50 protein-coding genes and 1 pseudogene (1 of these 51 running past the window's edge) are annotated in these 57,671 nt (G+C 62.6%); 22 read left to right on the top strand and 29 right to left on the bottom strand.

Annotation, left to right across the window (positions count from 1 at the left end; genetic code table 11):
* The 3 genes from BN1136_RS17300 to BN1136_RS17290 all read left to right on the top strand — a co-directional run.
* On the top strand, positions 1–276 hold the 3' portion of the coding sequence (locus BN1136_RS17300) for a GtrA family protein (RefSeq protein WP_043758782.1). Its footprint begins 96 nt before the window's first position; only the last 276 of its 372 coding nucleotides appear in the window; its start codon lies beyond the left edge, outside the window; its stop codon occupies positions 274–276.
* On the top strand, positions 276–1,442 hold the full coding sequence (locus BN1136_RS17295; RefSeq protein ID WP_043758781.1) for a membrane protein: 1,167 nt from the start codon (positions 276–278) through the stop codon (positions 1,440–1,442). The genes BN1136_RS17300 and BN1136_RS17295 overlap by 1 nt, the downstream gene beginning before the upstream one ends.
* 206 nt (positions 1,443–1,648) lie before the next feature.
* Positions 1,649–3,772 (top strand): alpha-amylase, encoded by a 2,124-nt coding sequence (locus BN1136_RS17290; RefSeq protein WP_043758778.1) that lies wholly within the window; start codon positions 1,649–1,651, stop codon positions 3,770–3,772.
* A 62-nt stretch (positions 3,773–3,834) separates the two neighbouring features.
* On the opposite strand, the gene BN1136_RS17285 is transcribed toward BN1136_RS17290, so the two are convergent.
* Positions 3,835–4,461 carry a glutathione S-transferase N-terminal domain-containing protein gene (locus tag BN1136_RS17285; RefSeq protein WP_043758776.1) on the bottom strand — a complete coding sequence of 209 codons (627 nt, stop codon included), beginning with the start codon at positions 4,459–4,461 and terminating at the stop codon, positions 3,835–3,837.
* 157 nt (positions 4,462–4,618) lie between these two features.
* Here BN1136_RS17285 and BN1136_RS17280 point away from each other — a divergent pair, with 157 nt between their 5' ends.
* From BN1136_RS17280 to BN1136_RS17265, 5 genes and pseudogenes are all read left to right on the top strand, one after another.
* Positions 4,619–5,263: a response regulator transcription factor gene (locus BN1136_RS17280; RefSeq protein ID WP_043758774.1), complete on the top strand. Its 645-nt coding sequence runs from the start codon at positions 4,619–4,621 to the stop codon at positions 5,261–5,263.
* 36 nt (positions 5,264–5,299) lie between these two features.
* A pseudogene (locus tag BN1136_RS20320) lies at positions 5,300–5,374 on the top strand (DNA-binding response regulator); the annotation flags it as partial.
* A gap of 258 nt (positions 5,375–5,632) precedes the next feature.
* Positions 5,633–6,214: a TetR/AcrR family transcriptional regulator gene (locus BN1136_RS17275; protein WP_043758772.1), complete on the top strand. Its 582-nt coding sequence runs from the start codon at positions 5,633–5,635 to the stop codon at positions 6,212–6,214.
* Between the two features lie 70 nt (positions 6,215–6,284).
* Positions 6,285–7,142 (top strand): alpha/beta hydrolase, encoded by an 858-nt coding sequence (locus tag BN1136_RS17270; RefSeq protein ID WP_043758768.1) that lies wholly within the window; start codon positions 6,285–6,287, stop codon positions 7,140–7,142.
* 117 nt (positions 7,143–7,259) lie between these two features.
* On the top strand, positions 7,260–8,420 hold the full coding sequence (locus tag BN1136_RS17265) for a patatin-like phospholipase family protein (RefSeq protein ID WP_043758766.1): 1,161 nt from the start codon (positions 7,260–7,262) through the stop codon (positions 8,418–8,420).
* Between the two features lie 27 nt (positions 8,421–8,447).
* Here BN1136_RS17265 and BN1136_RS17260 read toward each other — a convergent pair whose 3' ends face one another.
* Positions 8,448–10,400 carry a monovalent cation:proton antiporter family protein gene (locus BN1136_RS17260; RefSeq protein WP_043758764.1) on the bottom strand — a complete coding sequence of 651 codons (1,953 nt, stop codon included), beginning with the start codon at positions 10,398–10,400 and terminating at the stop codon, positions 8,448–8,450.
* A gap of 242 nt (positions 10,401–10,642) precedes the next feature.
* Here BN1136_RS17260 and BN1136_RS17255 point away from each other — a divergent pair, with 242 nt between their 5' ends.
* Entirely contained in the window at positions 10,643–11,545 is a 903-nt protein-coding gene (locus tag BN1136_RS17255; protein WP_043758762.1) for a GGDEF domain-containing protein, read from the top strand.
* A gap of 43 nt (positions 11,546–11,588) precedes the next feature.
* Here BN1136_RS17255 and tilS read toward each other — a convergent pair whose 3' ends face one another.
* On the bottom strand, positions 11,589–12,926 hold the full coding sequence (gene tilS / locus BN1136_RS17250; RefSeq protein WP_043808984.1) for a tRNA lysidine(34) synthetase TilS: 1,338 nt from the start codon (positions 12,924–12,926) through the stop codon (positions 11,589–11,591).
* Positions 12,927–13,054: 128 nt separating this feature from the next.
* Here tilS and BN1136_RS17245 point away from each other — a divergent pair, with 128 nt between their 5' ends.
* The 4 genes from BN1136_RS17245 (at position 13,055) to BN1136_RS17230 (ending at position 18,333) form a co-directional block, all read left to right on the top strand.
* Positions 13,055–15,085, top strand: coding sequence for a M13 family metallopeptidase (locus BN1136_RS17245; protein ID WP_043758761.1), 2,031 nt, complete (start codon positions 13,055–13,057; stop codon positions 15,083–15,085).
* Positions 15,086–15,196: 111 nt separating this feature from the next.
* A complete protein-coding gene (locus BN1136_RS17240) occupies positions 15,197–15,634 on the top strand; it encodes a PliI family lysozyme inhibitor of I-type lysozyme (protein WP_043758760.1) in 438 nt (145 codons plus the stop codon).
* 353 nt (positions 15,635–15,987) lie between these two features.
* Positions 15,988–17,721 (top strand): ABC-F family ATP-binding cassette domain-containing protein, encoded by a 1,734-nt coding sequence (locus BN1136_RS17235; RefSeq protein ID WP_043758758.1) that lies wholly within the window; start codon positions 15,988–15,990, stop codon positions 17,719–17,721.
* A 72-nt stretch (positions 17,722–17,793) separates the two neighbouring features.
* Positions 17,794–18,333 (top strand): GNAT family N-acetyltransferase, encoded by a 540-nt coding sequence (locus BN1136_RS17230; RefSeq protein WP_043758757.1) that lies wholly within the window; start codon positions 17,794–17,796, stop codon positions 18,331–18,333.
* A gap of 42 nt (positions 18,334–18,375) precedes the next feature.
* On the opposite strand, the gene yjeH is transcribed toward BN1136_RS17230, so the two are convergent.
* The 3 genes from yjeH to BN1136_RS17215 form a co-directional block, all read right to left on the bottom strand.
* Positions 18,376–19,653 carry an L-methionine/branched-chain amino acid transporter gene (yjeH, locus tag BN1136_RS17225; protein WP_043758754.1) on the bottom strand — a complete coding sequence of 426 codons (1,278 nt, stop codon included), beginning with the start codon at positions 19,651–19,653 and terminating at the stop codon, positions 18,376–18,378.
* A gap of 135 nt (positions 19,654–19,788) precedes the next feature.
* The gene (locus BN1136_RS17220; protein ID WP_043758752.1) at positions 19,789–21,081 is read right to left on the bottom strand and encodes an HAAAP family serine/threonine permease; all 1,293 of its coding nucleotides are present in this window, start codon (positions 21,079–21,081) and stop codon (positions 19,789–19,791) included.
* A gap of 327 nt (positions 21,082–21,408) precedes the next feature.
* On the bottom strand, positions 21,409–21,585 hold the full coding sequence (locus BN1136_RS17215) for a hypothetical protein (RefSeq protein ID WP_156135314.1): 177 nt from the start codon (positions 21,583–21,585) through the stop codon (positions 21,409–21,411).
* Between BN1136_RS17215 and BN1136_RS17210 the strand changes: the two genes are divergently transcribed.
* Complete coding sequence (locus BN1136_RS17210; protein ID WP_043758749.1) at positions 21,584–22,492, top strand: LysR family transcriptional regulator; 909 nt, start codon at positions 21,584–21,586, stop codon at positions 22,490–22,492. The two genes, BN1136_RS17215 and BN1136_RS17210, sit on opposite strands and share 2 nt — an antisense overlap.
* 100 nt (positions 22,493–22,592) lie before the next feature.
* A complete protein-coding gene (locus BN1136_RS17205; protein WP_043758746.1) occupies positions 22,593–23,990 on the top strand; it encodes an MATE family efflux transporter in 1,398 nt (465 codons plus the stop codon).
* A gap of 70 nt (positions 23,991–24,060) precedes the next feature.
* Here BN1136_RS17205 and accA read toward each other — a convergent pair whose 3' ends face one another.
* From accA to rpsB, 17 genes are all read right to left on the bottom strand, one after another.
* Positions 24,061–25,011, bottom strand: coding sequence for an acetyl-CoA carboxylase carboxyl transferase subunit alpha (gene accA / locus BN1136_RS17200; protein WP_043758744.1), 951 nt, complete (start codon positions 25,009–25,011; stop codon positions 24,061–24,063).
* 16 nt (positions 25,012–25,027) lie between these two features.
* Positions 25,028–28,507 carry a DNA polymerase III subunit alpha gene (gene dnaE, locus BN1136_RS17195; RefSeq protein WP_043808981.1) on the bottom strand — a complete coding sequence of 1,160 codons (3,480 nt, stop codon included), beginning with the start codon at positions 28,505–28,507 and terminating at the stop codon, positions 25,028–25,030.
* Between the two features lie 62 nt (positions 28,508–28,569).
* Positions 28,570–29,160: a ribonuclease HII gene (rnhB, locus tag BN1136_RS17190; protein WP_043758730.1), complete on the bottom strand. Its 591-nt coding sequence runs from the start codon at positions 29,158–29,160 to the stop codon at positions 28,570–28,572.
* 73 nt (positions 29,161–29,233) lie between these two features.
* Complete coding sequence (lpxB, locus tag BN1136_RS17185) at positions 29,234–30,373, bottom strand: lipid-A-disaccharide synthase (RefSeq protein ID WP_043758728.1); 1,140 nt, start codon at positions 30,371–30,373, stop codon at positions 29,234–29,236.
* Positions 30,366–31,157: an acyl-ACP--UDP-N-acetylglucosamine O-acyltransferase gene (gene lpxA / locus BN1136_RS17180; protein WP_081843632.1), complete on the bottom strand. Its 792-nt coding sequence runs from the start codon at positions 31,155–31,157 to the stop codon at positions 30,366–30,368. The genes lpxB and lpxA overlap by 8 nt, the downstream gene beginning before the upstream one ends.
* Positions 31,158–31,159: 2 nt before the next feature.
* Entirely contained in the window at positions 31,160–31,621 is a 462-nt protein-coding gene (fabZ, locus tag BN1136_RS17175; protein ID WP_010673414.1) for a 3-hydroxyacyl-ACP dehydratase FabZ, read from the bottom strand.
* A 24-nt stretch (positions 31,622–31,645) separates the two neighbouring features.
* The gene (lpxD, locus tag BN1136_RS17170; protein WP_043758734.1) at positions 31,646–32,665 is read right to left on the bottom strand and encodes a UDP-3-O-(3-hydroxymyristoyl)glucosamine N-acyltransferase; all 1,020 of its coding nucleotides are present in this window, start codon (positions 32,663–32,665) and stop codon (positions 31,646–31,648) included.
* Positions 32,666–32,668: 3 nt separating this feature from the next.
* Positions 32,669–33,181 (bottom strand): OmpH/Skp family outer membrane protein, encoded by a 513-nt coding sequence (locus BN1136_RS17165; RefSeq protein ID WP_043758725.1) that lies wholly within the window; start codon positions 33,179–33,181, stop codon positions 32,669–32,671.
* Between the two features lie 144 nt (positions 33,182–33,325).
* Positions 33,326–35,749, bottom strand: coding sequence for an outer membrane protein assembly factor BamA (bamA, locus tag BN1136_RS17160; RefSeq protein WP_043758723.1), 2,424 nt, complete (start codon positions 35,747–35,749; stop codon positions 33,326–33,328).
* Positions 35,750–35,783: 34 nt separating this feature from the next.
* Positions 35,784–37,136 (bottom strand): sigma E protease regulator RseP, encoded by a 1,353-nt coding sequence (gene rseP / locus BN1136_RS17155; RefSeq protein ID WP_043758722.1) that lies wholly within the window; start codon positions 37,134–37,136, stop codon positions 35,784–35,786.
* 52 nt (positions 37,137–37,188) lie between these two features.
* On the bottom strand, positions 37,189–38,385 hold the full coding sequence (gene ispC, locus BN1136_RS17150) for a 1-deoxy-D-xylulose-5-phosphate reductoisomerase (protein WP_043758720.1): 1,197 nt from the start codon (positions 38,383–38,385) through the stop codon (positions 37,189–37,191).
* Between the two features lie 67 nt (positions 38,386–38,452).
* A complete protein-coding gene (locus tag BN1136_RS17145) occupies positions 38,453–39,310 on the bottom strand; it encodes a phosphatidate cytidylyltransferase (protein ID WP_043758718.1) in 858 nt (285 codons plus the stop codon).
* A 27-nt stretch (positions 39,311–39,337) separates the two neighbouring features.
* Complete coding sequence (gene uppS / locus BN1136_RS17140) at positions 39,338–40,114, bottom strand: polyprenyl diphosphate synthase (RefSeq protein WP_043758716.1); 777 nt, start codon at positions 40,112–40,114, stop codon at positions 39,338–39,340.
* 72 nt (positions 40,115–40,186) lie between these two features.
* Positions 40,187–40,744: a ribosome recycling factor gene (gene frr / locus BN1136_RS17135; RefSeq protein WP_043758714.1), complete on the bottom strand. Its 558-nt coding sequence runs from the start codon at positions 40,742–40,744 to the stop codon at positions 40,187–40,189.
* Positions 40,745–40,837: 93 nt separating this feature from the next.
* Positions 40,838–41,572 carry a UMP kinase gene (gene pyrH, locus BN1136_RS17130; protein WP_043758712.1) on the bottom strand — a complete coding sequence of 245 codons (735 nt, stop codon included), beginning with the start codon at positions 41,570–41,572 and terminating at the stop codon, positions 40,838–40,840.
* 71 nt (positions 41,573–41,643) lie between these two features.
* Entirely contained in the window at positions 41,644–42,525 is an 882-nt protein-coding gene (tsf, locus tag BN1136_RS17125) for a translation elongation factor Ts (RefSeq protein ID WP_010673404.1), read from the bottom strand.
* Between the two features lie 104 nt (positions 42,526–42,629).
* Positions 42,630–43,358, bottom strand: coding sequence for a 30S ribosomal protein S2 (gene rpsB, locus BN1136_RS17120; RefSeq protein WP_005343780.1), 729 nt, complete (start codon positions 43,356–43,358; stop codon positions 42,630–42,632).
* A gap of 359 nt (positions 43,359–43,717) precedes the next feature.
* On the opposite strand from rpsB, the gene map reads away from it, so the two are divergent.
* The 4 genes from map (at position 43,718) to BN1136_RS17100 (ending at position 48,903) form a co-directional block, all read left to right on the top strand.
* Positions 43,718–44,506, top strand: coding sequence for a type I methionyl aminopeptidase (gene map, locus BN1136_RS17115; protein ID WP_043758708.1), 789 nt, complete (start codon positions 43,718–43,720; stop codon positions 44,504–44,506).
* Between the two features lie 85 nt (positions 44,507–44,591).
* Positions 44,592–47,234: a bifunctional uridylyltransferase/uridylyl-removing protein GlnD gene (glnD, locus tag BN1136_RS17110; RefSeq protein WP_043758706.1), complete on the top strand. Its 2,643-nt coding sequence runs from the start codon at positions 44,592–44,594 to the stop codon at positions 47,232–47,234.
* Positions 47,235–47,414: 180 nt separating this feature from the next.
* Positions 47,415–48,242 carry a 2,3,4,5-tetrahydropyridine-2,6-dicarboxylate N-succinyltransferase gene (dapD, locus tag BN1136_RS17105; RefSeq protein WP_025327920.1) on the top strand — a complete coding sequence of 276 codons (828 nt, stop codon included), beginning with the start codon at positions 47,415–47,417 and terminating at the stop codon, positions 48,240–48,242.
* A gap of 277 nt (positions 48,243–48,519) precedes the next feature.
* The gene (locus tag BN1136_RS17100) at positions 48,520–48,903 is read left to right on the top strand and encodes a DUF3461 family protein (protein ID WP_042074730.1); all 384 of its coding nucleotides are present in this window, start codon (positions 48,520–48,522) and stop codon (positions 48,901–48,903) included.
* A 151-nt stretch (positions 48,904–49,054) separates the two neighbouring features.
* On the opposite strand, the gene ptsG is transcribed toward BN1136_RS17100, so the two are convergent.
* From ptsG to BN1136_RS17070, 6 genes are all read right to left on the bottom strand, one after another.
* Positions 49,055–50,488: a PTS glucose transporter subunit IIBC gene (ptsG, locus tag BN1136_RS17095; RefSeq protein ID WP_043758701.1), complete on the bottom strand. Its 1,434-nt coding sequence runs from the start codon at positions 50,486–50,488 to the stop codon at positions 49,055–49,057.
* Positions 50,489–50,916: 428 nt separating this feature from the next.
* Positions 50,917–51,888 (bottom strand): MalM family protein, encoded by a 972-nt coding sequence (locus tag BN1136_RS17090; RefSeq protein WP_043758699.1) that lies wholly within the window; start codon positions 51,886–51,888, stop codon positions 50,917–50,919.
* A gap of 90 nt (positions 51,889–51,978) precedes the next feature.
* Positions 51,979–53,319, bottom strand: a complete 1,341-nt coding sequence (locus BN1136_RS17085; RefSeq protein ID WP_043758698.1) for a maltoporin — start codon at positions 53,317–53,319, stop codon at positions 51,979–51,981.
* 524 nt (positions 53,320–53,843) lie between these two features.
* Positions 53,844–54,284 (bottom strand): flavodoxin, encoded by a 441-nt coding sequence (locus tag BN1136_RS17080; protein WP_043758696.1) that lies wholly within the window; start codon positions 54,282–54,284, stop codon positions 53,844–53,846.
* 179 nt (positions 54,285–54,463) lie between these two features.
* A complete protein-coding gene (gene truC / locus BN1136_RS17075; RefSeq protein WP_043758694.1) occupies positions 54,464–55,243 on the bottom strand; it encodes a tRNA pseudouridine(65) synthase TruC in 780 nt (259 codons plus the stop codon).
* On the bottom strand, positions 55,240–55,575 hold the full coding sequence (locus BN1136_RS17070) for a YqcC family protein (RefSeq protein ID WP_043758692.1): 336 nt from the start codon (positions 55,573–55,575) through the stop codon (positions 55,240–55,242). The genes truC and BN1136_RS17070 overlap by 4 nt, the downstream gene beginning before the upstream one ends.
* Before the next feature lie 198 nt (positions 55,576–55,773).
* Here BN1136_RS17070 and BN1136_RS17065 point away from each other — a divergent pair, with 198 nt between their 5' ends.
* The 3 genes from BN1136_RS17065 (at position 55,774) to BN1136_RS17055 (ending at position 57,453) form a co-directional block, all read left to right on the top strand.
* Positions 55,774–56,802, top strand: coding sequence for a DUF3549 family protein (locus BN1136_RS17065; RefSeq protein WP_043758690.1), 1,029 nt, complete (start codon positions 55,774–55,776; stop codon positions 56,800–56,802).
* Between the two features lie 72 nt (positions 56,803–56,874).
* The gene (locus tag BN1136_RS17060) at positions 56,875–57,171 is read left to right on the top strand and encodes a DUF3301 domain-containing protein (protein WP_039039421.1); all 297 of its coding nucleotides are present in this window, start codon (positions 56,875–56,877) and stop codon (positions 57,169–57,171) included.
* 45 nt (positions 57,172–57,216) lie between these two features.
* On the top strand, positions 57,217–57,453 hold the full coding sequence (locus tag BN1136_RS17055) for a DUF2789 domain-containing protein (RefSeq protein WP_043758684.1): 237 nt from the start codon (positions 57,217–57,219) through the stop codon (positions 57,451–57,453).
* Positions 57,454–57,671 lie beyond the last annotated feature (218 nt).

The following is a 57,671-nucleotide window of genomic DNA, read 5'->3' as shown; positions in this document are numbered from 1 at the left end:
CATACCTGGCCCGGCATCTCCGAGCACCTGGTCACGACCCTGGCGTTCGCCGTTGCGTTCTGGTTCTCGTTTTTCGGTCACCGCTACATCACCTTCCAGAAGCAGGGTGCCGCCAGCAAGTTCCTGCTGGTCGCACTCTTCTCCCTGGCGGTGCGTAACCTGATCCTGAGCGGCCTGCTGTTTGCAGGGCTTCAGGGCCTGCTGCCGGTGGTGATCGCCACCCTGACCGTGACCATCCTCACCTACATACTCTCCCGCGTCTGGGTATTTGCCTGATGAATGATATGACCAATACTGCCCCGCCAACCGGGGCTGCTCTCCCCTATCGCCCGTCACTGCGCATCAGCGGCCGCGACTGGCTGATGATCGTCGCCGCCTTCGTACTGAGCCGGGTGGCCCTGTACGGCATGGGCTACTTCGGTGTCCAGCTCTATGGCACCACCGACATCGGGCCGCTGCAGGCCTATTGCCAGTTCGACTGCGTCTGGTTCCAGCGCATCATCGAGAACGGCTACGACCTCTACCCGCGCTGGCTCAGCAAGGGCAATGCGGCAAACTGGGCCTTCATGCCGCTCTATCCCATGCTCGCAGGCGGGATCTCCAGCCTGTTCAACATGGAGAGCCTGTTCGGCCTGATGCTGGTGACCAACGTCGCCTTCTTCATCAGCCTGCCCCTGATGCTGCTGGTGCTGCGCCAGCTCAAGCTGGGGGACGAGACCGCCCGCTTCGGGGTCTGGCTGCTCGCCTTCTCCCCCTTCTCCGCCTACTTCGTCTCCGGTTATGGCGAGTCCATGTTCATGGCGCTGATGCTGGGCATGTTCCTGTTTGCCTATCGCGAGCAGTGGCTGATGGTGGCCTTCCTCGGCGTCTTCATCTCGGCGACCCGCAACCTGGGGGTCATGATGGTGTTCCCCGTGCTGATCCTGGCCCTGCAGGCCTACGGCTGGCGCGAGTTCTTCCGCTTCACCGAGCGGGCCTTCAAGGTGGTGTTCACCCTCTGGCTCATTCCCCTCGGCCTCTTCTCCTACATGGTCTATCTCTACCATCTGACCGGGGATGCGTTCGCCTTCAAGCACATCCAGGTCGCCTGGGGCCGCTACATGGACAGCCCGCTGGACTGGTGGCTGAGCGGCTTCGAGCTGGGCGGTCGCAAGGCCTACCTCTCCATCATGGTGATCTTCGGCTGGTGCCTGAACGGCTACCTGTTCAGCCAGAAGCGCTGGGCCGAGGCGACCCTGATGTTCATCTGCTGCACCATACCGCTGATGACGGGCCTCAACGCCATGCCCCGCTACATGTTCGGCCTCTACCCGACCCTGCTGGCCATCATATTGATGACCCATCGCTGGCCGGCCATCCGCCCGGCAGTGCTCTGCATCAGCGGCATGGTCGCCTCCTTCATCGCGGTGGCCTTCGTCAACTTCAAGTTCTTCACCGTGTGACGCTCCCCCGCACCCCACAAAGCCGGTCCACTGACCGGCTTTTTTCATGGGCGCGAATCCCGCTCACATTTTTCCATTCTTGAAAACGTAACCATTTGAACTGACGTCACAAATCGGCATCTTGCCGGTCCAAGCCCGCCGTCATGCCCCCTAGAATGAGTGCCTCAACGGACCCCAAACTCCACACTCTGCTCAAGGAATGGCCTATGCGTCTCTCTTCGCGCCCCGCTCTTCGCCCATCACCCCTGTGGCTTGCCGTGCTCGCCACACCGCTGTTCATCGGTCAGGCGATGGCCGCCCCCGAGGTCTATCTCCACGTGGATGGCAAGCCGGTGGCCGGGGCGCTGACGCTGGACAAGGGCATAATCACCCTGACCCACAGGCTGGACAAGGGCAGCCACCAGATCCGCATCAGCGATGCAGGCAACAGCTGCGGTACCAGCTTTGGGCCGACCGAGGCCAGGCCACTTCCCTTCGGCACCGCCCAGCCCATGGACAAGTGCAGCAAGGGGGCGAGCTTCAACCTGAGGGTGATGCTGGCGGGGGACTACGAGTTCACCTTCAACCCGGATACCCCCAGCCTCAAGGTGCTGCGGGCGACCAAGAAGAGCGAGTTCAAACGCCAGCCCCCGGAAGAGCCCTGCATCAGCTGGGATGGCGGCCCGGTGACGACCTTACTCAAGGGGGTCTGGCCAGACGGCACCCGGCTGCGAGATGCCTACTCGGGACAGGAAGTCGTGGTTAAGGGCGGCAAGGTGACCCTGACGCCGAGCAAGGAGAGCGGCGGCCTCCTGCTGCTCGAACCGGTCAAGGCCGCCAAGGCCGCCCCCTTCAGCTGGGATCAGGCGAGCGTCTATTTCCTGCTGACCGACCGCTTCCACAACGGCGATCCGGCCAATGATCACAGCTTCGGCCGCCAGAAGGATGGACAGGACGAGGTGGCCACCTGGCACGGCGGCGACTTCAAGGGGCTGACCGAGAAGCTCGACTACATCAAGCAGCTCGGCATCAACGCCATCTGGATCACCCCCATGGTGGAGCAGGTTCACGGCTTCATCGGCGGTGGCGAGCAGGGCAACTTCCCCTTCTACGCCTATCACGGCTACTGGGCCCTGGACTTCACCAGGATTGACCCCAACTACGGCGACGAGGAGAGCCTCAGGACCCTGGTGGACGAGGCCCACAAGCGCGGCATGCGGATCATCCTGGATGTGGTGATGAATCACGCGGGCTACGCCACCCTGGCGGATCTGCAGGATCTGGGGCTCACCGATCTCACCCAGAACACCGGCACGCTGCCGACCCGCTGGAACGAATGGCGCCCGAGCGGCGGCCTCAACTGGCATGGCTACAACCAGTTTATCGACTACCAGTCAAGCGAGTGGAGCAAGTGGTGGGGGCCCGACTGGGTGCGGGCCGGTCTGCCCGGCTACCCCCAGCCCGGCACCGACGACGTCACCGGCTCGGTGGCCGGGCTGCCGGACTTTCTGACCGAATCCACCAGACCGGTGGGCTTGCCGCCGCTGCTGGCCGCGAAAAAAGACACGCGGGCCAAGGCCCTGCCCGACGCCACCGTGAGCGATTACCTCATCGCCTGGCACACCGACTGGGTGCGCCGCTTTGGCATCGACGGCTTCCGGGCCGACACCGTCAAGCACCTGGAGCCCGCGGTCTGGGCCAAGCTCAAGCAGGCGGGCACCGCCGCGCTCAAGGAGTGGAAGGCCGCCAACCCGGACAAGGCTCTCGATGACCTCCCCTTCTACATGGTGGGCGAGGTGTGGGATCACGGGGTCGCCAAGGACTTCTGGTATCAGAACGGCTTCGATTCCCTCATCAACTTCGACTACCAGCGTGAATTCGCCCTGCCCCAGGCCCAGTGCATGGCAGGCGCCGAGCCCACCTATGCCGGCTACGCCAGCCGCATCAACCAGGATCCCGAGTTCAACGTGCTGAGCTACATCAGCTCCCACGACACCAAGCTCTTCTTCGGCGACTACCAGGACGTGCCGCTGCAGCGCCGGGTCGCGAGCAGCTTCATGATGCTGCCGGGGGGCATCCAGATCTACTACGGGGACGAGTCGGGCCGTGGGCTCGCCAAGGACGGCGGCGTGTTCGATCAGAGCGTGCGCTCGGACATGAACTGGCAGGAGCTGGCAAGCGGCGAGAAGGCCGGGCTGGTCAAACACTGGCAGCGCCTCGGCCAGTTCCGCGCCGCCCACCCGGCCATTGCGGCGGGCAGCCACCAGAAGATCTCCGATACCCCCTACAGCTTCGTGCGGGAGAAAGGGGAGGACAAGGTAGTGGTGGTCTTTGCCGGCCGGCAGAAATAAGGCTGAGTACACGCAAAAGGGGGGAGCCATGAGCTCCCCCTTTTTCGCTTCATTCCCGCCGGTTACTCCGGGTGACGGGCCGCCACCGGCCACTGCAGGCGCGCCTTGAGCAGGGTCTCCTGCCACAGGGGCCAGGCCAGCAGGGCCTGCTGATAGGCGCCGGCCTGACCGGGCAACAGGATGCCGTAGCTCGCCAGCCGGTAGGCCATCACCGCATAGAAGGCATCCAGGATGCCCGCCTCGTCGAAGTAGAAGGCGCCCCTGGCCTGGGACCAGATCGTCTGCAACCGGGCCAGCTCGCCGAGGGTCTCCACCGGTGGCTCGCTCTGGGTCGGCGCGCCGAGGAAGAAGGGGAGCAGGCTGCGGATCTGGCCAAAGCCCGCGTGCAGCTCGGCGCACAGGCTGCGAGAGAGCGCCCGCTCGGCCCGCTCGGTCGGGTAGAGGCGACGCTCCGGACACAGCTCGTGCAGGTACTCGGCGATGGCCAGGGAGTCGTGGATGCGCAGCGCCCCGTCATCGAGCCAGGGCACCAGGCCGGCCGGTGCCACCCGCTTGAGCCGTTGCAGCGCCCTGGTATCCTCCAGATCGAATACCTGCTCCTGCCACTCCAGACCGCTCATGGCCAGCACCAGTGCGGCCCTCATCGCCCAGGTGGAGCCCGTGCCCACCGTCAATACCAGAGATCCCATCTATTGCCTCCTGCATGGGTTGTTCATGACCCGGTATCGGCCAGGCAGGCACGACATCCGATGGCCGCCTCACATTTGCACACCCGCGGGTTTGACCCACCTGGGGAGCAGTGCTAGTTTGATTTTTCAAAACAATCAGTTAGCAACAATGTGAGCAATGGACAGCCAATTTACCATCGTCATCGCAGATGACCACCCCCTGTTTCGGGGAGCCCTCTATCAAGCGGTGCACATGGCCATCGACGACGCCAGGCTGCTGGAAGCGGACTCCATCGACAGCCTGAGTCACCTGCTCGCCGAGCACCCGGACGTCGACCTGCTGCTGCTGGATCTCAAGATGCCCGGGGCCAACGGGTTCGAGGGGCTGGCCTATCTGCGCGGCCACCATCCGGATCTGCCCATCGTCGTGGTCTCGGCGTCGGAAGATCCCGCCATCATCCAGCAGGTGCTGCGCCTCGGGGCCCTGGGGTTCATTCCCAAGTCCGTCCCCATGAAGGAGCTGGTCAACGCCCTCAATACGGTGATCGGGGGGGACAACTGGGTGCCCGAGGGTATCTCCCTCCACCCCGAGCCCGTCGACGGCCCGGATTTCGCCAGCAAGTTGGCCAGCCTCACTCCCCAGCAGTACAAGGTGCTGATCATGCTGCGGGACGGCAGCCTCAACAAGCAGATCGCCTGGGAGCTCAACGTCTCCGAGGCCACCATCAAGGCGCACATCACCGCGATTTTCCGCAAACTCGGCGTCAAGAACCGCACCCAGGCGGTCATCGCCTTGCAGCAGATGGGCATCAAGGACGACTGAGCCTCCGTGTACCAAAGGCGCACATCCCCGATGTCCTTCCGCAAACTCGGCGTCAAGAACCGCACCCAGGCGGTCATCGCCCTGCAGCAGATGGGCATCAAGGACGACTGAGCCTCCGTGTACCAAAGGCGCACATCCCCGATGTCCTTCCGCAAACCCGGCGTCAAGAACCGCACCCAGGCGGTCATCGCCCTGCAGCAGATGGGCATCAAGGACGACTGAGTTTTTTCCCGGCTGCGCCATCTCACCACCGTCCTTCGCAAGCCAGACGCCAGAAACCGCACCCTGGCGCCCTGAGTGCGGCCTTTGCTCCTCGACAAATAGCACGGTCGTACTTTATGCTGCCACTCTTCATCGAAGGAGAGCAGGATGAGCAAGGGGCGCCTGACCCGTGACACGATTTTGCAGACCGCGTTTGAGCATGCGAGCCAGCAGGGGCTGGAGAGCCTGACCATAGGCTCGCTCGCCGCCGCCTGCGAGATGTCCAAGAGCGGTCTGTTCGCCCACTTCCAGTCCCGCGACAACCTGCAGATCGCCGTGCTCACCCATTCCGCCGAGGTGTTTCGGGAGCGGGTGATCCAGCCGGTGCGCCAGCAGCAGCACCAGACCCAGCAGGCAAAGCTGCTCGCCCTGCTGCAGGCCTGGCTGGCCTGGAACCAGAGCTTCGCCGGACGCTGCATGTTCCTCGACGCCTGGACGTCGGCCCAGGAGGGGGAGGTCCAGCAGGCCGCCCGCCGGCTGGTGCGCTTCTGGCTCGATTACCTGGCTCGCCAGGTGGTGCAGGGGCAGGCCAGGGGGGAGTGGCGCGCCGATCTCGATCCCTGGCGCGCGGTCTACCGCCTCTATGGCCTCTATCTGGGGGACCAGGTGTTCCATGCGCTGGATCTCAGCCAGGATCCGGGCCGCCACTTCTGGCCCGAGGTGGAACTGTTGCTGGCCAGCTGGCACTGAGTATCGACACTGATTTTTAAAAACCGACAAAAAAGCACGACCGTTCGCACATAAAAACAACAGGACCATCATGAGCAGCAAGATCTACTTCAACACCCGCCGCTTCAGCCCGAGCAAGTTGCTGCTGGGTCTCGGCACCCGGTTGCATCACGCCCTGGCGCCCGCCCATGCCAGGCGCACCGCCAGCAAGCTGCTGCTCACTCCGCAGCGCCCCGCGAGGGATACGCCACCACCGGCCGGCCTGGTGCAGCAGGCCATCCACACCGGCGAGGGTACCCTGATGAGCTACCGGCTCGGCCAGGGACCGGTCTGGCTGCTGATGCACGGCTGGTCTGGCAGCGCCAGCCAGTTTTATCCCCTGATGAGCCATATCGCCGCCCAGGGCTACACGGCGCTCGCCTATGATCACCCCGCCCACGGCCAGAGCGAGGGGAAAACGGGACACCTGCCCCGCTTCGTGCGCGCCTTCGACGAGATCCTCGAGCGCGTCGGCCCGATTCAGGGGGTCATCACCCACAGCATGGGGGGCGCCGTTACCCTCAGCAGCCGTCACCCCGCCCTCGACGGGCTGCCGCTGCTGCTCATCTCCCCCGTGCTCGACTACGTGCCCCAGCTCTACGGCATGGTGGCCCGCTCCGGCTACTCCATCCGGCTGTTCGATGCGGTGGTCAAGGAGATAGAGCATGAATATCAGCACCCGCTCAGCACCGTGGACCCCCTTGGCCGGCTCGCCAGCCGAGCGGGGGCCGCCATCATAGTCCACGACGAGGAGGACAGGTTTGCCCCGCACCGGGATTCCCAGCGCGCGGTGGAAGATGGCCGCACCCGGCTGGTGAGCACCCGGGGCCTCGGCCATGGGCGCATCCTGGCGAGCCCCCCCGTCTTCGCCGCCTTCGACCAGCTGAGCCAGCCCCTTGCCCGGGACTGAGTTAAAAACGGGCTGCAAAAAATGCGCGCGCGGCCCATTTTTATCCGCGATACAGCGTCTTATAGTTAAATTGCGCGGTGGCAACCCGCCCTGGCGATCACAATAAGGCGCACCATCATGGCCAGACCCAATACAGCACTTCTGTTGACCGGTGGCGGTGCTCGCGCCGCCTATCAGGTCGGCGTCCTCAAGGCGGTGGCCGAGCTCTACCCCCGCAACATCGGCATCCCCTTCCCCATCCTGTGCGGCACCTCGGCAGGGGCCCTCAACATCACGGCTCTGGCGTGCTACGCCTCCTGCTTCCACCTGGGGGTGCGCAAGCTGGAGTGGGTCTGGCGCCGTTTCGAGACCCACCACATCTTCGACTTTCACCCCTGCCAGCTGCTGTGGCGCACCCTCTATCAGGGCTCGGCCGGCCTCATCACGCCCCAGAGCAACCGGGCCTTCCACCTGTTCGACAACGCGCCCCTGCGCCGCCTGCTGGATCAGCTCATCGACTACCATCGCATCGACGACAACATCCTCTACGGCAGCCTGGAGGCGATCGCCATCACCGCCTCCGACTACGACGACGGACTCTCCACCACCTTCTTCCAGGGGCGGGCCGAGCATCAGCCCTGGGAGCGGGCCAGGCGACGCGGCTTGCGCACCCTGCTCACCTCGGATCACCTGATGGCCTCCGCCGCCCTGCCCTTCGTCTTTCCGGCCACCGCCATCGGGGACAGGGTCTATGGCGACGGTTCCATCCACCAGCTGAGCCCGCTCAGCCCCGCCATCCACCTGGGGGCGGAGCGGATCCTGCTGGTGACCCTGGACTCACCCCACGAGGAGAATCCGACTCCCCGTCAGGGGCACCTGACCAGCTCCAACATCGCCGGCCACCTGCTCAACACCATCTTCTCCGACACCCTGAACTCGGATCTGGAGCGCCTCGGGCGTATCAACCAGACTCTCTCCCTCATTCCGGCCCGGGAGCGCAGCCGCCTGAAACTGCGCCAGGTGGAGACCTGCGTCATCCGCCCGAGCCAGGATCTGGATCTCATCGCCCTCGATTATCTGCCGAGGCTCCCGACCCAGCTGCGGCGTCTGCTGCGGGTGCTCGGGGTCAACGGTGAGGAGAGCAGCAGCCTGGCCAGCTTCCTGATGTTTGATCCCGGCTATTGCCAGCGTCTGATCAAACTGGGCTACCAGGATGCGCTGGCGCAGCGCCAGCGCATCGAAGACTTTCTGGACCTGCCCGGGCAAAAAGAGGAGGCCCGCCTGCGCGAGGGCGCCTGAGCCCCGGGGCCTTGGCGCAAACTAAGCCTAGCGCCCCTCCAGCAGGCGCTGCTCTGCCTGCTCCATGGCGACGGCGGTTCCGAAGAGCACCAGGGTATCCCCCGCCAACAGCCGCAAATCCGCCCTGGGCTCCAGACTGCGCTCCCCGCGATGCACCGCCTTTATCCGCACCTCGTCCAGGACGAGCTCCCGCACCCTGCGCCCCACTGCCCAGGCCTGATCGTGCAGCAGTACCGGGTGCAGCCGTTCCAGCAGCTGATCCGTCTCCAGGTTGCCGGCACTCTGGCCTCCCCAGTAGAAGCCGTGCAGGAAGCGGTACTGGCTGCTGCGCTCGTGCTCCATCCGCCGGATCACCCGGCCGATGGGGATGTCGCAATTGACCAGCAGGTGGGAGACCAGCATCAGGGCCCCCTCCTGGGATTCGGGGATCACCTCGAAGGCGCCGGCCTGCTTGTAGTGTTCGAGGAAGCTGTCGTCCCGGGTGCGCACCAGCACCTTGAGATCCCCCGCCAGCTCCCGAATGAGCGTCAGCATGGCGTCGACCCGCTTGCGATCGTCGAAGGTGATGATCACCAGCCTCGCCCGCAGCAGGCCGGCGGCCAGCAGGATGTCGCGGCGGCTGGCATCGCCGAACGCCACCTGCTCGCCCGCCTGCTTGGCCTCACTCACCCGCTCGGGGTCCAGATCCAGCGCGAGAAAGGGGATCTCCTCGAGCTTGAGAAAACGGGCGCAGGTCTGCCCGGTGCGGCCGAACCCGGCGATGATGACGTGCTGGTGCTTGCTCAGCCCCGACTGGGCGACCTCGGAGCGGGAGAGCAGGGACGCATCGGTGAGGGAGCGGGCCAGCCCCTGGGCCCGCAGCACCAGCCAGGGAGTGAGGGCGATGGAGATGACGCCGATGCCGATGAGCAGGGAGACCAGGCGGTGATCCAGCAGGCCATGGTGGCTCGCCAGCGCCAGCAGCACGAAGCCGAACTCCCCCACCTGGCTCAGCATGATGCCGGCGGCCATGGCGTCGCGCTTGCGCTCCCCCATCAGGCGCCCCGCCAGCAGGACCAACAGCGACTTGCACAGGATGAGGCCGGCCACGCACAGCAGCAGCTGCCACCAGGCCCCCGCCACCAGCGTCCAGTCCATGGTCATGCCGATGGTGATGAAGAAGAGCCCCATCAGCACGTCCCGAAACGGCTTGATGTCCACCTCCAGCTGGTGGCGATAGTGGGACTCCCCCAGCATCATGCCCGCGAGAAAGGCCCCCAGCGCCATGGAGAGCCCCATCCACTGGGTGAGGGAGGCGGCCAGCAAGGCCACCAGCAGGGTGCAGAGCACGAAGAGTTCGTCGGAGCGAGCCCGCGCCACCTCGTGAAACACCATGGGCAGCAGCCACTTGCCCACCGCCAGCAGGACCGACAGGGCGAGCAGCCCCTTGAGCGATGCCCAGGCCACCTCCGCCAGCAGGGCGCTACCCTGCACCTCGGGCCGGGCCAGTATGGGGATCATCACCAGCAAGGGCACCACGGCGAGATCCTGGAACAGCAGGACGCTCACTCCGAGCTGGGCCCGCCGGGTATGCATCTGTTTGAGCTCGCCGAGCTGTTTGATCACCACGGCGGTGGAAGAGAGTGCCAGGGTGCCCGACACCACCAGCGACTGGGGGAGGCTCAGCCCCCACCACCAGGCGAGCAGAAAAAACAGCAACGAGGTGAACAGCACCTGCAGACTGCCGACCCCCAGCACCAGCTTGCGCATGGCGAGCAGGCGTGGCAGCGAGAATTCGAGGCCGAGGGAGAACATCAGAAAGACGATGCCAAGCTCCCCTATGGTCTGCATCATGGCCTGCCCGGTGACGATGGCCGCCCCATGGGGACCGAGCAGCATGCCGACGAACAGATAGGCGAGGATCACCGGCTGGCCGAGGCGCCGGAAGATGGCCACCAGCAGGACTGCAAACAGCAGCAGGATCAACACGTCTGTGTACACTCATCCCTCCCTTTTTGTTGTGGATGGCCCGGCTGCCAGGGCCTCCGGGGACGTCGAGGCGACACGCTCCCGCCCCTTCTGACGCCATCGGGCTGGTGCCTGAAGGGAGAACCCCCCCTTCATTTTCCTTCCCGTTTCATCCCGTTAAGCCTAGCCAGCCCTTTTGTTTGGCATCGGACATATTTTGGGCACAAGGATTGCAGGAACCCGCCCAACGAGTAGAGAGGTGTAAGGGCTGCAAGGTGGAAAACACATCGTCATTGAACGGCTTCGGACATGGCATAGAGCAGTGGGTACAGCAGATGGAGCGGCTTGCGCCCCTGAGCGGCCAGGATGGCTATCAGCAGCTCGAGCAGTTGCTGGTACAACGGGATCTTGACGCCCTGCTGGCAATCTTTGCCGCGCGGGTGGCAAGCATTGTCCGGATCCATACGCTCCATTTCGACTGCGGCCAGCCTCACGCTCTCATCTCTCGCCCCCCCCAGGCCAGACTGGTGCTGCACAGCTATCGCTTCGAGCTGCGGGGCCAGCACGAACAGTTGCTCGGCCAGCTGCAATACGAGCTGGAACAGCCCCTGGGGGATGGCCAGCGCCGGCAGCTGGAGCAGTATCACCGGCTGCTTTGCCTCCCCTTGCCGCTCTATCTGCGACTGGCTCAGCTGGAGCGCCAGGTACGACTCGATCACCTGACCGGGCTCGGCAATCGCGCCTACTTCGACGAGGCCATCGGCCGGGCGGTGGAACAGCACTGCCGGGAGCCCCACGGCCTGGTGCTGGTGCTGCTGGATCTCGATCGCTTCAAGCAGGTCAACGACACCTGGGGGCACCCGGTGGGCGATCTGGTGCTGAGCCGCTTCGCCCAGCTGCTGCAGGGGTGCATTCGCGGCACGGACCAGGCGTTTCGCCTCGGCGGGGATGAGTTCGCCCTGCTGCTGCAACCCGCCGATCCCGAGGCCTGGCGTCCGGTCTGGCTGCGGCTGCAACATGTGCTGCAGAGCCACAAGGAGCTCAGCGCCTTCTCGGTGGGATGCAGCCTGGGGGCCGCGAGCTGGCACGCCGGCATGGATGTGGAGCGGCTCTACGGGGCGGCGGATGCCCACCTCTACGCCCGCAAGAAAGCCGGGGGAACCGGCACCCCCGACTAGGGGCCAGGGCGTCCCCTGTCAGGGCCGCCCTTCATGACTCGCCCTATATCTCACCGTCCACGGGGGCGGCTCGCCGCCACTCCCATCCCACCCCGCCTTCCGGCGTCATAAATCCGTCACAGACGAAGAGCCCGGCCACCAGAGCAGCCTGCTCCCCGTAATAGAGGATGGGAATGCGCCCCCGCAGCCAGGAGGGAACCCCGTACTCCTGCAGCAGCTTCTTGAGCCGCCGGCTCCCCCCTCGTCCTGTCGGCTTGAGCATGCTGCCGGGCGCCACCTGGAAGCGTATCGAGAGCGGCTCGTCCGCCCGGGGCGCCCGCAGCCCCTCCCCGCCCGATGACCACAACCTGAACGTCCCCAGACCATCCGGCAGGGGGACAGCCTCCCCGAGTCGGATGGGCAACACCTCCTCACGGGGCGCGAGATCCGGCGCCACCAGATGCAGTCTCCCCTGATGGCGGCGGCACTCCAGCCCCTGCAGGCCCAGCCTGGGGTTGGCGTCGTCCCGCGCCAGCGCCACCTCCTGCCACAGCAGACCGAGCAGCTCCCGGGACGGCATCTCCCCCCCCTGGCGGCGGATCCAGTAACGCAGCAGGTTGTTGCGACGGGCTGCGGATAATGCATGCAGAGGGGCGATGCGCAGCGCCTCCCCCTCACCGGCCCGTTGCCAATCCGACTCGGCCAGTTCGTTTATCAGCACCTCCTGCTCGGCACAGATCGCCATGGTACGCGCCGCCGTCTGGGCCATGGCGGGCCAGCGCGCCTTGAGGAGCGGGATGAGCTGCTGGCGCAAGAAGTTGCGGTCATAGCGGGTGTCCTGGTTGCTCTCGTCCTCCACCCAGCCATGGGGCAGGGTGGCGGCTGCATCGGCCAGCTCGGCCCGGCTCACCTCGAGCAAGGGGCGCAGCAACAGACCACAGGCAAAGGGCTGGCTCGGCACCATGCCCGCCAGACCGCGCAGGCCGGCGCCACGCTTGAGCGCCAGCAGCAGGGTCTCCAGCTGATCGTCCTGATGGTGGGCCGTGAGCAGCCACTCCCCCTCCCCCAGATGAGCGGCAAGGCTCTGATAGCGGGCCTCGCGGGCCTGTGCCTCCAGGCTGTCCCCACTGCCCCGTTGCAGCTGCACCCGCGCAGTGATGAGCGGCACCGCCAGTTGCTGGCACACCCCTTCGCAGTGGGCCACCCACTCGTCGGCATTTGGGCTCAGGCCGTGGTGCACGTGCAGGGCGCGCAGGGCAAGGCCGTGCTCCCGGGCGAAGCGGGCCGCCAGCACCAGCAGCACGGTGGAATCGAGCCCGCCGCTGAAGGCCACCAGCAGGCCACGGGAACCTTCCGGCGCGGGCAGGGTCTGACAAAAACGAGAATAAATACGAGAAATCATAGGCTTCCCCAATACGACCTGGCCGATCTTAGCAGAGTCGGGCTTATCAAGCGCTAACCCGACTGCTAGAGTGAGGCGCTCCCTGCGTGGGCAAGGAAGCCGTATAACCCGAATTGGAATCCAACATAATGAACAACAAGAAAAGCATACTGGCCGCCCTCGTCGGGCTGGCCCTGCTGGCCGGTTGCAGTCAGGCACCGGATGGCGCAGACAAGCACTCCGGCCTCGCGCTGGCCAACATGGACACCAGCGTCAAACCCGGTGACGACTTCTTCCGTTATGTGAACGGCCACTGGCTGGCCACCGCCAAGATCCCGGACGACAGGCCCGCAGACGGTGCCTTCTACCTGTTGCGGGACAAATCCCTGGCGGACGTGCGGGTGCTGGTGGAAGGGCTGGACGGCAAGGCCGCCGCCGGCACCCCGGCCCAGCAGATCCGCGATCTCTACCAGAGCTACCTGGATAAGAAGACCCGAGATGCCAAGGGGACTACCCCCCTGCTGCCCATGCTGAGCGCCATCGACCGTATCGGCAGCAGCCAGGAGCTCGCCCGCGCCTTCGCCCAGAGCGCCCGCACCGGTGGCAACGCCCCCTTCGGCTTCTGGATAGACGCGGACGCCAAGGCGCCGGACAGCTATGCAGTCTACCTCTACCAGTCCGGGCTCGGCCTGCCGGACAGGGACTACTACCTCAAGACCGACGCCAACAGTCAGGCGCTCTTGCAAAAATACGAGCAGCACATCGCCGCCATGCTGGCCCGCTTCGGTGAGGCGGATGCGGGGGCCAAGGCCAAACGCATCCTGGCCCTCGAGACGGCGATCGCCCGCATCCAGTGGGACAACGTGGCCCTGCGGGATCGGGAGAAGAACTACAACAAGGGGCCAGTGAGCGAACTCAAGCGCCTCGCCCCCGCCATCGACTGGGACGCCTATCTCGGCCAGGCCGGCCTCGCGGGACAGCAGAGCCTGGTCATCGGTCAGCCGAGCTACCTCGCGGCCCTGAACGGCCTGATGGCGCAGACCCCCATGGGCGACTGGCAGGCTTACCTCAAGTGGCAGCTCATCACCGATTACGCCCCCTACCTCGACAGCCAGACCGATGATCAGAGCTTCGCCTTCTTCGGCACCACCCTGAGCGGCACGCCCAAGCAGCGCGCCCCCTGGGAGAGGGCCCTCGGCGTGCTGGACAACAACCTGGGGGAGGCGGTGGGCAAGCTCTACGTGGAGCGCTACTTCCCGCCAGCGGCCAAGGCCCGCATGGAGCAGCTGGTGGAGAACCTGCGCACCGCCTACGGCCAGAGCATCCAGGAGCTGGACTGGATGTCGCCGGCGACCAAGGCCCAGGCCCTCGAGAAGCTCGCCAAGTTCAGGCCCAAGATAGGCTATCCGGACAAGTGGAAGGACTACAGCGCCATCGAGATCCGATCCGATAATCTGGTGGGCAACCTGCTGCGCGCCCGCGCCTTCGAATACGCCGACAACCTGGCGCGCCTCGGCAAGCCGGTGGACAGGGACGAGTGGCACATGTCACCCCAGACCGTGAACGCCTACTACAACTCGAGCAACAACGAGATCGTCTTCCCTGCCGCCATCTTGCAGCCTCCCTTCTTCGACATGACGGCGGATGACGCGGTCAACTACGGTGCCATCGGCGGGGTGATCGGCCACGAGATGGGCCACGGTTTTGATGATCAGGGGGCCAAATCCGACGGCGACGGCGTGATGCGCGACTGGTGGACGCCGGCCGATCTCAAGGAGTTCAGGTTCCGCACCAGCCGGCTGGTGGCCCAGTACAACCGCTTCGAACCCATCAAGGGCCAGTACGTCAACGGCCAGTTCACCCTGGGGGAGAACATCGGCGATCTCGGCGGACTCACCATCGCCCACAAGGCCTACCTGCTGTCCCTGGATGGCAAGGAGGCCCCGGTGCTGGACGGCTTCACCGGTGAGCAGCGCTTCTTCCTCGGCTGGGCCCAGGTGTGGAAGGGCATGTATCGCCCCGAGCTGATGCAGATGCTGCTCGCCTCGGATCCCCACTCGCCGCCCGAGTACCGGGTCAACGGTGTGGTACCGAACATCCCCGCCTTCTACGAGGCGTTCAACATCCAGCCGGGTGACAAGCTCTATCTGGACCCGGCCAAACGGGTCAAGATCTGGTAATGATGGCCCCGATGAGGGGCGGATGACGCAGGCCGACGGGGATTGCCCGGCCGGCCCGCACAGTGACACAGGTGGCGGGCAGCCGCCACCGCAGTAACAAGGGTCAAACCGATGAAAGCCTTGCTCATGACACTCGGCCTGCTCACCCTGCCCCTCGCCAGCCAGGCGGCGGACGGGTTCTTCAAACAGCTGACGCTCCCCTCAGGCCAGGTAGTGACCGTCAGCGAGGGGCGCGGCGAGCCGGCCTCCACCGGCAGTTACGACGTGCGCCTCTACTCCGGCGCCAACCCCCAGTTCCCGCTGGATCAGTTCATCGACGGCAAGGTGCTGCCCCGCGATGGCAGCATCAAGGAACTCAAGCTGCTGGATCTCGACGGCGACAAGCAGCCCGAACTCATCGTCGTGATCGAGAGTGCCGGCAGCGGCAGCTACCTGAGCGCCGACGCACTCACCATCAAGCCCCGGGAGGGGCTGGAGAGCTTCAACCACGTGGAGGGGCTGGCCCCCAAGGACGATGTGATAGAGGCCCTCAAGACCCCTCACGACTGATCCCCCCATCACCACGCCCCGCCCAGCGGGGCGTTTTTTTTCCGCGCCTTCCGATGCGGCGCCCACAGCCCCCCATACCACGGATAGACGCTCATTTTTTATGCGCTTATAATCGCCGCACCGTGCCATAACGAAACACAAGGAGGTAAAAATGGTTATCCAAGCGTGTCCGATGTTCTCGGCTCGCCTGTTCGGCACATTTGCCTGCTCTTGCCTGCATACCATCGCGCTGCGATAGCGGGTTCGAGCAAAGCCGACTCCCTTCCATACCGAGACCTTTCTCGACTCTGCCGTTGTCGCCAGCGCTCCTGATGACAGGGATCTTCGATCCCGCGATTTAAGAGAGCAAGAGCATGACAACCCTGATGAGTACCCATTCCCTGCAGATGAGTGCGGGGCACCTTCCGTTATTTGACCACCTCGAACTCGGCATCCGCGCAGGCGACCGGCTCGGCCTGATTGGCGCCAACGGCTGCGGCAAGAGCACATTGCTGGCGCTGCTGGCGGGCGAGCGCACGCCCCAGGCCGGTCGGGTCGTGCAGGCCGCTGCCTGCCGCTGCGAGTTCGTGGCCCAGCAACTGCCCGCCAGGCTTTCCCCCCTCAGCACCCGCGCCGTGCTGCTGGATGCCCTGGGCAACGACCCCGCCGCCGAGTGGCAGGTGGACAAGCTGCTGGCCGAGCTGCAGCTGGAAGCCCAGGCCGCGCTGCCGGTCAGTGCCCTGAGCGGCGGCCAGCACAGCCGGCTGCAGATAGGGCGCGCTCTGCTGCGTCAACCCAACCTGCTGCTGCTCGATGAGCCCAGCAACCACTTGGACTTGCCCGCCCTGCTCTGGCTCGAGCAGTTTCTGCTGGGCTGGCGCGGCGCCTTCGTGCTGGTCTCCCACGACGCTCGCCTGCTGGACAGGGTCACCGAGCAGACCCTGATCCTGCGAGATGGCCAGCTGCACCGTTTCGCCCTGCCCTGCAGCCAGGCCAGAGCGACCCTGGCCGCCGAGGATGAGCAGACCCGCCTGCGCCGGGCGGACGAGCAAAAAGAGATCGACCGCCTGAGCGCCAGCAGCAAGCGCCTCGCCATCTGGGGGCGGGAGCATGACAACGAGAAGCTGGTGCGCCAGGCCAAATCCATGGAAAAACGCATCGCCCGCCTGCAGGAGGAGCAGAGCCAGGTCGCGGCGCTAGCCCCCTGGCGGCTCGAGCTGCGCGGGCTGAGCCTGCCTGCCGACACCCTGCTGCGGCTGGAGGCCCTCGACGTGGCGCCGGCACCGGCATTGCCGCCGCTGCTGCGGGCCGAAGGGCTCTGGCTGCGGGCGGGTGACAGGGTCGCCCTGCTCGGTGCCAACGGCACCGGCAAGTCCTCCCTGCTGCGCCAGTGCTGGCGCGAGCGGGCTGCGCAGAGCCCGCAGGCGGGCTGGTACTGCCACCCCGGCGCCAGCATCGCCTATTACGATCAGTCCCTGCAGCAGCTGGCTGACGACGCCACCCTGAGCGACGCGCTGTACCACCTGGCCCCTCTGCCTGAGGTGACGAGGCGACAGGCGCTGATCCGGGCGGGCTTCCCCTATGCCCGCCACGGCCAGCAGGTGCGCACCTTGAGCGGCGGCGAGCGGGCACGGCTGCTGTTTCTCGCCCTGTCCCTCGGCAGCCACCACATGCTCTGGCTCGACGAGCCCACCAACCACCTGGATCTGGCGGGCAAGGAGGAGCTGGCCGAGGCCATCGCCGCCTTCCCGGGGGGCGTGCTGCTGGTCTCCCACGATCGGGAGCTGATCGAGCGCAGCTGCAACCGCTTCTGGCTGATCAGGGACGGGCGCATCCACGAGGCTCACAGCGCCGAGCGGGCCTATGCCGAGCTGCTGGGCGACCCGCCCTTGCCGGCAGCAGACAAGGCAAGCCTGGCCGACCCCGCCATGGGGCAGACCCCGGCCGGCCCGACGGATGACGAAGAGGCTCTGCTGGCGCGCTGGTATGAACTCGATGCCCTGCTCGCCGCCGATCTGGCCCGCAAGCCCAGGCACCAGACCCCGCGCCTGCAGCAGCAGTGGCGTGACGAGCTGGCACGCCTTGCCGACCTACTCGACCTTGCCTGACGCCAGCCAGCATCATCCATCCTTTAACACTCAACTCACGCGGCCAGCCACGGCTGGCCGCAAGGAACCATCATGACTGACTCAATGTTTCCCGAGATCCGGCTCGATCCCGTCACCGACGCTGACCTGCCCCACATCTACCGCGGCCTTTCCGATCCGCGGGTCGTCGCCTACTACGGCGTCAGCTACGACAGCCTGACGGCCTGCCAGGTCCAGATGGATTGGTATGCCGAGCTGACCCGCACCGGCCGTGGCGCCTGGCACCTGGTACGCGACCGGCGCACCAGCGAGCCGCTCGGCGCCATTGGCTACAACGATGCCGACCCCACTCACCGGCGGGCCGAGCTGGGCTACTGGCTCTATCCCGAGCATTGGGGCAAGGGGGTGATGAGCGCGGCGCTGCAACTGTGGCTGCCGCTCACTTATCGCACCACAGCGCTGCACCGGCTGCTGGCGGTGGTGGAGGAGCCCAACCTCCCCTCCGCCCGCCTGCTGGAGCAGGCCGGCTTTCACTACGAGGGCACGGCGCGGGAGTGCGAACGAAAGGGGGACGGTTTCATCTCCCTGCGCCACTACGCCATCTTGCGAAGCGACCTGCCAGCCCGCCGCTGAACGGCAACAAAAAGCCCCGCAGTGCGGGGCTTTTTTCGGGGGTTACTTGATGGCGCAGACGTCGCCAGCCAACGTGCGGCGGCGTCTGCGTCGCCACAGGGAGAAGAGACCATACCCCGCGCTCAGCGCCACCGCATAGAGCACCTGGGAGGCGAGGGCCACCAGCACGGCAAGGCAGAGCATAGCGCTCACCCCCGCCAGCCCCTTGCCGACCCCGCCGAGCAGGCGCCAGCCCGCCGCCATGCAGAGCAGGTAGACCAGCACGAAGTTGCCGTTGGCATAGCGGATGAGTTCGTCGAGGGGCAACCGCAGCCAGAGGATCAGGGTGATGGAGACGAAACAGATGGCGAGCACCCAGGCAAGGGCATGGAGAGGGGCGCCCCGGGCCGAGAGCCGGGCCAGGGAGGCGGGCAGCTTGCCCTCCCGCGCCATGCTCCAGATAAGCCGGGCGAAGCCTTGCAGGTAGATGTTGATGCTGGCGAAGCAGGAGAGGTAGCCGAGCACCGCCACCAGCCACTTGGCGGTGGGACCGAACAGCAGGGAGAGCAGGGCCGGGATGGCGGTGGCATTGGTCGCCTCGTCCCCGTAGAGACCGTATTTCAGCACCACCAGGGAGTGCACCCAGTAGATGAGCCCCGCCAGCAGCACGCCGCCCAGCAGGGCCAGCGGATAGTCCCGCTCTGGCCGCTTGAACTCCTCCCCCATGTGGGCGAAGGCCTCGAGCCCCACGAAACACCAGAACATCACCGCCAGGGCCGAGCCCATGGCGGGCCACTCGCTCGCCGTCGGCAACGGCTGATCCGCGTCGCGCCAGCTCAGATCCCCCTTGAACCAGATGAGCAGGGTGAGCCCCAAAATGGCGAGCGCGATCAGCAGTTGCAGGTTGCCGGAGGAGCGCGCCCCGCGCAGCCCCAGCAGGAAGACCCCGAGCAGGGTGAGCAGCTGGATGCCCCACAGGGTCCACTCCCCCATGTCGAACAGGGCGTGCCAGAAACCGGCGGCGATGGTGAGGGCGGCGGGCAGGCCCACCGGCAGCACCGCCAGAAACAGGAAGGCGGAGAAGCGCTCGGCGCCGTTGCCAAAGGCAAGGCCAATCAGATGGGGGGCGCCTCCCGCGTGGGGATAACGACGGCCGAGGCGGGCGAAGGTAAAGGCGATGGGCAGCACCAGCGCAATCAGCAGCAACCAGGCCCAGAGGGACGCCCCGCCCGCCAGGGAGGCGGCCGTCGCTGGCACCACGAAGATCCCGGTGCCGAGCAATGAGGTGGCGAGCAGCCCCATCCCCTGCCAGAGCCCGAGATCCTTTTTCAACCCAGACATATCCTTTTGTCCTGTCTAGAAAAACATCCCGCCATGTTAGGCCTCCCTCGCCCCTTTGTTAAGCACTCTGCGCCGCAAACAACAAAGCCGCCTCTGGCGAGGCGGCTTTTTCATTCAACGGATTGACCGGCGTTATCAGGCAATCAGCTTGTAGAGGATACCGGACATGGCGATGAGGCCGATGAGGGTCACGAAGCCGTTGCTGAGGTTGCCAGCATATTTGCGCATGGCCGGCACCTTGGCGATGGCGTACATGGGCATCAGGAACAGCAGCATCGCGATGATGGGGCCGCCCAGGTCTTCAATCATGCCGAGGATGCTCGGGTTGATGGTGGCCACGGCCCAGGTGGTCAGGATCATGAAGATCGCGGTCACCTTGTTCAGTTGCTTGACGTCGACGTTCTTGCCCTTCTCGCGCAGGGACTTGGCCATTAGGCCGTTCATGCCTTCTTGCGCACCCAGGTAGTGACCCAGGAAGGACTTGCTGATGGCAACCATGGCAATCAGCGGCGCCACGGTGGCGATCACCGGGTTGTCGAAGTGGTTGGCCAGGTAGGAGAGGATGGAGATGTTCTGCTCCTTGGCGGCCGCCAGATCGGCCGGGGAGAGGCTCAGCACGCAGCTGAACACGAAGAACATCACTGTCATCACCATCATGACGTGGGCGCCCAGCAGAATGTTGCTGCACTTCTTCTCGGCGTTCTCACCGTAACGACCCTTGTTGTCCACCGCGAAGGAGGAGATGATCGGGGAGTGGTTGAAGGAGAACACCATGACCGGGATGGCCAGCCACAGGGTCTTGAGGAAGTCGCCGTTGAAGGCATCGCCCAGCGCCGGTGCTTCGGTGATGATGGCACCGTTCCAGTGCGGGATCAGGTAGAGCGCCAGGCCCATCAGGGTCAGCACGAACGGGAAGACCAGCACGCTCATCGCCTTGACGATGACCTGACCGCCGAGGCGGACGATGGCCATCAGACCCAGGATCAGCGCCAGGGAGAGGATGGCACGGGGAGGAGCAGTCATGCCCAGCTGGTGCACCATCAGGCTCTCGACGGTGTTGGTGATGGCGACCGAGTACATCAACAGGATGGGGTAGATGGCGAAGAAGTAGAGCAGGGTGATGAACTTGCCTGCGGTCTTGCCGAAGTGCTCTTCCACCACCTCGGTGATGTCGCCATCACGGGTGGAGCCGGACAGCACGAAGCGGGTCAGGCCGCGGTGGGCGAAGAAGGTCAGCGGCAGGGCCAGGATCAACATGGCGACCAGCGGCCACAGGCCACCTACACCGGCATTGATCGGCAGGAAGAGGACACCGGCACCGATGGCGGTACCGTACAGACCCAGCATCCAGACCACATCGGCCTTGTTGATGCCACGGGAGGAGGCTTTGCTTAAGCTGCCTTCAACTGCAATGTTCATGTCAGACATAGGGGTGTTCCTGTCATCAAGGAAAGTGGAATCTCGTTGCTTATTGGCCATCTGGCCGGTTCCTCGTCCCTGGAACTGCTGCTGTTCATCCCTGTGGTTGTGCTCTCACGCCAGGGCAATGGGGCCATCGCGTCCCGCGACAACCGAATTGCAACATACTGCGGCATGAAATCCTGAACCTGATGGCGGCGCCTTCCGTCGTTAACAAGCTGACAACGGTCGCCTCATCCGATGAGCAGACTCTAGTTAAAAGGCCCTATTAATCACAGCGTTTTTTTGAATTAATCAACCAAAGTTTGATTGCAGTCGCCTTTCAATCGCGTTAGATCACATTGCAATCGCCATATTGCGATTTTTTTTTAACAAATAAACTGTTCTTGGCATCTCCTTGCCCTCGGAAAACAGCAACAAACCCATTACAAACCCCGTTGCCTGCGTGCCGATTGTCTCCCGTCCTCCCTTGACGTACCCTTGCCTTTCGCCCTCTTCCTGCGTGCCGACCATGACCATCTCTCGCACCGATCTTGCCGAACTGGCGGTATTTGCCGCCGTCGCCCGCCATCGCAGTTTCAGCAAGGCCGCCCTCGAACTCGGGGTCTCTGCCTCGGCCCTGAGCCACTCCCTGAAGGGGCTGGAGAGCCGCCTGGCGGTACGACTGCTCAATCGCAGCACTCGGGCTGTCGTGCCGACTGAAGCTGGCGAGCGCCTGCTGGCACAGTTGCTGCCGACCCTGGGACAGCTGGAGGAGGCCCTGGACGAGCTGAAGCACCACGCAGGCGAGCCCGTGGGCAAGCTGAAGATCTGTGCCCCCCGGGCCGCCATTCAGGAGATACTGACCCCGGTGCTCATCGACTATCTGGTGCGCTACCCGCGCATGCAGGTGGAGGTGGTGGAGCAGGAGCTGATGCCCCGCCTCATCGAGGACGGTTTCGACGCAGCCCTTTTCTACGGGGATCTGCTGCCCCAGGAGATGATCGCCGTGCCCCTCGGGCCCCCGCAGCGTTATCTGGTCGTGGGCTCCCCCGCGTACCTGGCGAGGCGCGGCACGCCCCGACACCCCTCGGAGCTGAGCCAGCACGACTGCATCGGCTATCGGCTCACTCCCCATCATCACTATCGCTGGGACTTCGCCGCCAACGGCGAATTGCTGGAGATAGAGGTGGCGGGCCCCCTCACCACCAGCACGCCGGCCCTCTATCTGGGGGCGGCAGAGGCGGGGCTCGGGCTGGCTTATTGCGAGGAGGGGGAGGTAAAGGAGGCCCTGGCGACGGGTCGGCTGGTCGCTGTTCTGGATGAGTGGAGCCCCACCTTCGCCGGCTTCAACCTCTTCTATCCCGGTCGGCACCAGCTGGGACAAGGGTTGCGTGCCCTCATCGACATGCTGAAGGCCCACTATCAGAGGCATTACTGATGAATCGTGTTCATCAATTCATCAACCAAATGGCCGATTATCAATAAAATGACGTGAATTTACACTGTGACTTCTATCCCCGATCCAAAGAAGCACAGCGATGTCTGCCTATTTCATTCGACGCCAGCGGGCCATGACCCGCCGTTTCTGGGGCTATGCCCTCCCCTCCATCATGGCCATGCTGGTCTCCGGCGCCTACTACCTGGTGGACGGCATCTTCGTCGGCCATTACGTGGGGGCTGCCGGCCTCGCCGGCATCAACCTGGTCTATCCGGTCATCATGGTACTGATCGGCCTCGCGGCCATGATCGCCATGGGGGCAGCGACCGCCATCTCCTTCCAGCAGGGCGCCAGGAGCCTCGCTCTGGCACGCCAGGCGCTGGTCAACGGGCTCTGGCTGCTGCTGTTGCTGGGAACAGTGGCCCCCCTGCTGCTGCACCACTGGCACCCTGACATCCTGCTGGCCCTGGGGATGGAGCCCGGCACCGAGACCTGGCATCAGGCCAGCGACTACCTCACCTGGATAGGGGGAGGCACCCTGCTGCTGGCCAGCAATCTGGCGGTGCCCTACCTGCTGCGCAACGACGGCCGCCCCCGTCTCGCCATGGTGCTGGTGAGCGGCGGGGCCGTGCTCAACATCCTCCTGAACTACATCATGGTAGGCCGACTGGGGCTGGGCCTGACCGGCACGGCCCAGGCGACTCTCCTCTCCGAGGGGGTGGTCAGCCTCATCGGTCTGGGTTACTTCTTCACCCGCCATGCCAGGCTGCGTCTGGAGTGGCGCCAGCTGGTGCCCAGCTTGCCGGCCATGCCCAACCTGCTGTACACCGGGCTGCCCAGCCTCATCGCCCAGTTCAACCTGGGTCTGCTGCTGCTGCTGCACAACAGCCAGCTGATGGTGCACGGCTCGGTCAAGGATCTGGCGGGTTTCACCGTGGCCGGTTACACAGAGGCGGTCTTCATCGTCATCCTGCAGGGGCTGGCATTTGGCATCCAGCCCCTGGTCAGCCAGGCGGCCGGCGCCAAACGCCATCGCGACCTGAAGTTCCTGATGGAGATGGGGCTCAAGATCACGCTCGTTTACGGTCTGGCGGTCTGGCTGCTGATCCAGCTGCTGCCGCGCCAGGTGGCCATGCTCTACACCGGCGATCAGGATGGCGAGCTGCTGGCGGCTGCCATCAGCAGCCTGACCCTCAACCTTGGCGCCATTCCGCTGGAGGGGATCATCATGTTCGGCATCGTGCTGCTGCAGTCCATGGCCCGCACCCGGCAGGCCCTCGTCCTCTCGGTGGCCAAGACGGTGCTGCTGCTGCCGCTCATCTTCCTGCTGCCCCTCTGGTGGGGGCGCGAGGGCGTCCTGGTGGCCCAGCCCGCAACCGTGCTGCTACTGACCCCGCCCCTGTGCTGGCTGCTGTGGCGGGAGTGGCGGGCTCTGCTCCCCGTCGCCCCCAAGCGCCATGCCCCTGCCCGGATGAGGACGCAGGCCGCGACCTCCTGACCCCGGCCCCAGACGATCGCCCATAAAAAAGTCCCCGCAAGCGGGGACTTTTGACGAGGGCGAAGCGGGCTTAGCAGTAGCCGTAACCCAGCAGGCGCTGGTAGCGCTGCTCCAGCAGCTGCTCGCTGTCAAGGGGACGCAGGGCCTCGAGGTCCTGCTTGATGCGGGCCTTGAGGTGCTGGGCCATCTTCTCCACGTCGCGGTGGGCGCCGCCGAGGGGCTCCTCGACGATGTTGTCGATGAGCTTGAGCTCTTTCAGGCGCTGGGCCGTGATGCCCATGGCATCCGCCGCCACCGAGGCCTTCTCGGCGCTCTTCCACAGGATGGAGGCGCAGCCTTCCGGGGAGATGACGGAGTAGGTGGAGTACTGCAGCATGTTGACGCGATCGCCCACGCCGATGGCCAGGGCACCGCCGGAACCGCCCTCACCGATCACGGTGCAGACGACCGGCACGGTCAGACCGGCCATGACTTTCAGGTTGCGGGCGATGGCCTCGGACTGGCCACGCTCCTCGGCACCCACGCCCGGGTAGGCACCCGGGGTGTCGATGAAGGTGATGATCGGCATCTTGAAGCGCTCGGCCATCTCCATCAGGCGCAGGGCCTTGCGGTACCCTTCCGGGCGCGGCATGCCGAAGTTGCGCTTGATCTTCTCCTTGGTCTCGCGACCCTTCTGGTGACCGATGATCATCACGGGCTCGCCGTCCAGACGGGCGATGCCGCCGACGATGGCCTTGTCATCGGCGTAGGCGCGATCGCCCGCCAGCTCGTCGAAGTCGGTGAAGATCTGCTCGATGTAGTCGAGGGTGTAGGGGCGCTGGGGATGACGCGCCATCTGGGACACCTGCCAGGCACCCAGATCGCCGAAGATCTTCTTGGTCAGCTCTTCGTTTTTCTTCTCCAGCCGGCGAATATCTTCGCTCAGATCCACGGCACTGTTGTGCTCGCTCACATGGCGAAGTTCATCGATCTGTGCCTGCAACTCGGCGATCGGCTGTTCAAAATCCAGAAAAAGACTCATAGGGACAATAGATCCTCTAATCAAAAACCAATTCAACCCGCTCTCGTCCAAGCAGGACTCGCAAGTCATCTATCAGTTGATCGGTGGGCGTCACCCGCCACTCGGTACCGAGCGTCAATCGCACCCGGGAACCGGGGCGACGATAGTTTACCTGAACCGGACAGACTCCGGCACGGGCGGGCTCCAAAATCTCGCACAAACGCGGGAAAAAGCGCTCGTCAATGCGTTGTTCATCGAGGGAAATACGGATTGCCCTGGCAAAACGCTCCCTCGCATCGTTGATATCCAGCAATTCGCGGGCCGACATTTTAAGGCCACCGGAGAAGTCATCAAAGCTGACCTGTCCAGAAACCACTAAAATACGGTCTTTTTGCATCAATTCTTCGTATTTTTCCAGCGCTTCACTGAAGAGGGTCACGTCCAGACGGCCGGATCTGTCGTCCAGGGTGAAGATCCCCATCTTGTTGCCACGCTTGGTCACCATGCTGCGCGCCGCGATCACCAGGCCCGCCGCCGTGGTCACCGTATCCCGGGAGGTGGGATGCAGATCGCACAGTCGGCCCGAGGTGTAGCGACGCAGCTCGCCGCTGTACTGGTTGATGGGGTGACCGGTGAGGTACAAACCCAGCGTCTCCCGCTCCCCTTCCAGCCACACCTTGTCGGGCCAGTGGGGCACGTTGGCGAACGCCTTCTTGACGTCGTCGATCTCCTCGGTGAGCACGCCGAACATGTCGACCTGCCCCACCGCCTGCGCCTTGGCGTGCTGCTCGGCGGCGCGCATCGCCTCCTCCAGGGTCGCCATCAGGGCGGCGCGGTGGGGACCGAGCCTGTCCATGGCGCCGGAGAGGATGAGCTTCTCCATCACCCGCTTGTTGAGCTTCTTGATGTCGACCCGGTTGCAGAAATCGAACAGGTCGCGGAACGGGCCGTCCCGATCCCGCGCCTCCAGGATCGCCTCGATGGGGCCTTCCCCCACCCCCTTCACCGCGCCGATGCCGTAGACGATGTGACCGTCCTCGTTGACGCTGAAGCGGTAGCGGCCGGTGTTGACGTCAGGAGGAATGACGGTCAGCCCCATGCGCTGGCACTCGTCCACCAGGGTCACTATCTTGTCGGTGTTGTCCATGTCCGCGGTCATGACCGCCGCCATGAACTCCGCCGGGAAGTGGGTCTTGAGCCAGAGGGTCTGGTAGGAAACCAGGGCATAGGCGGCGGAGTGGGACTTGTTGAAGCCGTAACCCGCGAACTTCTCCACCAGGTCGAAGATCTTCATCGCCAGCTCGCCGTCGACGCCGTTCTTGATGGCGCCCTCCTCGAAGCCGGCCCGCTGCTTGGCCATCTCCTCGGGTTTTTTCTTGCCCATGGCCCGGCGCAGCATGTCCGCGCCCCCCAGGGTATAACCCGCCAGGGTCTGGGCGATCTGCATCACCTGCTCCTGGTAGAGAATGATGCCGTAGGTGGGCTCCAGGATGGGCTGAAGGCTCTCGTGCTGCCACTTCTCGTCCGGATAGGAGATGGCCTCATTGCCGTGCTTGCGGTCGATGAAGTTGTCCACCATGCCGGACTGGAGCGGGCCCGGACGGAACAGGGCCACCAGGGCGATCATGTCTTCGAAGCAGTCGGGCTGCAGGCGCTTGATGAGGTCCTTCATGCCGCGGGATTCGAGCTGGAACACTGCCGTGGTCTCGAAACGCTGCAGCAGGGCGAACGACTTCTTGTCATCGATGGGGATGGCGGCGATATCCACCGGCGGCTTGCCCTCTTTGGCAAGACGGGGGTTTATCATGCCGAGCGCCCAGTCGATGATGGTGAGGGTGCGCAGCCCCAGGAAGTCGAACTTCACCAGGCCCGCGTACTCCACGTCGTTCTTGTCGAACTGGGTGACCGGGTGGTGTCCCTCGTCGTCGCAATAGAGGGGCGCGAAGTCGGTGATCTTGGTGGGCGCGATGACCACGCCGCCGGCGTGCTTGCCGGCGTTGCGCACCACCCCTTCCAGGCGGCGCGCCATGTCGATGAGGTCCTTGACCTCCTCGTCCTGCTCGTAGAGCTCCGGCAGCTTGGGCTCGGCCTCGAACGCCTTGGCCAGCGTCATGCCGGGGTCCGGCGGAATGAGTTTCGAGATGCGATCGACGAAACCGTAGGCGTGGCCCAGCACCCTTCCTACGTCCCGCACCACCGCCTTGGCCGCCATGCTGCCGAAGGTGATGATCTGGGAGACCGCCTCCCGGCCGTACATCTCGGAGACGTGTTCGATCACCTCGTCGCGCCTGTCCATGCAGAAGTCGACGTCGAAGTCGGGCATGGATACCCGTTCGGGGTTCAGGAAACGTTCGAACAGGAGATCAAATTCCAGCGGGTCCAGGTCGGTGATCTTGAGGGCGTAGGCCACCAGCGAGCCTGCACCCGAGCCCCGGCCCGGGCCCACGGGGATGCCATTGTCCTTGGACCACTGGATAAACTCCATCACGATGAGGAAGTAACCCGGGAAGCCCATCTGGTTGATCACCTTGAGCTCGATGTCGAGGCGATCGTCGTACTCGGGCCGGCGCTCGGCCCGCACCGCGGGATCCGGGAACAGGAATTCGAGGCGCTCCTCGAGGCCCTCTTTCGATTTCATGACCAGGAAGTCTTCGGTGGTCATGTCGCCGGTGGGGAAGTTCGGCAGGAAGTATTCACCGAGGCGCACCGTCACGTTGCAGCGCTTGGCGATCTCCACCGTGTTTTCCAGCGCCTCCGGAATGTCGGCGAACAGCTCGCACATCTCTTCCTGGCTGCGCAGGTACTGCTGGGGGCTGTAACGGCGCGGGCGGCGCTTGTCCATCAGGGTGTAGCCATCGTGGATGGCGACCCGGATCTCGTGGGCGTCGAAGTCATCGGCCCCGAGAAACACCACCTCGTTGGTGGCCACCACGGGCACGCCGAACTCGGTCGCGAGGACGACCGCCATGTGCAGGTAGACCTCCTCGTCGGGGCGGCCGGTACGCAGCAGCTCGAGATAGTAGGCGTCGGGGAAGTGGGTCTGGTAGAAGGCGAGGCACTGCTCCACCATCTGGCGGTTGCCCTTGAGCAGGAACTTGCCCACATCCCCCTCGCGGCCGCCGGAGAGCACGATCACTCCCTTGGCATGCTCGGCGAGCCAGGCCTTGTCGATGACGGGGCGCCCCTGCACGTGGCCGCGCTGGTAGCCGCGGGAGATGAGCAGGGTGATGTTCTGGTAGCCGTCGTTGTCCATGGCCAGCAGGGTGATACGGAACTGCTCGTCGCCTAGCTCGTCACTCTGCACCCAGAAGTCGGCGCCAACCAGGGGCTTGATCCCCTTGCCGTGGGCGCTGCCGTAGAAGCGCACCAGGCCGCACATGTTCATCTGGTCGGTCAGGGCCAGGGCCGGCATGTTGTTGGCGGCGGCGGCCGAGACGATGGGCCCGATTTTCTGCAGGCCGTCGACCATGGAGAAGTCGGAGTGGACCCGCAGATGGATGAAACGGGGGTCAGCCATGGTTATCCCCTCTCGTGGCGCCAGCTGGCGCGAATGTCGTCATGCAGACAGCGTGGCATGGGTTATTCGATCCCCAGGGCGCGGCGCACCGGTTTGAAGCTCTGCCGGTACTCGGGCAGGGGGCCGCGCTCGGCCAGGATGGCGAGGTGCTCAGGCGTAGGGTAGCCCTTGTGACGGGCGAAGCCGTACTCCGGATGGCGGGCGTCGAGCTCGCTCATCTCGGCGTCCCGGGTCACCTTGGCGAGGATGGAGGCGGCGCTGATGGCGGCCACCAGGCTGTCCCCCTTGACCACTGCGCGGGCTTCCATCGGCAGAGCCGGGCAGCGGTTGCCGTCGATGAAGACCAGCTCGGGCGTGACCCTGAGCCCCGCCACGGCGCGCTGCATCGCCAGCATGGTGGCGTGCAGGATATTGAGCTCGTCGATCTCTTCCGGGCTCGCGCGCCCGATGGCATAGGCCAGCGCCTTCTCCCGGATCTCGTCGAACAGGGCCAGCCGCTTCTTCTCGGAGAGCTTCTTGGAGTCGGCAAGGCCGGCGATGGGATTGGCGGGATCCAGGATCACCGCGGCGGTGACCACGTCACCCACCAGGGGGCCGCGGCCCACCTCGTCCACCCCGGCAATCAGCTTGTCTTCGGGAATATCGATCGTCATCTCATAGCCTTGAATCAAAACCGGCCCCGCAGGGCCAGTGTCAGCACAATATCGCGTGAGGCGCGCAGGCCGGCTAGCGTTCCAGCAGCGCGGCCACCGCCTCGGCGGCCTGCACGTCGGCATTGCAGCGGATCTTCTCGTGCAACTTGGTGAAGGTGGCGATGAGTTCGCTGTTGTCGTGCTCCAGCAACTTGCTCACCTCTTCCACCAGATTGGCCGGGGTGCACTCGTGCTGGATGAGCTCGGGCACCAGCATCCTGTCCGCCAGCAGATTGGGCAGGGAGACATAGTCCGTCTTCACCAGCCACTGGGCCAGCCAGTAGCTGAAGGGTTTGAGCTTGTAGCCCACCACCATGGGTTTTTTCACCAGCATGGCTTCGAGGGCCGCAGTGCCGGAGGCGAGCATCACCACGTCGGCGGCGATCATGGCCTCGCGACCCTGGCCATCCAGCAACACCATGTCGAGATCCGGCGCAATCTCTTCCTTGATGGCCAGGAACTGCTCGCGCCGCTTCTGGTTGACCAGGGGCACGATGAAGCCGAGATCCGGGCAGTGCACCGTCAGGTGCTTGCAGGCCTCGAGGAAGACCGGCGACATGAAGTCCACCTCGGCGTGGCGGCTGCCCGGCAGCACCGCCAGCCAGCGGCGGGCAGGATCGATGCCGAGTTCCTTGCGCACGGCTGCCTGATCCGGCACCAGGGGAATGTCATCCGCCATGGTGTGGCCGACGAAACGGCAGGGAGCGTCGAAGCGGTCGTAGAAGGCCTTCTCGAACGGCAGGAAGGCGAGCACCATGTCGGTGGCCGCCTTGATCTTGTGAATGCGGCCCTGACGCCAGGCCCACACGGAGGGGCTGACATAGTGGACCGTCTTGATACCGGCGCGGCGCAGTTTCAGCTCCACCCCGATATTGAAATCCGGTGCATCCACGCCGACGAACACGTCGGGAGGATTGGCAATGAAGTGGCGCAGCAGTTCGCGGCGCACCTGCAGGATGCGGGGCAGACGGCCCAACACCTCGGCGATGCCCATGACGGAGAGCTCCTCCATCTCGAACAGCGCCTTGACGCCCAGGGCCTGCATGCGCGGCCCGGCGATCCCCTCGAATTGCGCGTCCGGATAGCGACGCTGCAGTTCGCGCACCAGCCCTGCGGCCAGGATGTCGCCGGAGGCCTCTCCGGCGACGATGCCGATGCGAATGGGCTTAGGCACGGATGATCCCGCGCTCGTTGTCTTTGAGGAAATCGACGTAGAGCTGGACGGCAGGCTCGGACTGGGCCATCTCACTCAGCACCGGCAGCACCTCTTCGATGGTCTTGCCGGAGCGGAAGATCTCCTTGTAGGCGCGCTTGACGGCGGAGATCGCCTCAGGCGTGAAGCCACGGCGGCGCAGCCCCTCGGAGTTGACCCCGAACGGCTTGGCGTAGTTGCCAGCGGCCATCACGTAAGGCGGCACGTCCTTGTTCAGGGCGGCGCAGCCACCGACGAAGGCGTGGGAGCCGACGCGGCCGAACTGGTGAATGGCGGACAGACCGCCGAAGATCACGAAGTCGCCGATGTGCACGTGGCCCGCCAGGGTCGCGTTGTTCGCGAAGATGCAGTTGTCACCGATGATGCAGTCGTGGGCTACGTGGACGTTGACCATGAACAGGTTGCCGCTGCCCACCTTGGTCAGGCTCTGATCCTGGGTGGTGCCACGGTGCACGGTGCAGTTCTCGCGAAACACGTTGTTGTCGCCGATCTCGAGGAAGGTGCGCTCGCCGGCGTACTTCTTGTCCTGGCAATCCTCACCGATGGAGGTGTGCTGGAAGATCTTGTTGCCACGACCGATCCTGGTCGGCCCCTTGATCACCACATGGGAGCTGACCCAGGTGTTGTCGCCGATTTCCACCTCGGCACCGATGACGGAAAAGGGGCCGATTTCAACCCCTTTACCGATGACGGCAGACTCATGGACGATGGCGGTATCGTGGATGATGGCAGTCTGGTCGATCACGGTTATACCTCGCGTTTGGCGCACATCAGTTCGGCAGTACAGACCACTTCACCGTCGACGGTGGCGACACCGGTGAACTTGGCAATGCCGCGGCGCTCCTTCAGGAACTCTACGTCCAGCACCAGCTGATCGCCAGGTCCGACAGGGCGCTTGAAGCGGGCGTTGTCGATGGAGGCAAAGTAATAGAGCTCGTTGGGGGACGGTTTGCCCACCATGGTAAAGGCCAGGATACCGGTGGCCTGGGCCATGGCTTCCAGGATCAGCACGCCGGGGAACACCGGCTTGGCCGGGAAGTGGCCCTGGAAGATCGGCTCGTTGAACGAGACGTTCTTGATGGCGCGCAGGGTCTTGCGCTCATCGCTGATCTCGTAATTTTCCACCTTGTCCACCATCAGGAACGGATAACGGTGGGGCAGCAGATCCATGATTTCCTGGATACCCAGGCTCTTCTTTTCAGTAGTCAAAACAGTACCCTATACCAATCGTGATTATTCTTGATCCAGCTTTTTCTCAAGCTTGCTCAACCGCTTGTGCATCTCTTCGATACGCATCACCCGGGCAGCGGTCTTGCGCCACTCTTTATTGGTTTGCAGGGGGATGCCGGAAGAGTAGATACCGGGCTCGGTAATGGGCCGCATGACCATGGCCATACCGGTGACGGTAGCCTGGTCGCAGATCTCCATGTGCCCGTTGAAGACGGAGGCGCCGCCAATGATACAGTATTTGCCGACCTTGAGACTACCGGCCATCACGGTGGAGCCCGCCACGGCGGTGCCGTAGCCGATCTCGACGTTGTGGGCGATCTGGCACTGGTTGTCGATGATGACGTTGTCGGCGATGCGGGTATCTTCCAGCGCACCACGGTCGATGGTGGTGCAGGCACCGATCTCGACCCGGTTGCCGATGGTCACGCCACCGAGCTGGGGGATCTTGATCCACTCGCCACGCTCGTTGGCATAGCCAAAACCGTCGGCCCCGATCACGGTTCCGGCTTGCACCAGACAATCCGTGCCCAGGGTCACGTTGTGATAGAGGGTGACGTTGGCCCACAACCGGGAGCGCGCGCCCAGTCGGGTGTTCTTGCCAACGAAACAGCCCGGACCGATGCGGACATCATCACCCAGCACCACGCCGGATTCGATGACCGCATTGGCACCGATGGCCACTCTCTCGCCCAGTTGCACGTCCGCCGCGATGACGGCGCTCGGATGGATATCCATGGCCGGCTGCGGCGTGGTGTCCAGCAGTTGGGCTACCCGGGCAAAGCCCACATAGGGGTCTTTGAGCACCAGGGCATTGGTGGGGCAAAACGGCAGGTCTGCCTCGGTGATGAGCACGGCAGTCGCCTTGCTCTGCTCCAGGAAATGCCGGTACTTTTTGTTGGACAGGAAGGCGATCTCCCCCTCCCCGGCTTTTTCCAGTGTCGCGACCTTGCGAATTTCCCGGGTCCCATCCCCATGGACCTCGGCCCCCAGTTGCTGGGCCAGCTGTGCGAGAGTGAATGCCATCAATTAGTTGCTCTTGCTAACCTGAGAAATAACCTGGCCGGAGATGTCCAGCTTGCTGGCGGCATAGGGGGCAGCGTTGCGCTCCAGCACCAGATCGTAGCCATTGCTCTTGGCGATGGAGTCGATGGCAGCCTGTACCTTGGTCAGGATCTTGTTGCGCTCTTCAGACTGGCGACGGCCATTGTCACGCTCGAATGCCTGGCGCTTCTGGTTGAACTCCATCTGCAGCTTGGCCAGCTTCTCCTGGTTCTGCTTCTTCTGCTCGTTGCTCATGAAGGCTTCGTCCTTCTTGAACTTCTCGACCAGTGCCTGACCGTCGGACTCCAGCTTCTGCAGCTCGCGCATGCGCGGCTCGAATTCACCTTTGAGCTTCTTGGCAACGGCTTCACGCTGGGGCAGTTTCTGGAACACTTCGGCCATGTCGACCACGGCGATCTTGGTCTCGGCCCAGGCGGAACCCATGCCGGCAGCCATCAGTGCAAAACTCAAACCAGCTACTTTCAACGCTTTATTCACACTAACTCCTTGGTCCCTCGGTAGAGGGCTACCTGATTTACCTGATTGTGCAAGCGATCCACATGACCGTCTTGTTACCTGGTGAGGCACGCACACCGCGTGACCCATCATATTTCCCCCGCCGCAGCGGGGGGTCGTCCGCCTTTAGAAGGTACGGCCGATGTTGAAGGAGAAGACTTCGGTATCGTCCCCTTCGTATTTCTTGATCGGTTTCGCCAACACGAACACCAGGGGCCCCATGGGGGAGAGCCACTGCAGCGACAGGCCGGTCGACACCCGGATGTTGCTGGGGTCGGAGTAGTCCATCAGATAGCTACAGCCGCTGAAGCAACGGTTCTCGTAATCGCTGTAGTCGAAGGTGGTGTCCCACACGGTACCCGCATCGACGAAGAAGCTGGTCCGCAGCTGGGGCTGATAGCTTTCAGAGGCGAACGGCGTCGGCACTATCATCTCGAAGGAGGCGACCGCCAGGGCATTGCCCCCCACCGAGCTGTCGGTACCCTGGATCACGTCGTTACCGCCCAGGTTGTAGTAGTAGAGCGCCTTCGGACCCACGGTGTTGCTCTTGAAGCCGCGCAGGGTGTCAAAGCCACCGGCGTAGTAGTTCTCGAAGAACGGCAGGACGTGCTCATAGTCACCGTTGCTGCCATAACCGTTGCCGTAGGAGGCGCGGGCCTTGGCCAGCATGACCCACTTGTGGTCCGCATCGAGCGGGAAGTAATGGGAGTCTTCGGCGTTGAGCTTGAAGTACTGCAGATCCATACCCGGCACCGTCACCTTGGCATTCACGCGCTGACGGTCACCGGCAGTCGGGAACTGGCCCTTGTTGAGGGTGGAACGGGTCCAGCCAGCGGTGACGTCGACGGTGTTGAACACCATGCGGTTGTCGCCATCCAGGTTGGCTTGATACACCTTCCAGAACTCATCCACCTGCACATAGGGGTTGGGCTGGGAGAGCTTGTTGTTCTCGTAGCCGAGGCTGAAGTCGAGACGGTTGTTCTCGTTGACCGGGAAACCGCTGGAGAGACGGAAACCGATGGTGGTGTTCTCGTAATCCACGATGTTGGCGTCGGCCGCACTGAACTTGTTGTAGTAGAGGCGGCCGCCCAGGCTGACCCCATCGACGGTGAAGTAGGGATCGTTGTAGCTCAGATCGATGTTCTTCGAGTAGTCGTTGGTGCTGGCGTTGATGCCGATCTTCTTGCCGGTCCCCATGAAGTTGTCCTGCTGCAGGCCCGCCTGCAGGCTCAGGCCTGACTCGGTACCGTAGCCGACACCGGCGTTGATGGAGCCGGCAGGCTGCTCCTTGACCTTGAAGTCGAGGTCGACCTGGTCATCGCTGCCCGGTACACGCTTGGTATCCACTTCTGCGGTTTCGAAGAAGCCGAGGCGGTTGAGACGGGTCTTGGACTGCTCCACGTTGTCGGAGGAGAGCCAGGTGCCTTCCATCTGGCGCATCTCGCGACGCAGCACTTCATCCTTGGTGGTGACGTTGCCGCTGAAGTTGATGTTGCGCACGTAGACGCGGGGGCCCGGCTCCACGTTGACGATGAGCTCGACTTCCTTGGTCTGGTCATTGATCTGGGGGAAGGTGACCACTTTCGGATAGGCGTAACCGTAACGACCGAGGAACTTGGAGAGCACCTCTTCGGTGTGGGTCACCTGGCTGGCGGAATAGACGCTGCCGGCCTCGATGGGGATGAGCCCCTTCATGTCGCCACCGCGATCGATGAGGTCGCCCTTGAGCTGGACGCCGGAGACCTTGTACTGATCCCCTTCCTTGATGTTGAGGGTGACGTAGACCCCTTTCTTGTCAGGGGTCATGGAGACCTGGGTGGACTCCTGGGTGAAACGGATGTAGCCGCGGTCCATGTAGTAGGAGCGCAGCACTTCGAGGTCACCCGCCAGCTTCTGTTTCTGATAACGCTGGTCGCCGGTGAAGTTCCACCAGGGCACGTCGTCCTTGAGGGAGAGCTGGGCCAGCAGCTTCTCTTCCGGGAAGACGTTGTTGCCGACGATGTTGATCTGCTGGATCTTGGCGGCCTGACCTTCCACGAAGGTGAACTTGAGATCGACCCGGTTGCGCGGCAGCGGGGTGACGATGGCCTTGACCTTGGCGGAGTACTTGCCCACGCCGTAGTAGAAATCTTCCAGCCCTTTCTCGAGGGAGCTCAGCACGGTGCGATCGAGGGGATCACCGACCCGGATGCCGGAGGACTCCAGGCTCTGGGTCAGCTGCTCTTCCTTGATGTCCTTATTGCCGGAGAATTCGATGCTGGAGATGGTCGGGCGTTCCTTGACCACGACCTGCAGCACCTGACCGTCACGATAGACCTTGACGTCTTCGAAGTTGCCTGAGGCATAGAGCTTCTTGATGGCGTTCGCCAGGGCCACGGAATCGACGGAATCACCGACCCGCACCGGCAGATTCAACAGGGCGGCACCCAGGGTCACCCGTTGCAGGCCCTCGACCTGAATGTCTTGCACCACAAAAGAGGCCGGGGCAGCCTGAGCCAGGAAGCTAGCCCCCAGCAGGCAACTCAACACCAATGCTTTTTTAACAGCCATTTTGTTCTTATGTGTCCTTGTTGATGCTCTGGCCTCAGAGGCGAGCGAAATCATTAAACAGCGCAATGCCCATCAGTAACATCAGAATGGCGGCGCCTATCCTGAACCCAACTTCCTGAATTTTTTCCGGTACCGGCTTGCCGGTGACCGCCTCGATGAGGAAATAGACCAAGTGGCCACCATCCAGCACCGGCAGGGGGAACAGGTTGATGATCCCCAGGTTGACGCTGATGAGTGCCAGGAACCCGAGGAAATAGACCAACCCGTAATCGGCGCTGCTGCCGGCCCCCTTGGCGATGGAGATGGGGCCGCTCAGATTGTCCAGGGAGACGATGCCACCGATCAGCTTGCCTATCATGTCGAAGGTCAGGGTGATCAGGCTCCAGGTCTTCTGGACCCCGTGCCACAAGGCCTGTAAAGGCCCATACTGTAACAGAGTTCGATACTCATCCGGTAATGGAACCAGTTGCGGCGACAACCCCACAAAGCCGACCAGCTGGCCACGTACTTTCTTGGCATCCGGGGTCAGGGTCAGGGTGATATCGCTGCCCGCCCGCTCGACGGTCACCTGCATCTGCTGTTCCGGCGACTGCTGCACCCGCTCGACAAACTGTGCCCATTCGGTGATGGCTTGTCCATCGACCCCTTTGATACGATCCCCTATCTGAAGACCGGCCTTCTCGCTGGCGCTCGACGGCACCACGGCCTCCACCACGGGCAGCACCTTGCCGCCGAGAGGCACTATCCCGAGGCTCCCGATGGGGGACTCCTTGTCCGGATCGAACGTCCAGCCCTCGAGCTGGAGCGTCTTGTCCACGGCGTAGCTGGTATTGGCAGCCTTGAGCTTGAGCTGGACCGAATCATCGCCAAGGTGGCTGATGAGGGCATAGGTCACGCTCTCCCAGTCACCTGTCTCCTCGCCGCCGACGCCGACGATCTCCATGCCGGGCTCGATGCCGGCCTGGGCCACGATGGAGGCGGGGCGCACCTCGCCGACCACCGGCTTCACGCTCGGCACCCCGATCATGAACATCAGCCAGAAGGCGAACAGGGCGAACACAAAGTTGGCCATGGGGCCGGCCGCGACGATGGCCATTCGTGCCCAGACGCTCTTGTGGTTGAAGGCGTACTGCTCCTCGCCCGGCTTGAGCTCGTCGACCCGCCCATCCAGCATCTTGACGTAGCCACCGAGGGGAATGAGCGCCAGCACGTACTCGGTACCGTCCTTGCCGAGCCGGCGCCAGATCGCCTTGCCAAACCCGATGGAGAAGCGCTCCACCTTGACGCCGCAGCGACGGGCGACCCAGAAGTGACCGAACTCATGCACCGCCACCAGCAGCCCGAGGGCGACGATGAAGGCGCCGATATTCCACAACACGCCGCCCATCAGTGCGTCACCTCAACGGCAGCAAGAGGGGCGTCACACCAACGCGGTTCATTCATCGGGCAAGTACCTCTATCAGTTGCTGGGCACGGGCACGGGCCGTACCGTCCAGGGCGATGAGATCCGCCAGCGAGCCTGCGGCACTCGTGCCCAGCTCGGCCATGACGGATTCATTGATTCTGGCAATATCCATAAATCCAATCCGCTCTGCAAGAAAAGCCGCGACGGCCTCTTCGTTGGCGGCATTGAGGGAAGTGGTCGCCGCCTGCCCCTGCTGGCAGGCCGTCATGGCAAGCTGCAGACAGGGGTAGCGCGCGTAGTCGGGCCGGATGAAGCTGAATTCTCCGACACTGAAGAAATCCAAAGGTTCCACGCCAGACTCAATCCTGGCCGGGTAAGCCAAGGCGTGAGCGATGGGGGTGCACATGTCCGGGTTGCCAAGCTGGGCCAGGACGGAGCCATCCTTGTACTGCACCATGGAGTGGATGACCGACTGGGGATGGATCACCACCTGGATCTGTTCGGGCGCCGCATTGAACAGCCAGCGCGCCTCTATGTACTCCAGCCCCTTGTTCATCATGGTGGCGGAGTCCACCGAGATCTTGGCCCCCATGGACCAGTTGGGATGCGCCACCGCCTGGGCAGGGGTGACGTGGGCCAGCTCGCCGATGTCGGTGTAGCGGAAGGGGCCGCCCGAGCCGGTCAGCAGGATCTTGCTGATGCCGGCGCCTGCCAGATCGCAAAAGCCCGGCTGGCGCTGGATGGCCTCGGGCAGACATTGGAAGATCGCGTTGTGTTCACTGTCGATGGGCAGCAGCTCGGCGCCGTGGGTGCGCACCGCCTCCATAAAGAAGGCCCCGGACATCACCAGCGCCTCCTTGTTGGCCAGCAGGATCCGCTTGCCGGCGCGCACGGCAGCCATGGTGGGCGCCAGACCCGCCGCCCCGACGATGGCCGCCATCACGCTGTGTGCCTCGGGATGAGCGGCCACGTCGCACAGGGCGGCCTGGCCTGAGAGCACCCGGGTGGTGCAGCCGTGGGCCTTGAGCCGCCCCGCCAGATCGCTGGCAGCCGCCTCGTCCACCATGACGGCGAAGCGGGGAGAGAATTCGAGGCAGTCCCGCAGCATGGCGTCCACGCTGCGGGCCGCGGTCAGCGCCAGCACCTGCCAGCGCCCGGGATTTTGTCGCAGTACCTTGAGGGTGCTCTGACCGATGGAGCCGGACGCTCCCAGGATCACCAGGTTATGCATCAAGACTCCTGAATGGGTATCAGACTGATGGAGCGGGACGCTCCCGGGATCATCAGTGCGCGAGGCATCAAAACTCCTGACCGAGCAACAGGTAGCTGAGCAGGAACACCGGCAGGGCCGCCGTCAGGCTGTCGATGCGATCGAGGATGCCGCCGTGGCCTGGCAACAGGGTACCGGAATCCTTGATGCCGGCCTCCCGCTTGAACATGCTCTCGGTGAGATCACCGAGTACGGATGCCAGCACCGCCAGCAGAGAACAGAGCAGCACTGTCACCATCTTGGCAGGCACGAACCCCATGAACCAGGTCACGCCGATGGCCAGAAGGCTGGCGGTGAACAGGCCGCCCAGCATGCCTTCGATGGTCTTGCCCGGGCTGACGGACGGTGCCAGCTTGTGCTTGCCGAACGCCTTGCCGAAGAAATACGCGCCAGAATCTGCCGCCCAGACCAGCCCCATCACGAACAGCAGGATCCAGGCCCCCATCATGGGGTCGTGGTAGAAGTTGTAGCCACGGATGGCCACTAGGGACCAGAAGAAGGGCACCAGGGTCACCAGGCCGAACAGGGACTTGAGCCAGATGGACTCTCGCCACAGCCTGGCACTTCGCGGGTAGCGCAGCACCAGCAGCAGCCCCAGCAGCCACCAGCTGACGGCGGTCCAGAGCACGCCCATCACCAGCGGATGCAGTTGGGGGATCCAGAGTTGCTCCACCGGCACCCAGAACAGGCTGGCCCCGAGCAACAGGCAGAACACCAGCGGCAGCCACTGCTGCGGCTGGGCAGAAACGAAGGCACTCCACTCACGGCTCGCCAGCAGGAAGACCAGGGCAGCGAGCAGGGCAAAGAATTTCAATGGCAGGAAAAACAGCGCCCCCAACACCAGGGGCACTAACAGTAGTGCTGTAATAATTCGTTGTTTTAGCAAAAGAAACCTCTCTCTTGGGAGCGGGGTTTAGCCGGTCTGTTGCGCGGCGATCAATTCCCGGATCTGTTCACCCGTACACCCGAAACGACGCTCGCGAGCAACGAAGGAGGCGACAGCCCCACTGAACTCGGCCTCGTCAAAATCGGGCCACAGGACCGGGGTAAAATAGAGTTCCGCATAGGCAAGCTGCCACAACACGAAGTTGCTGATGCGATGATCACCACCGGTGCGGATCAGCAGATCCACCGGCGGCAGGTCGGCCATGCAGACCTCGCGTCCCAGTGCAGCCTCGTCGACCGCCTCGGCATCCAGCTCGCCTACGGCCACGGCCCGGGCCAGCTTGCGGGCCGCCTGGGCGATGTCCCACTGACCGCCATAGTTGGCGGCGATGTTGAGGGTCAGCCCCCGGTTGTCAGCGGTCAGGGCCTCGGCCTTGGCGATCTTGGCCTGCAATCGTTCACTAAAACGAGAGGTATCGCCGATCACCTTGAGACGGATCCCGTTTTCGTGCAGTTTTTGTACCTCACGCCCCAGCACTGTCATGAAGAGCTCCATGAGGGCATTGACCTCCCCCTCGGGGCGGCGCCAGTTTTCACTGGAAAACGCAAACAGGGTCAGCGCCTCCATCTTGGCACGGGCGGCAAAGGACACGGCCTCACGCACGGATTTCACGCCCGCCTTGTGACCGGAAACCCGCATCTTGCCGCGGTTCTGGGCCCAGCGACCATTGCCATCCATGATGATGGCGACGTGACGAGGCAAGGACGAGCCGGCGCTATCGCCAAGCGCAGCCAAAAGCGACATTCATTTCTCCCACAAAGACAAAAGCGCCGTGCAGGGGCACTACACGGCGCTCGTAATATACCTGTCGGAGGCTTAGATTTCCATTAGCTCCTTTTCCTTCGCAACCAGGGCGTCATCCACCAGCTTGATGAAGGTATCGGTCAGCTTCTGGATCTCTTCCTGGGCACGACGGTCGTCGTCTTCGGAGATCTCTTTGTCTTTGAGCAGGGCCTTCAGATCGGCGTTGGCATCGCGACGGATGTTACGAATGGCGACGCGGGCACCTTCGGCTTCGGCACGGACGATCTTGGTCAGATCGCGGCGACGCTCTTCGGTCAGCGGCGGCAGCGGCACGCGCAGGGTCTGGCCGTTGCTGGACGGGTTCAGGCCCAGATCGGAGGTCAGGATGGCTTTTTCCACCGCCTGGATCATGGAGCGATCGAAAATGGAAATGGAGAGGGTACGGGCATCTTCTGCCACCACGTTGGCCAACTGCTTCAGAGGAGTGGCAGCACCGTAATACTCCACCTGGATGCCGTCGAGCAGGCTCGGGTGAGCACGGCCGGTACGGATCTTGGACATCTGGGTCTTGAGCGACTCTACGCTTTTGCCCATGCGGTCCTTGGCGTCGTTTTTAATCTCGTTGATCACAGTGGTTTTCCTTTTGGCGAACGAGCCGGCGGGCGGCCCGTATCTATCTTGTTGACTGGCGTAATGGACAAGCGAGCAGGGCTCACACTTGCCTTACTTGCTGCCCTGGTGGATCAGGGTACCTTCCGGCTCGCCCATGATCACCCGGCGCAAGGCACCCGGTTTGTTCATGTTGAACACCCGGATCGGCAGATCGTGGTCGCGGGCCAGGGTAAAAGCAGCAAGATCCATCACTTTGAGTTCTTTTTCAAGAACTTCATCATAACTCAGTTCCTGATAGAGCACTGCATCCGGGTTCTTGACCGGATCGTCGGTGAACACACCATCGACCTTGGTGGCTTTCAGCACCACGTCGGCTTCGATCTCGATGCCGCGCAGGCAGGCTGCGGAGTCGGTGGTAAAGAAGGGGTTGCCGGTACCGGCGGAGAAGATCACCACCTTGCCGGCACGCAGCTGGCTGATGGCCTCTGCCCAGCTGTAGGAGTCGCAGACCCCCTGCAGGGAGATGGCAGACATCAGGCGGGCATTCACATAAGCACGATGCAGGGCATCACGCATGGCCAGGCCGTTCATGACGGTCGCCAGCATGCCCATGTGGTCACCCACCACGCGGTTCATGCCCGCCTTGGCAAGACCGGCACCACGGAACAGGTTGCCGCCGCCGATGACCAGACCGACCTGAACACCCAGCTCAACCAGCTCTTTGATCTCTTGGGCCATCCGTTCCAGCACCGCCGGATCAATGCCGAAACCCTCGGATCCTTGCAGGGCTTCACCACTCAACTTCAGAAGAACACGTCTGTATGCAGGCTTGGGATTGGTACTCATGTCACTGATTCCTGGTCATATAAAGACCGCGACATAAGTCGCGGTCTGGGGAAACGGAAAAACCGGTTCGATTAGGCCTTCTGAGCGGCCGCGATCTGTGCTGCTACTTCAGCAGCGAAGTCGGTCTCTTGCTTCTCGATGCCTTCGCCCACTTCGAAACGGGTGAAGGAAACAACGTCAGCGCCTTCTTTCTTCAGCAGCTCGGCAACGGTCATGGAAGGATCTTTCACGAACGGCTGACCAGTCAGGGAAACCTCACCGGTGAACTTCTTCATGCGGCCTTCAACCATCTTCTCGGCGATCTCTTTCGGCTTGCCGGAGTTGATGGCGATGTCGATCTGGATTTCGCGCTCTTTGGCAACGACTTCAGCAGACACGTCTTCGGGCTTGACGAATTGCGGGCTGTTGGCAGCAACGTGCATGGCCAGATCTTTGGCCAGCTCGTCGGTACCGCCGACCAGCTTGGTGATAACACCGATACGGGAGCCGTGAACGTAGGTGCCCAGATTGTCACCTTCAACCAGCATCACGCGACGCAGGTTCATGTTCTCACCGATCTTGGCGATCAGGTTGGTGATGGTCAGCTCTACGGACTCACCGTTACCGAAGTCGGCGGCTTTCAGCGCGTCAACGTCAGCGATTTTCTGGGTAGCAGCGATCTCGACGATCTTCTGACCCATGGCCAGGAAACCGGCATCCTTGGAAACGAAGTCAGTCTCGCAGTTCAGCTCGATCATGACGGCAACGTTGCCTTCGGTACGGGCGAAGATCACGCCTTCAGCGGCGATACGGCCCGCTTTCTTGGCGGCCTTGGCCTGACCGGATTTACGCATGTTTTCGATAGCCAGCTCGATATCACCGTTGGCTTCTTCCAGCGCTTTTTTGCAATCCATCATGCCAGCGGCGGTGCGCTCGCGCAGTTCTTTTACCAGGGCGGCAGAAATGTTTGCCATGTCCAGTATCCTCGGTCTTGAATTGACAAGAAACAGGGGCCACAAGGGCCCCTGCTAACCAATTACATCAGCTTGGTTAATAAGGGCTTTTCAGTCCTTATCAATTACTCAGCTTCAACGAAGCCATCTTGTTCGGCTTGAACAACGATGTCCTGCTCGCGGGCTTCCAGAACGGTGTCAGCAGCAGCGTTCAGGTACAGCTGTACGGCACGGATAGCGTCGTCGTTACCCGGGATGACATAGTCAACGCCGTCCGGGTTGGAGTTGGTATCAACGATGGAAACTACCGGGATACCCAGGTTGTTGGCTTCTTTGATAGCGATGTGCTCGTGGTCGGCATCGACAACGAACAGAACGTCAGGCAGGCCGCCCATGTTCTTGATACCACCCAGGCTCTTCTCCAGCTTTTCCATTTCGCGAGTACGCATCAGCGCCTCTTTCTTGGTCAGCTTGTCGAAGGTGCCGTCTTGGCTCTGGGTTTCCAGATCTTTCAGGCGCTTGATGGACTGACGAACGGTTTTCCAGTTGGTCAGCATGCCGCCCAGCCAGCGGTGGTTAACATAGAACTGGTCGCAACGCTCAGCGGCTTCTTTAACGGCTTCAGACGCGGCACGCTTGGTACCAACGAACAGTACCTTGCCTTTCTTGGCAGCTACGGAGCTGATGAAGTTCATGGCATCGTCAAACATCGGAACGGTTTTTTCCAGGTTGATGATGTGAACCTTGCTGCGGGCGCCGAAGATGTAGGACTTCATTTTCGGGTTCCAGTAACGAGTCTGGTGACCGAAGTGAACGCCGGCTTGCAGCATGTCGCGCATAGAAACTTTAGCCATTTTATACCTCTGTATTGGGGTTAGGCCTCCACACATCCCATGTAACCGACCCCAAGGGGGCACCCCGGTACAGGTGTCGATGTGTGTGTGTTGTTTAAGTAAGGGTGATGGAGGGGGACACGAGTTCCCCATTCCGGCGCGCTTTATACCATAAGTTTGGTCACGACACCACCAGCTGCAGCGCTAAAAATGGATCCCTGCACAGGGTGCGACCGCTGGATGACGTTGCGATGACGATCACACTGGAAGTAAACGGGGGTTGGGGATAAAATTTCGCCCTGATTGCAAACGCATCTATTTTTCATTACCCGGTTGCTGGTCATCGCCAGGATGCGCAACCGGGCCCCAAGAGAGATCCCATGTCCATTAAAATCAAGACACCGGAAGAGATTGAAAAGATGCGCGTTGCCGGCCAGCTGGCTGCCGACGTGCTGGTCATGATCGCCCCCCACGTCAAGGCAGGCGTCACCACAGATGAACTGAACACCCTGTGCCACGACTACATCGTCGACGTACAGCAGGCCATTCCCGCACCGCTCAATTACCACGGCTTCCCCAAGTCCATCTGCACCTCGGTCAACGACGTGATCTGCCACGGCATCCCGAACCACAAGAAGCTGCGGGAAGGGGACATCATCAACCTGGACATCACCGTCATCAAGGATGGCTACCACGGCGACACCTCCGCCATGTTCATCGTGGGCCAGACCACGCCCCTGCGCCGCCAGCTGTGCAAGATTGCCCAGGATAGCCTCTACGCCGCCATCAAGAAGGTGCGTCCGGGTGCCTGCATCACCGAGATCGGCGCCGTGATCCAGCCCATCGTCGAACAGGCCGGTTTCTCCGTGGTGCGCGACTACTGCGGCCATGGCATCGGTGCCGAGTTCCACGAAGAGCCGCAGATCCTGCACTACCGCAACGGCGGCAAGCTGGAGCTGAAAGCGGGCATGTGCTTCACCATCGAGCCCATGGTCAACAGCAAGAAGTATCACTGCAAGGTCAATCCGAAGGACGGCTGGACCGTCACCACCAAGGACGGCGGCGACTCCGCCCAGTGGGAGCACACCCTGCTGGTGACCGAGGATGGCTGCGAGGTGCTGACCCTGCGCCCGGACGACACTATCGACCGTCTCATCAAACACGGTTAACATCAAACCCCGGCCCCTCGCCGGGGTTTTGTTTTTATCAGCCGCAGGCCCCGCACGGCGGCCTGCGACAAGAGTGTGAGACGCCATGGACGCCAGCCTGCTTTCCCCCCATCTGCTGCCCGACGATCAGCTCACCCGCGAGAACTGCAAGGAGTACCTGAGCCGTTTTCTCGGCTGGCTGCACGAGCGCTTCGATGCCGGTGACAACATCATCGAACTGGTGGCCACCCGCTCCGAATACATGGATGCGCTGCTGACCCGGCTGTGGCACAAGTTCGGGTTCGACAAGACGGAACTCACCCTGATCGCGGTGGGGGGTTATGGCCGGGGCGAGCTGCACCCCCACTCCGACATCGACCTGCTGCTGCTCTACGAAGGGGATGAGCTGGACGAGGTGCTGGGGCTGCGCATCGGCGAGTTCATCACCCTCTTGTGGGATCTCAAGCTGGAGGTCGGCCAGTCGGTACGCAACGTGGCCGAGTGCATCGAGCAGGGGCGTGCCGACATCACGGTCGCCACCAACCTCATCGAGGCACGCTATATCACCGGCCGTCTGGCGGGCTTCGAGCAGTTGCAGGCCGCCACCCAGCCCCAGCACTTCTGGCCGAGCGAAGCCTTCTTTCGGGCCAAGCGCGAAGAGCAGACCCTGCGTCACCAGCAGTTCCTCGGCACCGCCTACAAGCTGGAGCCGGATCTCAAGAACAACCCCGGGGGTCTTCGCGATATCCAGACTCTGGCCTGGGTCGCCCGCCGCCACTTTGGCGCCACCACCCTGTTCGAGATGACCAGCCACGGTTTTCTGAACCGCGCCGAATATCGCGAGCTGCTCGACTGCCAGAACTTCCTGTGGAAGGTGCGCTTCGCCCTGCACATGGCCATCAACAAGGGGGACAACCGCCTGCTGTTCGACCGCCAGCGTACCGTGGCCCAGATGCTGGGCTTCGAAGGGGAAGGCAACGGCCCGGTAGAACAGATGATGAAGCGCTTCTACCAGACGGTGCGGCGCGTAGCCGAGCTCAACGAGATGCTGCTGCAGCTGTTTGACGAGGCGATCCTCGGCAACACTGCCATGGACGTACGCCGCATCAGCGACGAATTCCAGCTGCGTGGCCGCCTCATCGATGCGGTGGACTCCGAGCTGTTCGGCAGGGATCACGCCGCCATCCTGCGCCTCTTCTACCAGATAGCCCAGCACCCGGAGATCGCCGGCATCCACTCCGCCACCCTGCGCCAGTTGCGCGAGGCCAGGCGTACCCTGAGCTGCTGGCTGCAGGATCTGCCCGAGTGCCGCCGCCTCTTCATGGCGCTCCTGCGCCACCCCAACGGCATCGGCCAGCCGCTCACGCTCATGCACAAATACGGGATCCTGGCGGCCTACTTGCCCCAATGGAATCTCATCGTCGGCCAGATGCAGTTCGACATGTTCCACGCCTACACGGTGGACGAACACACCCATCGCCTGCTCCAGAACATCCACCGTTTCCCCAACCCGGCCAGCCGCCAGACGCACCCGCTCTGCCACGAGGTGTTCACCCAGCTGCGCAAACCCGAGCTGCTCAGCATCGCCGCCCTGTTCCACGACATCGCCAAGGGACGGCGGGGGGATCACTCCGAACTCGGCGCCGTGGATGCGCTGGAGTTCTGTCAGCTGCACGGGCTGGATCGTTACGAGAGCCGGCTGGTCGCCTGGCTGGTGCGCCACCACCTGTTGATGTCGGTGACCGCCCAGCGCCGCGACATCTACGACCCGGACGTGGTGACCGACTTTGCCCAGAAGGTGCGCGACGAGTTGCACCTCGATCTGCTCTATTGCCTGACCGTGGCCGACATCTGCGCCACCAACGACACCCTGTGGAACGACTGGAAGGGCACCCTGCTGCGGGAGCTCTATTTCGCCACCCAGAAAGCCCTGCGCCAGGGGCTGGAGAACCCGCCGGACATGCGCCTCAAGATCCGCGAGAACCAGCGCCAGGCCAGGCAGATCCTGGCCCAGCGCGAGGTGCCTCTGGAGGCAGTCAACACTCTCTGGAACGACTTCAAGGCCGACTACTTCCTGCGCCACAGCCCGGAGCAGATCGCCTGGCATTGCCGCAAGATCATCGCCCATGGCGACAACCCGGCCCCTCTGGTGCTCATCGGCAAGCACCCCATCCGCGGCGGCAGCGAGGTGTTCATCTATTGCCGCGACATGCCCAACCTCTTTGCCACCGTGGCCTCGGCGCTGGATCAGAAGAACCTCAGCATCCATGACGCCCAGATCATGAACTCGCGCAACGACTATGTACTGGATACCTTCATCGTGCTGGAGCCGAGCGGCGAGCCCATCAGCCCCAATCGCACCGCCACCATCAAGAAGGCGCTGGAGAAGGCGTTGCAGGAGCCGGGCAAGCTGGTGCTGCGCAGCAAACCCCTGTCACGGCGCCACCGCCAGTTCAGCGTGCCGACCCGGGTGGTGTTTCTGCCCCACAAGGGGGAAAACCGCCACACCCTGCTGGAGTTGACGGCACTGGATACCCCGGGCCTGCTGGCACGCATCGGCGCCGTGTTCCAGCAGTGCGGGCTGTCGCTCCACGCGGCCAAGATCACCACCATAGGCGAGCGGGTGGAGGACTTCTTCAGCCTCACCACCCTGGCCGGGGAGCCCCTCAGCCAGGCCGAGCAGCAGGCACTGGAAGAGAGACTGGTCAACCAGCTCAATCCCAGGGAACCCGGTGATGAGGCGGGCTGAACAGGCCATGAAAAAGCCTCATAAGAGGCTTTTTCATAGTGTTGATTTCTCAATCATAACAAGTGGTTGGGCCACTCAAGCACAATAAAACGCCTTTCTTCGGAAGAAATCGGCAAGAGCCCTTAAAAACGATTGGAAAAGTGTGATACAACAAACAGAATTTTTTAAAGGAAACCTGTCATGACCCAGTTGCAACAGACCATCGAAGCGGCCTTCGAGCGCCGTGACTCCATCACTCCCGGCTCCGTCGATGCCGCCACCAAGGCCGCCATTCTGGAAGCCATCGACCTGCTGGACTCCGGCAAGGCCCGGGTCGCCGAGAAGATCGCCGGCGAGTGGGTCGTCCACCAGTGGCTGAAGAAGGCCGTACTGCTCTACTTCCGCATCAATGACAACGGCATCATCAAGGGCGACGACGCCCAGTACTACGACAAGGTTCCCCTCAAGTTCTCCGACTACAGCGCCGAGCAGTTCAAGGCCGCCGGTGTGCGCGTGGTGCCGCCGGCCACCGCACGCAAGGGCTCCTTCATCGCCCCCAATACCGTGCTGATGCCCTCCTACGTCAACATCGGTGCCTTCGTCGATGAAGGCACCATGGTCGACACCTGGGCCACCGTGGGCTCCTGCGCCCAGATCGGCAAGAACGTGCACCTCTCCGGCGGCGTCGGCATCGGCGGCGTGCTGGAACCGCTGCAGGCCAACCCGACCATCATCGAGGACAACTGCTTCATCGGTGCCCGTTCAGAGGTGGTGGAAGGCGTGATCGTGGAAGAGGGCTCCGTCATCTCCATGGGCGTCTTCATCGGCCAGTCCACCCGCATCTATGACCGTGAAACCGGCGAGATCCACTACGGCCGCGTCCCGGCAGGCTCCGTGGTCGTCTCCGGCTCCCTGCCCTCCAAGTGCGGCAAATACAGCCTGTACGCGGCCGTCATCGTCAAGAAGGTGGATGCCAAGACCCGCGCCAAGGTGGGGATCAACGCCCTGCTGCGCTCCATCGACGAGTAATTCCTCGCCGATGTCATCGAGGGCACTTCTGGTGCCCTTTTTCATGCCCGGTCTCATGGGCCTGCCGGATTCCCTGCCCCTCTATCACTACGCCCCTCTTGCCAGGCAATTCCGCCCGCCTATGACCGTGCTGGCGAGGCACTCCCCCTCCCCCTTGGCTCGTCGATACAAAAGACCGCTTTGAAGCCATCCTGAATTTGGCGCACCTGTCACAGGCAAGCGGGCGCGACTCGGGTAAGATATACGGGTCAGGATCGTTTCAAACCAAGGAAGCCCGATGTACGAGAATCTGAAGAGCCTGGGGATCCAGGAGCCCACCTCGGTGGACAGCTACACCCTGCGCCAGGAAGCCAACCACGACATCCTCAAGATCTATTTCAAGAAGCAGAAGGGCGAGTTTTTCGCCAAGAGCGTCAAGTTCAAGTATCCCCGTCAGCGCAAGACCATGCTGGTCAACTCGGGCACCCATGAATACAAGGATGTCACCGAGATCAACGCCAACCTCAAATACGTGGTGGACGAGCTGGACAGTCTGACCCAGGGCGGACAGACCCAGGCCGACCCGGATATCAAGCAGAAGATACTGCGCGACCTGCGCCATCTGGAAAAGGTGGTACAGAACAAGATCAGCGAGATTGAGCGGGATCTCGAGAAGCTCTAGCCTCTTCCCAATGCATCAGGCGCCATCAGGCGCCTTTTTTGTTCCTCTTCGCCGGGATCAGACTACCTCGTCTCGGCGATTCTCCTGACTCGCGCCCAGCAAAAAGGGAGGCTTGCGCCTCCCTTTTCGGAACTCGGTATGAAAGCAGGGATTAGTTGCTCTTCATCCAGATGTCCATGTCGGTTTTCAGGTTGTCGGACTTGGTGCCGAAGATGGCCTGTACACCAGAACCTGCAACCACTACACCGGCAGCGCCCAGCTTCTTCAGACCAGCCTGGTCAACCTTGGCCACGTCCTTCACACCAACACGCAGACGGGTGATGCAGGCGTCCAGGGAAGAGATGTTCTCTTTGCCACCGAAGGCAGAGACCAGAGCGGCAGACATCTCGTCCTTGCTCTGAGCGGCAGAGGACTCTTGTGCGGTCTCATCTTCGCGACCCGGGGTCTTCAGGTTCATGGCGCGGATAACGAAGCTGAATACGACGTAGTAGACAGCGGCATAGACCAGACCCAGACCCACCAGCAGCAGCATGTTGCTGGCACGCGGGGATTGTACGATGAAGTCGATGAAGCCGTTGGAGAAGGTGTGGCCGTGCACGACACCCAGCATGTTGGTCAGCACGTAAGCCAGACCAGCCAGCAGGGCGTGGATGGCATACAGCACCGGAGCCACGAACAGGAAGGAGAACTCGATAGGCTCGGTGATACCGGTCAGGAAGGAGGTCAGGGCTGCGGAGGCCATGATACCAACGATCTTGGCACGGTTTTCCGGCTTGGCAGCGTGTGCGATGGCAAACGCAGCGGCAGGCAGACCGAACATCTTGAACAGGTAGCCACCGGCCAGCTGACCGAAGCCGTTACCGGCAGCGCGGGTAGCGTCATCAGCGGTCAGGAAGCAGGTCATGATGCCGTGTACGGTTTCACCGGCGGCGTTGACACAGGTACCAGCCTGGTAGAAGAACGGCACGTTCCAGATGTGGTGCAGACCGAACGGGATCAGGGAGCGCTCAACCACGCCGTAGATACCGAAGGCCAGTACCGGGTTCTGGTTGGCAGCCCAGTCGGAGAAGGCACCGATGGCACCACCGATCGGCGGCCAGATGAAGGAGAGCAGAACACCCAGACCGATGGCAACGAAGCCGGTGATGATGGGAACGGCACGTTTGCCAGCGAAGAAGCCGAGGTACTCGGGCAGCTGGATCTTGTAGAAGCGGTTGAACGCCCAGGCAGCGACACCACCGGCGAGGATCCCACCCAGTACGCCGGTATCGATGCTCTCGACACCCATCACAGGGGCCATCACCTTCAGGGTGGCAACCATGATGCCGTAACCGACGATGGCGGACAGGCCGGATACACCGTCGTTATTGGTGAAGCCAAGGGCCACGCCCACGGCAAACAGCAGGGCCATCTGACCGAAGACAGAACCACCGGCCTGCTCCATCAGTTGGGAGACGATTTCCGGCAGCCAGCTGAAGTGGGCAGCACCCACCCCCAGCAGGATACCTGCAACGGGCAAGACCGATACTGGCAGCATCAGCGCCTTACCGACCTTTTGCAGATTAGAGAAAGCATTTTTGAACATGTGTGCGCTCCTGAATGGATTTTTTCCGACAACGACACAGTACAGGTTATGGATGACGATTTTCTTCATCCGCGATAGTACCGAAGACGTTTCCCGGGTTGCTTATTTTGACCATCAGAATATAACCCAGAAGAATTAGAAATGCCTTAGCCCAGAGCAAGCTAATAATAAATTTGGAGGAGAGATCACAAGATAATAAATAAGCAGGGAGGGGACTATCTTGAATATTATTTCGTATTGTTATGGGTTCGCCGCAAAAAGAAAAAAACCACTTCAGAATAAATCACACAGAAACAAAACAATACCCAACGAAACCCATTGTAACCATATGTAACTTATTGCGGTTTTATATTATCCAGTCTACCGATTAAAAAGGCCTCCAACAAGGGAGGCCTCCAACAAATATTGATTTAAATAACCCCGGTTATTTAGTTCTTTTGTGAGCGCTTAACCGCATCAATAAAGACGGACTTCGCCTTGGTTGAACCGGCACGCTCGGCCTCGCTCACGAGCTGCATCGCCTTGTCGATATCCCCGGCCTTCACGGCCTTCTCGATCTGGGTGTTGTAGAAGCTCTCGGTTTCGCTCAGCATGGCAGGAGCCGGCGTGCTCGGCGCTGCGGCCACTGCAGCCGTAGTCGCTGTCGCAGCCACGGCAGTCGCGGCCGGCTTGGCCTGGCTCATGGCAACCTTGTCGGCGTATTCCGGCTTGAACACGGCCTCCAGGCCTTGCCCCTTGGCCATGTCCGTCACCTTGATCTGTACCAGGCCCCAGGGGGAATGCGGGATCACGGGGTCCTTGATATCTGGTTCGACCGTGCCATTGGCGCGGGCAAAGGCCTTGGCAGGGTGCAGGATGGTGGTGCTGCCGGACAGCTCATCGGCCGGTGCGTAGACAACCATATAGGTTTCGCTGGCGGGATTGCCCGGCATGCTGCGATCCACGAACACCCGACCTTCGATCCTGTCGTTGTCGAGCAGGTGGGCAGGCTGGTACGCAAATACCGATTCACCCAGCACGCGCGTTACCTTGAACTGGGCATCCAGCATGATCACCTTGGGAACCAGCACCGTCTTGCTAACCTGGGAAGCCAGGGTAATGGCCAGGTTGCCGGTATTGGCCGGAAGACGATAGGCGGCAAAGTAGCTCATCCCCTCGTCAAACTGATAACTGGGCTGCTTGCCATCGATGGCCAGCAGCGTCTCGCCTTCCGGCAGAGAAACATAATTGAATTCGTTGAAATCCTTGCAGCAGCTCGTCGCCTGGGAGAGCGCCTGCTTGGCCTGGTCGGCATTGCTCAGGATGGAGGCGTGCTCCTGCACGGGCACAACCATGCTACCGGAACAGCCGGCCAACAGCGCGGTAACCACGGCCGCGATAGACATCTTTACCAGTTTCATTCTTCTTATCTCCATAACCCGATAGCCAAATCCAGCGAAACAAAACTGCCCCCATAAGGGGGCAGTCACTAACTTAACTGAAGATACTGCTTACCACCAAGCCTCAGCTTGTACACCCACTTGCCAGGTGTCATCGGAGGTACCGCCTTCGAAGCTGTTCTTGCTACCGTTAGCATCAGCTTCGGTGTCAGCCAGGTAGGAGGCGAACACACGGATTTCCGGACGGGCCCAGAAGCTGGCACCGGCAGACCAGGCCTGAGCCAGGGTCAGCTTGTAACCACCATCCTTGTCGCTGCCGCCGCTGGTATAGCTGGTCTTGTCCTTGAAGTAGCCACCTTCGAAGATGGTCTTGTTGAAGTCATCCCACTTGTACATCGGGCGGACGACGGCAGAGAAGGTTTGAGTCTCGTCATGACCACTCCACATCTCGTTGCCTACGCCGTAGACCAACTGGTGGCCCATCTCCCAGGAGTTACCCATCGGGATGACGCCCCAGTTGATGATACGGTAGCCGTCGGCACCGTCTTTTGCTTCGGCACCGTACCAGGAGCCATCACCGTAGTAAGCCATGGTCTTGGAGTAGCCTTCGGTACCGTACTGCAGCACAGTCTTGTTGAAGCCACCGAAGATGCCCTGGGTCAGCTCGGCAGTCAGCATGACGCCGTCTTTCATGTTGTCGTTCTTCAGATCTTTCTGGGCGTCGGTCTCATTGACCAGGGCGTACATGGCGCCCACTTCCAGAGAGCCGTCTTGCCACAGCGGGATACCGGCATAGCGCAGATCCAGGGTGTTGACGTTCAGGTCTTCATTTTTACGATAGATGGGATCACCAGTAGTCGGGTCTGTACCGATCTGGTTGTACTGACCGAAGACATCGGCCGCACTGCGATCGTTGCGCACCCAGGCGAAGGAGATCTTGCCGGGGCCAGCCTGGATACCTTCAATACCTGCGCCAGGACCGGAGATGTTCCAGTAGTAGAAGTCAGAGATGTGGATGTCGTGACGTTGATAGAAACGCTTACCGGCCCAGAGGGTGGCTTCCGGCGCGAAGCCCAGCAGACCCTTGGCTTGTACGTTGAACTGACGCAGTGCGAATTCAGAGTCGCCGTTGCACTGTTTGGCATCGAAGTTACAAACGGTGCCGGTCCCTTCCCAGTCATTGGAACCATTGGAAGTCATGGCAAACATGGAGTCTACATAGAAGGTCTTGCCATCTTTGTTGAAGACTTCCTGACCCAGTTGCACTTCACCATAGGTGTCGTTTTCGTTACCCAGACGACCGACCTTGTTGACGTTGTATTTGACCATGTCCCCGTCACCGGAAACACCGACACCTGAACGGAAGTAGCCGTGGAAATCAACGGCGAAGGCGGCTTGGGAAGCCAGGGCTGCGGTAACTGCTGCAGCGATCGGGAGCCACTTTGCTTTCATTTTCATTTTCCTTATTCCCGCTGGGAGGAGTGTGATCCTGATATTCAAGTTCTTATCACCGGAAAAACGTTTTGGTGATAACCGGGGTCGATTATATGTACCCGATTTCGGCACAAACATGAGCTGATTCACAAAATGGTGACAAATCGCCCGCATCGCACCGGGAGGGCGAAGTTGAGATGACAAATGGACAAAAAAAGAAGATAAACACCAATAAAAAGAAAAAACAAACAACAACAAACCAAAGAAATCGCTTTCAAATATTAATTCGCGATGATTGTTAAGTATTAAAGTCACTGTTCGGTGACAAAAACATGACTGAAATCGCTTTCAATGGGGAACTTTTAATTTTCTGATTTGTCGCCATTCTGATGAATATCAGCCTGGCAAAGGGCGTCATCGGCGAGAAAAATAACGAAAAAAAAGCAGGGAATATTTGAGGGGATGAGGAAAAATAGACCGAAATAACGCTCCCCCGTCATCGGCATCACGGGGGAGAAATTAAAAAACCAGACCCAATCCGGCTACAGCCTATTTTCCCAGGTCTTCAGCCAGGCCAGCGCAGCCACCTCGGGCTCATCCTCCACGGTCGCATCTATCTCAAGACGCGGCACCAGGGCGTCGGCAGCCAGCTCCTGCAACAACTCGTCGAGCCGCCGTCCCGCCCCGCAGAAGTGTTCATAACTGCTGTCTCCCATGGCGATGAGGGCATAGCGCCACCCCTTCATATAAGGTGCGCGATCCGCCAGGGCGCTGGCGAAAGGCTGCAGATTGGGAGGTATATCCCCCTGCCCGGTCGTGGCGCTGACGATCAGCAGGAATCGGGAGGCATCGATGTCCGTCAGCTCGGCCTCCTCATGGAGGTGGCAGACATGGCCGTTGGCTTCCAGGTGGTCACTCAGGGTCTCGGCCACCAGCATGGCTGCGCCATAGACGGTGCCGACCAGGATGTCGATCTCGGCCATCAGCGCCTCCCCAGAGGCGATCGCGGGCCCGGTTCTAAGCTCAGGAGGGCGCACGCCGGCAAAGCAGGTGCGCGCTGTATTGCGAAGGAAAATGCGTGTGGAACCATGAGTCATTCCTCTGACGGACGTGGTCTACAGCATGCCACAGCCCGGTCAGAGGCAACAGATGGAGACGGCGATCAGTTGCCGTAGTCGCTCTCGCTGGCGGGCCATCCCAGTTCGGCGAACAGTTGCAGTACCTGGGGACCCAGCGGCGCCTGGATCCGCATCGGCACCTTGAGCACGGGATGCTCGAAACTCAAGCGGTGGGCGATCAGCAGCAGCCTGTCGCAGCCGTAGTGCTCGCGAAAGAAGCGGTTGTGCCGGCCATCACCATGGGTGGTATCACCGACGATGGGATGGAACAGGTGGTCCAGGTGGCGGCGAAGCTGATGCTTGCGCCCTGTCTTGGGAAAGAGGCGCACCAGGCTGTAACGGCTGGTGGGGTGCTTCTTGGAGACCGCATGGGGCAGCTCGACCTGATGCAGGCGACGAAACGCGGTCACCGCCTCCTGGGCGGGGCGATTCGGGTCGCTGAAGGCATCGGCAATCTTGTCCAGTTGCTCCTTGAGCGGATAGTCGATGAGCCCCTCCTCCGGCGCCCATCCCCGCACCAGCGCCAGATACTCCTTGTGCACCCGGCGTGAGGCAAACGCCTCGGTCAGGGTGCGAGCGACGGCAGGATCCAGCGCAAACAGCAGCACACCCGAGGTGGGCCGGTCGAGCCGATGTACCGGATAGACGTGGCGGCCCCCGATGAGGTCCCGGGTCATCTGCATGGCGAAGCGGGTCTCCCCCTTGTCGAGCCAGCTTCGATGCACCAGCAGGCCGGACGGCTTGTTCACCGCCACCAGCCAGTCATCCTGATAGAGCAGGGTCAGGGACAAGGCTTTCTCGACGTCGGTCTGCTCCGCCATCATTGGTCAACCACTTTGCCGGAGAGCAACAGATCGAAACGGGCAATCAGGCGCAGCAGGGCCTCCACCTCGGCCAGCTCTTCCTTATAGACTTCGCTCGCCATGGGATAGAGGGAGACGCTGGTCGGCAACGGCGCCTGCAACAGCACCAGCTGCTCCATGCGCGGGATCAGCACGAACTGCAGCCACTGATCGAAACTCAGGGTATCGACGCAGAACGGCAGCTCGCTGGCCAGCGCCTCCTCCCCCGGATGCTCGGCTTGCCAGCGTTCCAGACGTTGCAACTCGGCGGTCAGCTCTCCCAGCAGGCCGGCCACCAGCAGATATTGATTCATCTCGCTCACTTCCTCATTCGTGCGGTCGGCGAATGCCGGCGCCCCACTCATTACAGCCATCAAAAAGGGGCGCTACTATACACTGCCCCAGGGGTGGCTGCCATGTTGCCGTCGCCACCGTGCCCGGTGTGGCCACCACTGGCTATCTGGTGCAGCCTCCTTATAATCCCCCGCATCACCTTCAAGCCGGATCTCCCCATGTCTTCCATCAACACGCTGACCGAATTTCTGACCCAGGCCGATACCCAGTTCCAACTGTTCGACATGGGCCGCCAGGTGCGCCCGCTGGCGAACGACCTCTTCATCCGCATCGAGCAGCAGCAGGAGCCCTACCCCTGGCCGCTGCAGCAGCATGCCTGGCTCGGCGTGCACTTCTTCCAGCCAGCCGAGTCGAAACACTATCTCTGGTTCCTCAAGTTTGCGCTCGATGAGCGCGGCCTGCTCATCTCGAGCGGCCCCAAGCACTTCATGGATCAGGTGGTCGAGACCCTGGGCTACAAGCTCACCGGGGAATTGGATGAAGAGAAGGCCCAGCGCCTCGCCGACAACCCCTACACCTTCCGGCCGGCCGAAGCCAAGATGGCGAGCCTGCACGCCAAGCTGGCCCGCCAGCTGGAGCAGGCACCGTCCGCCTACTACGAGGCGCTCTGCCACTACCTGGCAGCGCCCGGGGAAGAGGGATGGCAGAGCCTGGGACTGCAAGGCTTCGCCGATCTCGCGGAGCGGCTGCAGGATGAACGCAATCTTGCCCTGGTATGCAAGGCCCTGCCGAAGCTGCCGCAAGCGCCCCTCTATGCCCTGTGCCAGAGCCTGGAAAACGCCCCCCTGCCCCCGGCTCTGCAGGGCGCTCTGCTGGAGCGCATCGGCAAGGAGCAGGAGTGCGCCGACCCCGATGCCGAGACCCTGGCCTATCTGTGCCGGGCGCTGGCCTCCTGCCCCGGCAATGCCCTGCGCAGCAACAAGCTGCTGACTCTGCTGCAGACCCGCTCCAGCCCGTCCCTGCTGCTCGCCATCGCAGGCCGTCTCTGGCCCGATCTCAAGAGCCCCGAGTTGCTCGGCCTGTTTTTGGAACAGCTCGCCCTGCAACCCACCCAGTTCTTCAACCAGGTGTTTGCCGAACTCGTGACCCTGCCGGCCCTGCGCAATGATATGCTGGCAAGGCTGCGTGACCCCGAACGCAGCGAGGCACTGGGTCAGGCCATCGGCCGCCTGTTCACCTCGGCGTAGGGATATCCGATACCAAGGCCCGGCCCCCGCGGGAGCCGGGCCCCGCTCATGCATCACAGAAGGAACCCGTTGATGGGAGAAATGCTTGGGATCTTGTTGCTCGGCCTCGTCGGCTGGGCCTTCTGGCAACAGCGCCGCCAGGCGGAGCTGGCATGGCAATACATGCGCCGCTACTGCCAGCACCACGATCTGCAACTGCTGTCGCTGGCACGCACCCACCGCGCCCTGGGCCACAAGCCCCTGCGCCTGCTCACCTACTACCAGTTCGAGTTTTCCAGTGACGGGGAGAGTCATTACCAAGGCCAGCTCTGCATGCAGGGGCTGCACGTCGCCGGGGTCGAGCTGCCCCCCCATCGTCTGCCCTCCTAGGGACTGGCTATAATTCTCGACAATCCCCTTGCCAGGAGCGCCGAGATGGAACTGCTAACCCATGACATGACAGCCCTGTTTGCCCAGCTGGGGCTGGCCAATGACGACATCAGCCTGCACCGCTTCATTCGCGAGCACCCGCTGGACAACCAGACCCTGTTGCCGGACGCCACCTTCTGGACCGCGTCCCAGGCCGGCTTCCTGCGCGATGCGCTCTGGCATGACTCCGACTGGGCGGAAGCCATCGACCAGCTGGACGTGATGCTGCGCCAGGCAAACTGAGCCTCGCCCTTTCCTGGCCGCCGGGCTTTGGTTAAGCTCTCTCCCCCAGCCAGCAAGACGGCCGCGCAGGAGCCAAGATGTCAGTCCAAGAGATCATCCAGATAGCCAACGAACTGAGCGCGAAGGGGATCACCCCCTCTACCGCCATGGTCAAGGCCCGCCTCACCCACCCCGTGCCCATGGCCGAGCTCCTCAAGGTGCTGAGCCAGTGGAAACAG

The organism is Aeromonas taiwanensis (assembly GCF_000820165.1).
GTDB classification, from domain to species: domain Bacteria; phylum Pseudomonadota; class Gammaproteobacteria; order Enterobacterales; family Aeromonadaceae; genus Aeromonas; species Aeromonas taiwanensis.
Note: the sequence above shows the minus strand (reverse complement) of the source record. Positions and strands in the feature narration are given on the sequence as shown.

Coding starts and splice junctions, on each gene's coding strand:
- BN1136_RS17070 (WP_043758692.1), bottom strand. CDS start 55,575: ATGAATCAATATCTGCTGGTGGCCGGCCTGCTGGGAGAGCTGACCGCC.
- BN1136_RS17080 (WP_043758696.1), bottom strand. CDS start 54,284: ATGGCCGAGATCGACATCCTGGTCGGCACCGTCTATGGCGCAGCCATG.
- BN1136_RS17065 (WP_043758690.1), top strand. CDS start 55,774: ATGTCTTCCATCAACACGCTGACCGAATTTCTGACCCAGGCCGATACC.
- ispC (WP_043758720.1), bottom strand. CDS start 38,385: ATGCATAACCTGGTGATCCTGGGAGCGTCCGGCTCCATCGGTCAGAGC.
- tsf (WP_010673404.1), bottom strand. CDS start 42,525: ATGGCAAACATTTCTGCCGCCCTGGTAAAAGAACTGCGCGAGCGCACC.
- bamA (WP_043758723.1), bottom strand. CDS start 35,749: ATGGCTGTTAAAAAAGCATTGGTGTTGAGTTGCCTGCTGGGGGCTAGC.
- tilS (WP_043808984.1), bottom strand. CDS start 12,926: ATGATTTCTCGTATTTATTCTCGTTTTTGTCAGACCCTGCCCGCGCCG.
- BN1136_RS17285 (WP_043758776.1), bottom strand. CDS start 4,461: ATGGGATCTCTGGTATTGACGGTGGGCACGGGCTCCACCTGGGCGATG.
- BN1136_RS17205 (WP_043758746.1), top strand. CDS start 22,593: ATGTCTGCCTATTTCATTCGACGCCAGCGGGCCATGACCCGCCGTTTC.
- accA (WP_043758744.1), bottom strand. CDS start 25,011: ATGAGTCTTTTTCTGGATTTTGAACAGCCGATCGCCGAGTTGCAGGCA.
- BN1136_RS17275 (WP_043758772.1), top strand. CDS start 5,633: ATGAGCAAGGGGCGCCTGACCCGTGACACGATTTTGCAGACCGCGTTT.
- BN1136_RS17090 (WP_043758699.1), bottom strand. CDS start 51,888: ATGAAACTGGTAAAGATGTCTATCGCGGCCGTGGTTACCGCGCTGTTG.
- BN1136_RS17100 (WP_042074730.1), top strand. CDS start 48,520: ATGTACGAGAATCTGAAGAGCCTGGGGATCCAGGAGCCCACCTCGGTG.
- BN1136_RS17215 (WP_156135314.1), bottom strand. CDS start 21,585: ATGGTCGGCACGCAGGAAGAGGGCGAAAGGCAAGGGTACGTCAAGGGA.
- BN1136_RS17290 (WP_043758778.1), top strand. CDS start 1,649: ATGCGTCTCTCTTCGCGCCCCGCTCTTCGCCCATCACCCCTGTGGCTT.
- uppS (WP_043758716.1), bottom strand. CDS start 40,114: ATGTCGCTTTTGGCTGCGCTTGGCGATAGCGCCGGCTCGTCCTTGCCT.
- dnaE (WP_043808981.1), bottom strand. CDS start 28,507: ATGGCTGACCCCCGTTTCATCCATCTGCGGGTCCACTCCGACTTCTCC.
- BN1136_RS17280 (WP_043758774.1), top strand. CDS start 4,619: ATGGACAGCCAATTTACCATCGTCATCGCAGATGACCACCCCCTGTTT.
- lpxD (WP_043758734.1), bottom strand. CDS start 32,665: ATGGCATTCACTCTCGCACAGCTGGCCCAGCAACTGGGGGCCGAGGTC.
- BN1136_RS17230 (WP_043758757.1), top strand. CDS start 17,794: ATGACTGACTCAATGTTTCCCGAGATCCGGCTCGATCCCGTCACCGAC.
- BN1136_RS17220 (WP_043758752.1), bottom strand. CDS start 21,081: ATGTCTGACATGAACATTGCAGTTGAAGGCAGCTTAAGCAAAGCCTCC.
- BN1136_RS17210 (WP_043758749.1), top strand. CDS start 21,584: ATGACCATCTCTCGCACCGATCTTGCCGAACTGGCGGTATTTGCCGCC.
- glnD (WP_043758706.1), top strand. CDS start 44,592: ATGGACGCCAGCCTGCTTTCCCCCCATCTGCTGCCCGACGATCAGCTC.
- BN1136_RS17245 (WP_043758761.1), top strand. CDS start 13,055: ATGAACAACAAGAAAAGCATACTGGCCGCCCTCGTCGGGCTGGCCCTG.
- BN1136_RS17085 (WP_043758698.1), bottom strand. CDS start 53,319: ATGAAAGCAAAGTGGCTCCCGATCGCTGCAGCAGTTACCGCAGCCCTG.
- BN1136_RS17055 (WP_043758684.1), top strand. CDS start 57,217: ATGGAACTGCTAACCCATGACATGACAGCCCTGTTTGCCCAGCTGGGG.
- BN1136_RS17240 (WP_043758760.1), top strand. CDS start 15,197: ATGAAAGCCTTGCTCATGACACTCGGCCTGCTCACCCTGCCCCTCGCC.
- map (WP_043758708.1), top strand. CDS start 43,718: ATGTCCATTAAAATCAAGACACCGGAAGAGATTGAAAAGATGCGCGTT.
- yjeH (WP_043758754.1), bottom strand. CDS start 19,653: ATGTCTGGGTTGAAAAAGGATCTCGGGCTCTGGCAGGGGATGGGGCTG.
- BN1136_RS17265 (WP_043758766.1), top strand. CDS start 7,260: ATGGCCAGACCCAATACAGCACTTCTGTTGACCGGTGGCGGTGCTCGC.
- BN1136_RS17295 (WP_043758781.1), top strand. CDS start 276: ATGAATGATATGACCAATACTGCCCCGCCAACCGGGGCTGCTCTCCCC.
- dapD (WP_025327920.1), top strand. CDS start 47,415: ATGACCCAGTTGCAACAGACCATCGAAGCGGCCTTCGAGCGCCGTGAC.
- BN1136_RS17270 (WP_043758768.1), top strand. CDS start 6,285: ATGAGCAGCAAGATCTACTTCAACACCCGCCGCTTCAGCCCGAGCAAG.
- pyrH (WP_043758712.1), bottom strand. CDS start 41,572: ATGAGTACCAATCCCAAGCCTGCATACAGACGTGTTCTTCTGAAGTTG.
- rpsB (WP_005343780.1), bottom strand. CDS start 43,358: ATGGCTAAAGTTTCTATGCGCGACATGCTGCAAGCCGGCGTTCACTTC.
- truC (WP_043758694.1), bottom strand. CDS start 55,243: ATGATGGCGGAGCAGACCGACGTCGAGAAAGCCTTGTCCCTGACCCTG.
- BN1136_RS17235 (WP_043758758.1), top strand. CDS start 15,988: ATGACAACCCTGATGAGTACCCATTCCCTGCAGATGAGTGCGGGGCAC.
- ptsG (WP_043758701.1), bottom strand. CDS start 50,488: ATGTTCAAAAATGCTTTCTCTAATCTGCAAAAGGTCGGTAAGGCGCTG.
- rnhB (WP_043758730.1), bottom strand. CDS start 29,160: ATGACGATCGATATTCCCGAAGACAAGCTGATTGCCGGGGTGGACGAG.
- BN1136_RS17060 (WP_039039421.1), top strand. CDS start 56,875: ATGGGAGAAATGCTTGGGATCTTGTTGCTCGGCCTCGTCGGCTGGGCC.
- rseP (WP_043758722.1), bottom strand. CDS start 37,136: ATGGGCGGCGTGTTGTGGAATATCGGCGCCTTCATCGTCGCCCTCGGG.